55 protein-coding genes (2 of these 55 only partly in view) are annotated in these 55,122 nt (G+C 62.7%); 28 read left to right on the top strand and 27 right to left on the bottom strand.

Translation table 11 applies throughout. From position 1 onward, the window contains the following. Positions 1-1,820 carry the 3' portion of a DUF1631 domain-containing protein gene (locus EAO39_RS00520; protein WP_120965223.1) on the top strand. Its footprint begins 523 nt before the window's first position, so only the last 1,820 of its 2,343 coding nucleotides appear in the window; its start codon lies off the left edge, out of view; its stop codon occupies positions 1,818-1,820. Here the strand turns inward: EAO39_RS00520 and dprA are convergent. Both dprA and EAO39_RS00510 read right to left on the bottom strand, forming a co-directional pair. Next, positions 1,817-3,013, bottom strand: a complete 1,197-nt coding sequence (gene dprA, locus EAO39_RS00515; protein ID WP_120965220.1) for a DNA-processing protein DprA — start codon at positions 3,011-3,013, stop codon at positions 1,817-1,819. The two genes, EAO39_RS00520 and dprA, sit on opposite strands and share 4 nt — an antisense overlap. 16 nt (positions 3,014-3,029) lie before the next feature. Continuing rightward, on the bottom strand, positions 3,030-4,232 hold the full coding sequence (locus tag EAO39_RS00510; protein WP_120965217.1) for a LysM peptidoglycan-binding domain-containing protein: 1,203 nt from the start codon (positions 4,230-4,232) through the stop codon (positions 3,030-3,032). Positions 4,233-4,436: 204 nt separating this feature from the next. Here EAO39_RS00510 and def point away from each other — a divergent pair, with 204 nt between their 5' ends. The 7 genes from def to EAO39_RS00475 all read left to right on the top strand — a co-directional run bounded on the left by def (position 4,437) and on the right by EAO39_RS00475 (position 9,698). Next, positions 4,437-4,949, top strand: a complete 513-nt coding sequence (def, locus tag EAO39_RS00505) for a peptide deformylase (RefSeq protein WP_120965214.1) — start codon at positions 4,437-4,439, stop codon at positions 4,947-4,949. Positions 4,950-4,966: 17 nt separating this feature from the next. Further along, positions 4,967-5,470: a hypothetical protein gene (locus EAO39_RS00500; RefSeq protein WP_120965211.1), complete on the top strand. Its 504-nt coding sequence runs from the start codon at positions 4,967-4,969 to the stop codon at positions 5,468-5,470. Between the two features lie 42 nt (positions 5,471-5,512). Next, entirely contained in the window at positions 5,513-6,472 is a 960-nt protein-coding gene (fmt, locus tag EAO39_RS00495) for a methionyl-tRNA formyltransferase (RefSeq protein WP_120965208.1), read from the top strand. Next, the gene (locus EAO39_RS00490) at positions 6,469-7,239 is read left to right on the top strand and encodes an AzlC family ABC transporter permease (protein WP_120965205.1); all 771 of its coding nucleotides are present in this window, start codon (positions 6,469-6,471) and stop codon (positions 7,237-7,239) included. The genes fmt and EAO39_RS00490 overlap by 4 nt, the downstream gene beginning before the upstream one ends. Further along, positions 7,236-7,568 (top strand): AzlD domain-containing protein, encoded by a 333-nt coding sequence (locus tag EAO39_RS00485; protein WP_120965202.1) that lies wholly within the window; start codon positions 7,236-7,238, stop codon positions 7,566-7,568. Before EAO39_RS00490 ends, EAO39_RS00485 begins: the two co-directional genes overlap by 4 nt. Before the next feature lie 222 nt (positions 7,569-7,790). Further along, positions 7,791-8,984, top strand: coding sequence for a phosphoglycerate kinase (locus tag EAO39_RS00480; RefSeq protein WP_120965199.1), 1,194 nt, complete (start codon positions 7,791-7,793; stop codon positions 8,982-8,984). Between the two features lie 144 nt (positions 8,985-9,128). Continuing rightward, a complete protein-coding gene (locus EAO39_RS00475; protein ID WP_120965196.1) occupies positions 9,129-9,698 on the top strand; it encodes a dihydrofolate reductase family protein in 570 nt (189 codons plus the stop codon). A 1-nt stretch (position 9,699) separates the two neighbouring features. Here EAO39_RS00475 and EAO39_RS00470 read toward each other — a convergent pair whose 3' ends face one another. Then, positions 9,700-10,578, bottom strand: coding sequence for an EamA family transporter (locus EAO39_RS00470; RefSeq protein ID WP_120965193.1), 879 nt, complete (start codon positions 10,576-10,578; stop codon positions 9,700-9,702). Positions 10,579-10,767: 189 nt separating this feature from the next. Between EAO39_RS00470 and pyrF the strand changes: the two genes are divergently transcribed. From pyrF to EAO39_RS00450, 3 genes are all read left to right on the top strand, one after another. Continuing rightward, positions 10,768-11,595: an orotidine-5'-phosphate decarboxylase gene (pyrF, locus tag EAO39_RS00460; RefSeq protein ID WP_120965190.1), complete on the top strand. Its 828-nt coding sequence runs from the start codon at positions 10,768-10,770 to the stop codon at positions 11,593-11,595. Positions 11,596-11,613: 18 nt separating this feature from the next. Further along, positions 11,614-12,525: a LysR substrate-binding domain-containing protein gene (locus EAO39_RS00455; RefSeq protein WP_120965187.1), complete on the top strand. Its 912-nt coding sequence runs from the start codon at positions 11,614-11,616 to the stop codon at positions 12,523-12,525. Positions 12,526-12,664: 139 nt separating this feature from the next. Further along, positions 12,665-13,648 carry a tripartite tricarboxylate transporter substrate binding protein gene (locus tag EAO39_RS00450; protein ID WP_120965184.1) on the top strand — a complete coding sequence of 328 codons (984 nt, stop codon included), beginning with the start codon at positions 12,665-12,667 and terminating at the stop codon, positions 13,646-13,648. A gap of 172 nt (positions 13,649-13,820) precedes the next feature. Here the strand turns inward: EAO39_RS00450 and pyk are convergent, their stop codons facing one another. The 5 genes from pyk to EAO39_RS00425 all read right to left on the bottom strand — a co-directional run bounded on the left by pyk (position 13,821) and on the right by EAO39_RS00425 (position 19,625). After that, positions 13,821-15,257, bottom strand: coding sequence for a pyruvate kinase (gene pyk, locus EAO39_RS00445; protein WP_120965181.1), 1,437 nt, complete (start codon positions 15,255-15,257; stop codon positions 13,821-13,823). Between the two features lie 322 nt (positions 15,258-15,579). Continuing rightward, positions 15,580-16,356: a CPBP family intramembrane metalloprotease gene (locus EAO39_RS00440; protein WP_120965178.1), complete on the bottom strand. Its 777-nt coding sequence runs from the start codon at positions 16,354-16,356 to the stop codon at positions 15,580-15,582. Positions 16,357-16,372: 16 nt separating this feature from the next. After that, entirely contained in the window at positions 16,373-17,755 is a 1,383-nt protein-coding gene (locus EAO39_RS00435) for an aminopeptidase P N-terminal domain-containing protein (RefSeq protein WP_120965176.1), read from the bottom strand. Between the two features lie 73 nt (positions 17,756-17,828). Further along, positions 17,829-18,671, bottom strand: a complete 843-nt coding sequence (locus EAO39_RS00430; RefSeq protein WP_120965173.1) for a TSUP family transporter — start codon at positions 18,669-18,671, stop codon at positions 17,829-17,831. Between the two features lie 174 nt (positions 18,672-18,845). After that, the gene (locus tag EAO39_RS00425) at positions 18,846-19,625 is read right to left on the bottom strand and encodes a nucleotidyltransferase family protein (RefSeq protein ID WP_240466864.1); all 780 of its coding nucleotides are present in this window, start codon (positions 19,623-19,625) and stop codon (positions 18,846-18,848) included. 169 nt (positions 19,626-19,794) lie between these two features. Here EAO39_RS00425 and tkt point away from each other — a divergent pair, with 169 nt between their 5' ends. The 4 genes from tkt (at position 19,795) to EAO39_RS00405 (ending at position 24,392) form a co-directional block, all read left to right on the top strand. Further along, on the top strand, positions 19,795-21,852 hold the full coding sequence (gene tkt / locus EAO39_RS00420; protein ID WP_120965170.1) for a transketolase: 2,058 nt from the start codon (positions 19,795-19,797) through the stop codon (positions 21,850-21,852). A gap of 149 nt (positions 21,853-22,001) precedes the next feature. Next, positions 22,002-23,003 (top strand): type I glyceraldehyde-3-phosphate dehydrogenase, encoded by a 1,002-nt coding sequence (gene gap, locus EAO39_RS00415; protein ID WP_120965167.1) that lies wholly within the window; start codon positions 22,002-22,004, stop codon positions 23,001-23,003. A gap of 287 nt (positions 23,004-23,290) precedes the next feature. Further along, entirely contained in the window at positions 23,291-23,839 is a 549-nt protein-coding gene (locus tag EAO39_RS00410; RefSeq protein WP_120965164.1) for a hypothetical protein, read from the top strand. A 151-nt stretch (positions 23,840-23,990) separates the two neighbouring features. After that, positions 23,991-24,392, top strand: coding sequence for an OsmC family protein (locus EAO39_RS00405; protein WP_120965162.1), 402 nt, complete (start codon positions 23,991-23,993; stop codon positions 24,390-24,392). Positions 24,393-24,453: 61 nt separating this feature from the next. On the opposite strand, the gene EAO39_RS00400 is transcribed toward EAO39_RS00405, so the two are convergent. Continuing rightward, complete coding sequence (locus EAO39_RS00400) at positions 24,454-24,735, bottom strand: hypothetical protein (RefSeq protein ID WP_120970517.1); 282 nt, start codon at positions 24,733-24,735, stop codon at positions 24,454-24,456. Positions 24,736-24,950: 215 nt separating this feature from the next. On the opposite strand from EAO39_RS00400, the gene EAO39_RS00395 reads away from it, so the two are divergent. Both EAO39_RS00395 and EAO39_RS00390 read left to right on the top strand, forming a co-directional pair. Next, positions 24,951-25,886, top strand: a complete 936-nt coding sequence (locus tag EAO39_RS00395; RefSeq protein WP_120965159.1) for a pirin family protein — start codon at positions 24,951-24,953, stop codon at positions 25,884-25,886. A gap of 300 nt (positions 25,887-26,186) precedes the next feature. Next, positions 26,187-27,587: an aspartate ammonia-lyase gene (locus EAO39_RS00390; protein WP_120965156.1), complete on the top strand. Its 1,401-nt coding sequence runs from the start codon at positions 26,187-26,189 to the stop codon at positions 27,585-27,587. Positions 27,588-27,708: 121 nt separating this feature from the next. Here the strand turns inward: EAO39_RS00390 and EAO39_RS00385 are convergent, their stop codons facing one another. The 5 genes from EAO39_RS00385 to bamE form a co-directional block, all read right to left on the bottom strand. Further along, positions 27,709-28,086: an HPF/RaiA family ribosome-associated protein gene (locus EAO39_RS00385; RefSeq protein ID WP_120965153.1), complete on the bottom strand. Its 378-nt coding sequence runs from the start codon at positions 28,084-28,086 to the stop codon at positions 27,709-27,711. Between the two features lie 361 nt (positions 28,087-28,447). Continuing rightward, a complete protein-coding gene (locus EAO39_RS00380; RefSeq protein ID WP_120965150.1) occupies positions 28,448-28,906 on the bottom strand; it encodes a biopolymer transporter ExbD in 459 nt (152 codons plus the stop codon). Positions 28,907-28,918: 12 nt separating this feature from the next. Next, positions 28,919-29,593 (bottom strand): MotA/TolQ/ExbB proton channel family protein, encoded by a 675-nt coding sequence (locus EAO39_RS00375; RefSeq protein ID WP_120965147.1) that lies wholly within the window; start codon positions 29,591-29,593, stop codon positions 28,919-28,921. A 57-nt stretch (positions 29,594-29,650) separates the two neighbouring features. After that, positions 29,651-30,487, bottom strand: a complete 837-nt coding sequence (gene dapB, locus EAO39_RS00370) for a 4-hydroxy-tetrahydrodipicolinate reductase (protein WP_120965144.1) — start codon at positions 30,485-30,487, stop codon at positions 29,651-29,653. Positions 30,488-30,603: 116 nt separating this feature from the next. Then, positions 30,604-31,155 carry an outer membrane protein assembly factor BamE gene (bamE, locus tag EAO39_RS00365; RefSeq protein ID WP_120965141.1) on the bottom strand — a complete coding sequence of 184 codons (552 nt, stop codon included), beginning with the start codon at positions 31,153-31,155 and terminating at the stop codon, positions 30,604-30,606. A 150-nt stretch (positions 31,156-31,305) separates the two neighbouring features. Between bamE and fur the strand changes: the two genes are divergently transcribed. The 3 genes from fur (at position 31,306) to EAO39_RS00350 (ending at position 34,727) form a co-directional block, all read left to right on the top strand. Then, entirely contained in the window at positions 31,306-31,731 is a 426-nt protein-coding gene (fur, locus tag EAO39_RS00360; protein ID WP_120965139.1) for a ferric iron uptake transcriptional regulator, read from the top strand. Positions 31,732-31,885: 154 nt separating this feature from the next. Then, positions 31,886-33,484, top strand: a complete 1,599-nt coding sequence (locus tag EAO39_RS00355; RefSeq protein ID WP_120965136.1) for a DUF1800 domain-containing protein — start codon at positions 31,886-31,888, stop codon at positions 33,482-33,484. A gap of 22 nt (positions 33,485-33,506) precedes the next feature. Next, complete coding sequence (locus EAO39_RS00350; protein ID WP_120965133.1) at positions 33,507-34,727, top strand: DUF1501 domain-containing protein; 1,221 nt, start codon at positions 33,507-33,509, stop codon at positions 34,725-34,727. Here the strand turns inward: EAO39_RS00350 and hprK are convergent. The 3 genes from hprK to raiA all read right to left on the bottom strand — a co-directional run bounded on the left by hprK (position 34,724) and on the right by raiA (position 36,715). Then, positions 34,724-35,683, bottom strand: a complete 960-nt coding sequence (gene hprK, locus EAO39_RS00345; RefSeq protein ID WP_120965130.1) for an HPr(Ser) kinase/phosphatase — start codon at positions 35,681-35,683, stop codon at positions 34,724-34,726. The genes EAO39_RS00350 and hprK overlap by 4 nt on opposite strands. Positions 35,684-35,722: 39 nt before the next feature. Continuing rightward, complete coding sequence (locus tag EAO39_RS00340; protein WP_120965127.1) at positions 35,723-36,196, bottom strand: PTS sugar transporter subunit IIA; 474 nt, start codon at positions 36,194-36,196, stop codon at positions 35,723-35,725. Between the two features lie 156 nt (positions 36,197-36,352). Then, a complete protein-coding gene (raiA, locus tag EAO39_RS00335; protein ID WP_120965124.1) occupies positions 36,353-36,715 on the bottom strand; it encodes a ribosome-associated translation inhibitor RaiA in 363 nt (120 codons plus the stop codon). Positions 36,716-37,194: 479 nt separating this feature from the next. On the opposite strand from raiA, the gene EAO39_RS00330 reads away from it, so the two are divergent. Next, complete coding sequence (locus EAO39_RS00330) at positions 37,195-38,112, top strand: phosphoribosylaminoimidazolesuccinocarboxamide synthase (protein ID WP_120965121.1); 918 nt, start codon at positions 37,195-37,197, stop codon at positions 38,110-38,112. A gap of 153 nt (positions 38,113-38,265) precedes the next feature. On the opposite strand, the gene EAO39_RS00325 is transcribed toward EAO39_RS00330, so the two are convergent. The 4 genes from EAO39_RS00325 to EAO39_RS00310 all read right to left on the bottom strand — a co-directional run bounded on the left by EAO39_RS00325 (position 38,266) and on the right by EAO39_RS00310 (position 41,685). Continuing rightward, complete coding sequence (locus EAO39_RS00325; RefSeq protein WP_120965118.1) at positions 38,266-38,751, bottom strand: peptidylprolyl isomerase; 486 nt, start codon at positions 38,749-38,751, stop codon at positions 38,266-38,268. An 84-nt stretch (positions 38,752-38,835) separates the two neighbouring features. Continuing rightward, entirely contained in the window at positions 38,836-39,891 is a 1,056-nt protein-coding gene (locus EAO39_RS00320) for a pirin family protein (RefSeq protein WP_120965115.1), read from the bottom strand. A 135-nt stretch (positions 39,892-40,026) separates the two neighbouring features. Further along, on the bottom strand, positions 40,027-40,743 hold the full coding sequence (locus EAO39_RS00315; protein ID WP_120965112.1) for a glutathione binding-like protein: 717 nt from the start codon (positions 40,741-40,743) through the stop codon (positions 40,027-40,029). 27 nt (positions 40,744-40,770) lie between these two features. Then, entirely contained in the window at positions 40,771-41,685 is a 915-nt protein-coding gene (locus EAO39_RS00310; protein WP_120965109.1) for a LysR family transcriptional regulator, read from the bottom strand. Positions 41,686-41,850: 165 nt separating this feature from the next. Here EAO39_RS00310 and EAO39_RS00305 point away from each other — a divergent pair, with 165 nt between their 5' ends. After that, on the top strand, positions 41,851-42,678 hold the full coding sequence (locus EAO39_RS00305; protein WP_120965106.1) for a substrate-binding domain-containing protein: 828 nt from the start codon (positions 41,851-41,853) through the stop codon (positions 42,676-42,678). Positions 42,679-42,687: 9 nt separating this feature from the next. Here EAO39_RS00305 and EAO39_RS00300 read toward each other — a convergent pair whose 3' ends face one another. Continuing rightward, positions 42,688-43,260, bottom strand: coding sequence for a DUF1439 domain-containing protein (locus EAO39_RS00300; protein ID WP_240466862.1), 573 nt, complete (start codon positions 43,258-43,260; stop codon positions 42,688-42,690). A 286-nt stretch (positions 43,261-43,546) separates the two neighbouring features. Between EAO39_RS00300 and EAO39_RS00295 the strand changes: the two genes are divergently transcribed. Beyond that, positions 43,547-44,215 (top strand): DUF924 family protein, encoded by a 669-nt coding sequence (locus EAO39_RS00295; RefSeq protein ID WP_120965104.1) that lies wholly within the window; start codon positions 43,547-43,549, stop codon positions 44,213-44,215. Positions 44,216-44,275: 60 nt separating this feature from the next. Here the strand turns inward: EAO39_RS00295 and EAO39_RS00290 are convergent, their stop codons facing one another. After that, positions 44,276-45,376, bottom strand: coding sequence for an acyltransferase (locus tag EAO39_RS00290; RefSeq protein WP_120965103.1), 1,101 nt, complete (start codon positions 45,374-45,376; stop codon positions 44,276-44,278). A gap of 448 nt (positions 45,377-45,824) precedes the next feature. Here EAO39_RS00290 and EAO39_RS00285 point away from each other — a divergent pair, with 448 nt between their 5' ends. Further along, positions 45,825-46,721: an EamA family transporter gene (locus EAO39_RS00285; RefSeq protein WP_120970513.1), complete on the top strand. Its 897-nt coding sequence runs from the start codon at positions 45,825-45,827 to the stop codon at positions 46,719-46,721. A 31-nt stretch (positions 46,722-46,752) separates the two neighbouring features. Here EAO39_RS00285 and EAO39_RS00280 read toward each other — a convergent pair whose 3' ends face one another. Beyond that, a complete protein-coding gene (locus EAO39_RS00280) occupies positions 46,753-47,673 on the bottom strand; it encodes a LysR family transcriptional regulator (RefSeq protein ID WP_120965101.1) in 921 nt (306 codons plus the stop codon). Positions 47,674-47,844: 171 nt separating this feature from the next. Between EAO39_RS00280 and EAO39_RS00275 the strand changes: the two genes are divergently transcribed. The 4 genes from EAO39_RS00275 to EAO39_RS00260 all read left to right on the top strand — a co-directional run bounded on the left by EAO39_RS00275 (position 47,845) and on the right by EAO39_RS00260 (position 52,452). Further along, positions 47,845-48,855, top strand: a complete 1,011-nt coding sequence (locus EAO39_RS00275) for a tripartite tricarboxylate transporter substrate binding protein (RefSeq protein ID WP_120965099.1) — start codon at positions 47,845-47,847, stop codon at positions 48,853-48,855. Between the two features lie 146 nt (positions 48,856-49,001). Then, positions 49,002-50,603 carry a gamma-glutamyltransferase family protein gene (locus EAO39_RS00270; protein WP_120965097.1) on the top strand — a complete coding sequence of 534 codons (1,602 nt, stop codon included), beginning with the start codon at positions 49,002-49,004 and terminating at the stop codon, positions 50,601-50,603. A 211-nt stretch (positions 50,604-50,814) separates the two neighbouring features. After that, on the top strand, positions 50,815-51,741 hold the full coding sequence (gene sigJ / locus EAO39_RS00265; protein WP_120965095.1) for an RNA polymerase sigma factor SigJ: 927 nt from the start codon (positions 50,815-50,817) through the stop codon (positions 51,739-51,741). A 225-nt stretch (positions 51,742-51,966) separates the two neighbouring features. Then, on the top strand, positions 51,967-52,452 hold the full coding sequence (locus tag EAO39_RS00260) for a carboxymuconolactone decarboxylase family protein (RefSeq protein ID WP_120965092.1): 486 nt from the start codon (positions 51,967-51,969) through the stop codon (positions 52,450-52,452). A 17-nt stretch (positions 52,453-52,469) separates the two neighbouring features. Here EAO39_RS00260 and EAO39_RS00255 read toward each other — a convergent pair whose 3' ends face one another. The 3 genes in view from EAO39_RS00255 to tcuA are tightly spaced (at most 48 nt apart) and all read right to left on the bottom strand, a layout consistent with a single transcriptional unit that may run on beyond the window. Beyond that, on the bottom strand, positions 52,470-53,453 hold the full coding sequence (locus EAO39_RS00255) for a tripartite tricarboxylate transporter substrate binding protein (protein WP_120965089.1): 984 nt from the start codon (positions 53,451-53,453) through the stop codon (positions 52,470-52,472). Between the two features lie 48 nt (positions 53,454-53,501). Next, complete coding sequence (gene tcuB / locus EAO39_RS00250; RefSeq protein WP_205589328.1) at positions 53,502-54,722, bottom strand: tricarballylate utilization 4Fe-4S protein TcuB; 1,221 nt, start codon at positions 54,720-54,722, stop codon at positions 53,502-53,504. A 3-nt stretch (positions 54,723-54,725) separates the two neighbouring features. Continuing rightward, positions 54,726-55,122, bottom strand: the 3' end of a protein-coding gene (gene tcuA / locus EAO39_RS00245; protein ID WP_120970509.1) for an FAD-dependent tricarballylate dehydrogenase TcuA. It continues 1,043 nt past the right edge of the window; the window shows 397 of its 1,440 coding nt (coding positions 1,044-1,440); its start codon lies beyond the right edge, outside the window — the gene reads right to left on this strand; its stop codon occupies positions 54,726-54,728.

Raw genomic sequence — 55,122 nt, 5'->3', positions numbered from 1 at the left:
TGGAGCGCAAGCATTTGCAGCGCATATCGGAAGTGCTGCAAGCCGCCCTGGGCGAGCTGATGGCGTCCGAGTACGCCGTCCTGCACAAGATGCTGGATGCCAAAGGCGTGGCCAGCGCGCAGGATGCACCATTGAAAGTGCGCCGCACCGAGGGCGAGACGACGACCAGCTCCATGCCCCTGGATACCCGCAGCGGCATGTCCACGACGGGCGCTGGCTATGGGCCGCTGGCCTCCATGCAGGATCAGGCCGGAATGGCCACGAATGCGGTGGGGGCGAATGTGCTCAGCCGTGCCCGGCACAGGGCGCAAGAGGCGGTGGGCCAGCTGCGTCGTTTGCTCAGCCAGCCGGCCATTGGCATACAGGGCTTGCTGCCCGGCATGCCGGCCGGGCCTGTGGCCCCGGCCTCTGCGGCCTTGGAGCAGGCTTTGCGCGAGCAGCAACTGGCGGCTGTCACCCAGTACCAGTATGTCGCCACGCAGGGGCTGGCCAATGACGGCCAGGACTATGGCCCGGCGGCCATTGGTCAGTTGGTGGATCTGGTGCGCGAACGCTCGGCGCAGTGGAAGCAAAAAGCCAGCACTTCCGGTGAAAAAGCCACCATTGAAGTGGTGGCGCTGATGTTTCAGAGCATTTTGTCGGAAGACAGAATTCCGCCCTCGATTCGCGTGTGGTTTGCGCGCCTGCAGGTGCCGGTGCTGCGTGTGGCCCTGGCCGAACCCGCGTTCTTCAGCAATCTGAATCACCCGGCGCGCAAGCTGATCGACCGCATGGGCTCCTGCGTCATGGGCTTTGATGTGAGCAGCATCAGCGGCAGTGCGCTGGAGGTGGAAATCCGCCGTGTGGTGCAGGTGATAGAGCAGTACCCGGAAACCGGGCAGAAGGTGTTTGTGCTGGTGCTCAAGGAGTTCGAGGAATTCCTGGCCAGGCATCTGCCGCAGCAAAACCAGTCCACCGCGAAAATTGCCAGTGTGGCCCAGCAGGTGGAGCAAAAAGAGACGCTGGCCGTGCAGTACACGATTGAGCTGCGCAACATGCTCACCGATATTCCCGTGCGTGAAGAGGTCAGGGAGTTTCTCTTCAAACGCTGGGCGGACGTGCTGGCCATGGCCACGGTGCGCTATGGCGCCAAGGATCCCCGGGCCATGCGCTTCAAGCAGGCGGCCAGCGAGCTGGTCTGGTCGGCCAGCGCCAAGCCTTCGCGCCAGGAGCGTGCCCGCGTCATCCAGGGTTTGCCCCTGCTGCTGCAGACCTTGCGCGAAGGTCTGCTGCTGGTGAATGTGGCGGGCGATGAGCAATCGGCCCAGATCAAAAAGCTCACCGATACGCTGGCCGAGGCCTTTGTCTCCAAGACGGCGGCCATTCCGGCCGAGCGTATCGACGCCATGGCCAAGCGCCTGGCCGAGCTGGAGCATTTCATCAGCGACGATGGGCGCATGGACGATATGTCGCTCTCGCCCGAGAACATCGAGATGATTCTGGGGGTGGATATTGCCGACCTGCATGTGGTTGCCAACACCGATGCGCCCGTGGATCCGGCCATGCTGGAGTGGGCGCAGTCGCTGGAGGCCGGGCGCTGGTTCACGCTGGACCACAACGGCAGCCGCACCCAGGTGCAATACGCATGGCGCAGCCGCCGCAAGCAGCTGCATCTGTTTGCCGCGCTCGACGGTCAGTGCTATTTGCTGCAGCTGCAGCGCATGAGTGCCTATCTGCAGGCCGGTCTGCTGGCCGTGCATGACGAAGAAGCGCTGACGGTGCGCGCCACGCGCGATGCCATCCAGAAAATCCAGGCCAATCCCGAGCGTCTGCGCAGCTAGGTCGCCGTCAACCGCTGGTACATGCCGCCCGGCAGACGGGCGACCCGATTATCCAACTCCAGTTCCATCAGCTGCGCCTGCAGATGGGCGGCGTCCCAGCCGGTACGTGCCACCAGTGCATCCAGCGACATGGGGTCGTGGCCCAGTGCCGCCAGCAACGGGTGCTCTGCAGTCGTTTCTTTTTTGATAGCTGCATGCGCTTTGTTGTCATGGGCTGGACGCGTATTCAAGCCCTGAAACTCTTCCAGCACATCCTGCGCCGACTCCACCAGCTTGGCGCCCTGGCGCAGCAGGGCATGGCAGCCTTTGGACTGGGGGGCGTGAATCGAGCCGGGAATGGCAAAGACCTCGCGGCCTTGCTCGCTGGCCAGTCGCGCCGTGATCAGCGAGCCCGATTGCAAAGCGGCTTCCACCACCAGCGTGCCTTGCGACAGGCCAGCGATGATGCGGTTGCGCTGCGGAAAATGCCGCGCCAGCGGGCCGCTGCCCAGCAGATACTCGCTGACCATCAGGCCGTGTTCTGCAACCTGGCGGGCCAGGGCGCTGTGGCTTGAGGGGTAGACCTGGTCCAGGCCGGTGCCCACGACGGCAATGGTGTGGGGCCGGCTCGCTTTCTGGCCGGCCAGCAGCGCACCTTCATGGGCGGCCGCATCAATGCCGCGCGCCAGGCCCGAGACAATGCACAGACCGCTTTCGGCCAGGGCTTGCGCCATTTGCCTGGCATTCACCAGCCCCTGGGCCGAGGGGTTGCGGCTGCCCACCACGGCCAGGGTGGCCGGGTAGGGGAACCAGGGGTCATCGGACTGCAGCAGCGTGGCAGAGCCCTGGACAAACAGCAGCAGCGGCGGGTCTTCGGATTGCAGCAGACAGTCCGGATACTGAGGGTGGCCCAGCGTGATGAGGGTATGGCCCAGGCCCGGTGCAGCGCTGTTCAGCCATTGCGCGGTGGCCGTGCATTGCTGCGCCCAGTCTGTCGGTGGCACGGCCAGAGCCTGCACCTGTGCGCTGCTGGCGCATTCGCCCCAAGTGGCATGGGGCAGCTGCCAGATGGCTTCGGCACTGCCGGCCCTGGCCAGCAGACGCCTGGCGGTGCTGCGGCCTACGCCGGGCGTGAGCAGCAGCCGCAACCAGGCGGCGGTTTCCGCATCCAGCGCATCGCCTTGGTGAGAGGGTTCGGAGACCGGGTTCACCATGGCAGCTCGCTGGGCCTCAGTGGTCTGTGGGCGTGACCAGCTTGTCGCCCACGGTCACGCCGCGCTGGGCGGTGGTGATGAGGGCGTAGGAGACGCGGTCGAACACCTTGAAGACCATGGCGTAACCGTTGCGCTCGTCGGGCAACTGCACCACATCGCGGCTGCGGGTGGTCTTGTCCACAATTCGCGCGCCCGTGCTGATGACTTCCAGCACCGTGCCTATGTCCATGCCGTCTTGCTGACCTCGGTTGATGGCGATCACCTGGTTTTGCGAGGCATAGAGCACGGCCGAATCGCCGTAGATTGAGACCACGGTGGCATTCACATCCGCCTGTGGTGCATGGGGCACGTAGTTGATGAACTCCTGGGGCGGCGCGGGCAGCAGGCGGTCGCCGGTATAGATTTCATTCTTGGCCTTGACCAGATCCACGGTGGCCGGGCTGGCCTGGGTGGCGGTGCCGCCGTTGCCCTGGGGCAGTTGCACCACGCTCTCGCCATCCACCAGCTTGGCCAGGCCCAGGTACTTGGCTTCATAGCCCAGCACCTCGGCGGTGATCGGGTCCTTGAGCGGCTTGGCATCGCGGAAGACGCGGAAGCTGGCGGGAGAACCGGCCTGCTTGAGCACGGGGCTGCCGTCGGAGCTGCGCACATAGGCACGGTCTCCGCTGGCCATGAGCACGCGCTTGTCGGTGGTGGCGATGATGCGGGGTGCCCGCTGCAGCGTGCCGGCGTCCACGATCAGCGGCTCGGCCAGGAAAGGCTCGATCAGATGCGGTGGCAGCGTGGGCAGGGCCAGCTCGGACAGCGAGGATTCACGCGTGTGAGGCGACAGGCGCACCACGCCGGGCTCGCCGCCGGGGGCTGTGGTGGACAGGCGGGCATAGCCGTTGCTGCGCACCAGATACAGCACCTGGCCGGGGTAGATCAGGTGGGGGTTGGCGATGGCGCCCAGATTCATGCCCCACAGATCGGGCCAGCGCCAGGGCTTGCGCAGATACAGGCCGGAGATGCCCCACAGCGTATCGCCGCGCTTGACGGTGTAGTGCTCGGGGGCGCCGGCTGCCAGCTCGCTCTCGGGAATGCCTTGCTGGGCCACTTGCTGGGCGGTGGAGCGCTGGGTGGCCGTCACCGGGTAGCTCTGGGCATATGCCGAGGTCAAGGTGGCGGCAAGCAGCGTGGCCCCGATGCTCAATGTGCGAGCGGTGGCAAATACAGTCATGAAAGTCCTTCTGACGGGCGTCATTTTCGACAGCGTCCCTCACGTCGCTGTGGTGTGGCTGATCTTGGCACAACTGACCACACAAGTCTTACAAATCAGCGCAAATTCTCGATGCAAGGCCTTGATCGATCAACGCTTATTGGTATTGCGCAAAGCATTTCGCCGCAAAAGTAGGGACAATAACGACACATTTACCGACTTGCCATGGCCATTCTTCCCATTCTCTGCTTTCCCGATCCCCGTCTGCACAAGGTTGCCAAGCCTGTGGCTCAAGTGGATGAGCGCATCCAGACCTTGGTGAAAGACATGCTGGACACCATGTACGACGCCCAGGGCATTGGCCTGGCCGCCACGCAGGTCGATGTGCATGAGCGAGTGGTGGTGATTGACGTTTCCGAAGAGCGCAATGAGCCGCTGGTGCTGATCAACCCGGAAATCGTCTGGGCCAGCGAGGAAACGCAGCTGGGCGAAGAAGGCTGCCTGTCCGTGCCCGGTATCTATGACGGCGTGGAGCGTTCCGTGGCCGTCAAGGTCAAGGCCCTCGATGAAAACGGCAACAGCCGCGAGATCGAAGGCGAAGGCATGCTGGCCATCTGCATGCAGCACGAGATGGACCACCTCATGGGCAAGGTGTTTGTGGAATACCTCTCGCCCCTGAAGCGCAACCGCATCAAGACCAAGCTGGTCAAGGCCCAGAAGCTGGCAGACAGAGGCTGATAGCCCGGGAGTTCACCATGTCCATCACCCTCACACGCACCTTGATGCTCGCCAGCCTGCTGGCGCTGGTGGTGGGGCTGGCGGGCTGCATGGTGCCCGAGTGGCAAAAGCCCGGCATGCCCCGTGCCGAGGTGGAAAAAGGCATGGGCAAGCCCACCGAGGTTCTGCCCTTGCCCGATGGCGGCACCCGTCTGGTCTACAGCCGCCAGCCTGCCGGTCAGCAGGTCTATCACATGGATTTCGACGCCCGCCAGCAACTGGTGCGCGTCGACCAGGTACTGGATACGGCCCACTTCTTTGCGCTCAGAAATGGCGTGGACACGCGAGACAGCGTGCGCAAGACGTTTGGCCCTCCCGCGCAAGTCGAGAGGGTTTACAGCTTCCAAGGCGACATCTGGACCTACCGTTTTCTGGACAATGGTTTTCCTCGGCGTGCTCATGTGCATATTGACCCGGCGGGCGTGGTGCGCAAAACCATGTTTACCGACGAGGCCATGTACATCCGCGAGCCGCATCGCTGATTTGCCGCGCTGCGCGGCAGCCCCTATTTATCTGTGAGTCCCATGAAAGTCATTTTTGCGGGCACGCCCGAATTTGCGCGTGTCGCCCTGGAACGCCTGCTGGCCGCAGGTTTTGAAGTCCCTTTGGTGCTGACCCAGCCCGACCGCCCTGCGGGCCGTGGCATGAAGCTGCAGGCTTCGCCCGTCAAGCAATGCGCGCTCGAGCACGGCATTGCCGTGTCCCAGCCCATGAGCTTGCGCCTGGACGGCAAATACCCTGAAGAAGCCGCAGCGGCCAAGGCCGCCATCGATGCGGCCCAGGCCGATGTGATGGTGGTGGCCGCCTATGGCCTGATCCTGCCGCAATGGGTGCTGGATACGCCGCGTCTGGGCTGTCTGAACATTCACGCCAGCCTGCTGCCCCGCTGGCGCGGCGCAGCCCCTATTCACCGGGCGATCGAAGCCGGCGATGCCGAAACCGGCGTCACCATCATGCAGATGGACGCAGGCCTGGATACCGGCGATATGTGCCTGATCGAGCGCCTGCCGATTGCGGCCGACGACACCACGGCCAGCCTGCATGACAAGCTGGCCGAACTCGGTGGCCGCCTGATTGTGGAGGCGCTGGAGCTGGCTGCCTGCGGTGGCCTGAACCGTACGCCCCAGCCCGCCGAAGGCGTGACTTACGCTCACAAGATTGAAAAGGCCGAGAGTCTGATCGACTGGAGCGAGAGCGCCGAGCTGATCGCTCGCCGCCTGCGCGCCTTCAACCCCTTTCCCGGCGGAGCCACCAGCCTGGGCAGCGAAGCCATCAAGGTCTGGGAAGCCCGGGCCGAAGAGGGCAGCGGCGCAGCCGGCACCGTGCTTTCGGCCGACGCCCAGGGCGTGCGTGTGGCTTGCGGCAGCGGCGTGCTCAATATGACGCTGCTGCAGCGTGCCGGCGGCAAGCGCCTGGCGGCTGGCGACTTTTTGCGGGGCTTTGAATTGCCTGCGGGTGCGGTGCTGGGCTCGGCCGCAGCATGAACTTAGCAGCCCTCACTCTGGGCCAGCGGGCCAGATCCATAGTCAAAGACCCATTTTTCTGGGTCGGCTCGCGCGAGATGGCGGGCACGGCCCTGGGCATTGCCGCCTGGGGTCTGGTCACCGGCGTGGCCATGGTCAAAAGTGGCCTGTCCGTGCCCCTGGCGCTGTTCATGGGCTTGACCGTCTATGCGGGCAGCGCCCAGCTGGCGGTGTTGCCGCTGATGGCCGTGGGCGCGCCGCTGTGGGTGGTGTGGTTCACCGCCATTTGCGTGAATCTGCGCTTTGTGATCCTGTCGAGCATGTGGCGCAGCTATTTCGAGCATCTGAGTCTGCGCCACCGCCTGGGCATAGCCTATTTCAGCGGCGATGTGATCTTTGTGAACTTCATGCGCCGCTACCCCGAAGCCAAGCCGCAGGCGGAGCAAGTGCCTTATTTCTGGGGCGCGTCGCTGACCAACTGGCTGGCCTGGCAGATTCCATCCACGCTGGGCATTTTCCTGGCCGACCAGATCCCGCTGTCCTGGGGTCTGGGCTTTGCCGGGGTGCTGGCACTGCTGGGCGTGTTGCTGTCCATGCTCAACGACCGCGCCACCTGGGTGGCGTCCATCGTGGCCTGCACGGCAGCGGTGGCCGCGTTTGCGTTGCCGCTCAAGCTCAACATCCTGGTGGCGATTGCCGCTGCCGTGGCCGCAGGCCTGATGGCCGAACAGCTGCAAAAGCAGGCCCAGCAATTGCCCGCCGTCGAGCGCAAGGGAGAGCAGCCATGATGAGCAACTTCTGGATCGTGATCGCCTGCATAGGGCTGGCGCTGATCACCCTCATCACCCGCGCCTTCTTTCTGATCCCCAAGAATGAGATCCCGCTGCCCTACTGGCTCAAGCGTGGGCTCAAATACGCGCCGCTGGCGGCTCTGGCGGCGGTGATCGCGCCCGAGATCGTGATGAGCAACGGCGAGCTGATCCGCACCCTGGCCGATGCGCGGCTGCCGGCATTGGCCGCTGCGGTGCTGTACTTTTTTTACAAGCGCAGCATCCTGGGCACCATTGCTTTGGGCATGGCGATCTATTTGCCGCTGCATATAGGTTTGGGCTGGTAGCCTCAGCGCTAGCGATGACAGGAGTGTTGCGCTCCTGTTTTTGCTGATTTTCAAGGTGTGTGGGTCTGAAACCCAGTTACCACCTATGGATGATGCTCCTGATTTTGAGTCGAGTAAGCGGCAGGCCGTGCACCTGGATGGAGGCGAGGGCCCTAAAATGTGCCCAATTCTTCGCTTTTCCAACCTTTGTACGGGCGACTCTGTGGGTCGCTTTTTTGCTGCATGAACATCATCCGTTTCTCCGATCTGTGCGCCCAAGGCAAAGCCCAGGGCCAACGCGTTTTCATCCGTGCCGACCTGAACGTTCCTCTGAACGACGCCGGTGAAATCACCGAAGACACCCGCGTGCGCGCCTCGGTGCCTGCCATCGAGATGGCACTGAAGGCCGGCGCCGCCGTGATGGTGACCAGCCACCTGGGTCGTCCCACTGAAGGTGAATTCAAGTCCGCCGACTCGCTCGCTCCCGTGGCCAAGCGCCTGTCCGAGCTGCTGGGCCGCGACGTGCCCCTGGTGGCCAACTGGGTGGACGGCGTGGAAGTCGCTCCCGGCCAGGTCGTGCTGCTGGAAAACTGCCGCGTCAACGTGGGTGAGAAGAAGAACAAGCCCGAGCTGGCCCAGAAGCTGGCCAAGCTCTGCGATATCTTCGTGAACGACGCTTTTGGCACGGCTCACCGCGCCGAAGGCACGACCTACGGCATTGCCGAGTACGCGCCCGTGGCCTGCGCCGGCCCGCTGCTGTCGGCCGAAATCGACGCCCTGAACAAGGCCCTGGCCGCTCCCGCCCGTCCGCTGGCCGCCATCGTGGCCGGCTCCAAGGTCTCCACCAAGCTGACCATTCTGACCAGCCTGGCCGACAAGGTGGACCAGCTCATCGTGGGCGGCGGCATTGCCAACACCTTCATGCTGGCTGCCGGCCTGAAGATCGGCAAGTCGCTGGCCGAACCCGATCTGCTGGACCAGGCCAAGGCCGTGATTGCCGCCATGGCCGCCCGTGGCGCCGAAGTGCCCATTCCTACCGACGTGGTCACTGCCAAGACCTTTGCCGCCGATGCCGTGGCCACCGTCAAGAAAGCCACCGAAGTGGCTGACGACGACATGATTCTGGACATCGGCCCGGAAACTGCCGCCAAGCTGGCCGCCCAGCTCAAGAAGGCCGGCACCATTGTCTGGAACGGCCCTGTGGGCGTGTTCGAGTTCGAGCAGTTTGCCAACGGCACCAAGGTCATCGCCGAAGCGATTGCCGAATCGCCGGCCTTCAGCATTGCCGGCGGTGGCGACACCCTGGCCGCCATTGCCAAGTACGGCATCGAAGACCAGGTAGGCTATATCTCCACCGGCGGCGGCGCTTTCCTGGAAGTGCTGGAAGGCAAGACCTTGCCCGCCTTTGAAATTCTGGAAAAGCGCGCCAACGCCTGAGTAGTTTCGGGCTGAAGCGCTTGTTGAGTAAGCGCTGATTGCTATGAAATCTGAAGGCCTGCCGGGTTCGCCCCGGCAGGCCTTTGTTTTTGATGGCTGCTTGGATTGGCAGAGGCGCACCACCAAGGCAAACTACGCAGCACCATGCCAAGCCAGTACTACACCGCCACCAGCCTCGATGGCTTTCTCGCGACAGAAGACGATTCCATCGATTGGCTTTTCCCCCTGGGCAGTCTGGCCCAGTCCAGCTATCCGGATTTCATCGCCGAAGTGGGTGCCCTGGCCATGGGCTCCTCCACCTATGAGTGGATGGCCCGCAACGCCGAGGCGGTGTTGAAGGAGACCGGAGCGGCCTGGCCTTATTCGCAGCCGACCTGGGTTTTCTCCAGCCGCCAGCTGCCCTTGATCGAAGGCGCGGATGTGTGTTTTGTCAGCGGCGACGTGCGTCCGGTGTTTACGCAGATGCAGGCGGCGGCCGGCGGCCGGAATATCTGGGTTGTGGGCGGCGGCGATCTGGCGGGGCAGTTCCATGATGCCGGTCTGCTTGACGAGATCATCGTCCAGATAGGCTCGGCCACTCTGGGCAAGGGAAAGCCGCTATTCCCCCGCAGAGTGCTGAGCCCGGTGCTGCAATTGCAGTCGGTCCGGCAAATGGGCTCCGGCATGGCCGAGCTGCGCTATGCGGTGTGCAAGGCAGCGCCGGACGCGTTGTGAACTAGGACTTGCTAGGCCACAGCACCGACGCAATCGCCACCACCATCAGACAGACCGCCGTCCAGTCTTGCCAGTGCAGCACTTCGCCCAGCCACCAGGCGCCGACGAAGACGCCCAGCACGGGAATCATCATCACGCTCAGGGTGGAGGCCACGGGCGGCAGGCTGCGGGCCAGGTAAAACCACACGGCCTGGGCAAAGCCCAGCACCAGGACGCCATTGAAAGCGATAGCAGCCAGCGCGCTCTGGTCGGGGGCATGCCATTGTTTTCGTTCAAAGACAAAGGCCAGCACGGTGAGCACCACGGTGGTGATGGCCACCATCCACAGCGACAGCGTCATCAGCGGCACGGGTGCTTCGGCGCGGCGCAGCAGCTGGGTGCCCCAGGCCCAGCCGGCGGCGGCGATCAGCATGAGGATGACGCCCAGAGGCTTGCTGCCCAGCGCTCCCACCTCGTGCCACAGCAGCAGCAAGACGCCCAGAAAGGCCGCACCCACGCCGGCCCAGGCCCGCAGGCTCAGCTTGTCCTTGAAGAACAGGCTGCCAAAGACGGCTGAAAAAATGGGCATGGTATAGCCCAGAATGGCCGCCCGACCGCTGGAGAGCGTGGGAATGGCGATGATGATCAGGCAGTGCCAGAGCACCATATTGAACAGCGTGAGCTTGGCCAGCTGGCCCCAGTAGCTGCGCGGAATCGTCAGCGGCAGGCCTTTGGTGGCGACAAACAATGCAAGTATGGGCAGGCCGATCCACATGCTGACCATGCGAAAGGACAGGGGCGGAAAGTGCTGTACGCCCAGCTTCATCACCGGCCAGTTCAGGCCCCAGACGAGGGTGAGTGCGACAAGAAGTACAAGTTGTTTGGGGGTGAACGAAGGCATAAGAGATGAATTATCTCCCCCTGAGCGGCTTCGCCGCTTCCCCCTCTCTCGCTTTGCGGGAGGGGGACGACACCATCGGTGCGGGACGGCCCTTCCTCGGTGTCTCTTTGCTGGGACATGCCTGCTTTAAGGCCTGTCGCAAGACCTGCAGCAGGTCTTGGAAGAGGCGAACAATTAAAATCGCCCCTCATGACTTTCCTCGACATGCTGCGCGACGCGTCCACGCGCAACGAATCCATGCTTTGCGTGGGTCTGGACCCCGAACCCAGCCGCTTTCCCGGTGCCATGCAGGGCGACGCCTCCAGGATCTACGAGTTTTGCGCGGCCATTGTCGATGCCACCCATGATCTGGTGAACAGCTTCAAGCCCCAGATTGCCTACTTTGCCGCCCACCGCGCCGAAGACCAGCTGGAAAAGCTGATGGCGCATATGCGCCGCGTGGCACCTCATGTGCCGGTGATTCTGGATGCCAAGCGCGGCGACATCGGCTCCACTGCCGAGCAGTACGCCAAGGAAGCTTTTGAGCGCTACGGCGCCGACGCCGTGACCCTGTCGCCCTTCATGGGCTTTGACTCGATCACGCCTTATCTGAAGTACGAAGGCAAGGGCGCTTTCCTGCTGTGCCGCACCTCCAACCCCGGCGGTGACGATCTGCAGGCGCAAACCCTGGCCGATGTGCCCGGCAACCCCCAGATGTTCGAACATGTGGCCAAGCTGGCTCAGGGCCCGTGGAATACCAACGGCCAGCTGGGTCTGGTGGTGGGCGCCACCCGCCCGCACGAGATCGAGCGCGTGCGCGCCGTGGCCCCCACGCTGCCCCTGCTGATTCCCGGCGTGGGCGCCCAGGGCGGCGATGCCGTGGCGACGGTGAAGGCGGCCCGCATCGGCGGCGGCCCCATCATCATCAATTCCTCGCGCGCCATTCTGTACGCCTCACAGGGTGACGACTTTGCTGCGGCGGCTCGTCAGGCCGCCATGGCCACGCGTGCCATGCTGCAAGCGGCCGCCAAGGCCTGACGGACCGGGTCGCTGGCCATGCAAGGCAAATGGCTGGAAGACTTTTTGCTCCTGGCCCAGGAGCGCAGCTTCACCCGTGCGGCAGAGCTGCGCCATGTCACCCATCCGGCTTTTGGCCGCCGCATCCGTGCGCTGGAGGCCTGGGCGGGCACGGCGCTGATCGAGCCGGGCAGCGGCGCCGTGCGCCTGACGCCTGCGGGCGAGGCCTTTCGCGATACCGCCGAGCAGATGGTGCGCATGCTGGCCCAGTCGCACGACGAGCTGCAGGCCGTGGCCGGGCGCCAAGCCCATGTGATCACCCTGGTCACAGGCCGCACGCTGGCACGCACCATCGTGGCGGACTGGTTGGCCCGCTACAGCGCGGTGCTGCAGACGGCGCAGATGCGCGTCATCACCCGCACGCTGGATGAAGCCGTGGCCATGCTGCAGCGCGGGGAGGTGAGCTTTTCCCTGCTCTACCACCATGCGGCCATTGCCGTGCGGCTGGACGGCCGCCAGTTCAGCTATCTCACCGTGGCGCACGACAAGCTGGTGCCGGTGGCGCGGGCCGATGCCGACGGCCGGGCGCTGTTCCATCTGGCCGGCAGCCAGCAGCCGGGGGCCAGCGCGGTGCCTTATCTGGCGTTCTCGCGCAGCATGGCCCTGGGGCGGCTGGTGGAGGATTACCTCAGCAACAATCCGCTCACGCCGCGTCTGCGCCGCTGCATTGAATGTGATTCGGCCGATGCCAATTACGAGTACGTGCTCAAAGGCCTGGGCGTGGCCTGGATGCCCTGGTCCATGGTGCAGCGCGATTGCCAGGCCGGCCGTCTGGCCCTGGCGGGCGACAGCAGCCTGGACGTGCACTTCGACGTGCGGCTATACCGGCCCAAGCGCCATCTGGGTGCGGCGGCCGAGCAGTTCTGGAGCGATATCACCCAGCCCGGCTAGCGCATGCGGGTTCTGGACCTGCCGGACAGCGGTCCATCGCCTTTATAGTGCCCAATCAGCACCTGTTCGTGCTGTATCGGCACCAAATGTCTTTCTCGGTGTTCGCACAATCGGCGTCATACAGATTCGGAATAGCTCCATGCAAAACACAAAAATCTCCCGTCGCTCCGCCATGGCCGCAGGCCTGATGCTGGCTGCCTCTGCCGCCGTGCCCGCGCTGGCGGCCGACAACTACCCCAGCCGCGCCATCACCATGGTTGTGGGCTACCCCGCAGGCGGCAGCACCGATCTGGTGGGCCGTCTGGTGGCCGATGGCCTGTCCACCCGCCTGGGCCAGCCCGTGGTGGTGGAAAACGTGGGCGGCGCCGGTGGTGCCATCGGTGCGCAAAAAGTGGCCAAGGCTGCCGCTGACGGCTACACCATCATGGTGGGCGCCAACAACGAGCTGGCCATTGCCAAGCTGATCAACAAGGCCGTGAAGTACAACATCGGCGACTTCACTCCCATCGGTCTGGTCGGCTCCCAGCCCATGGTGCTGGTGGCCTCGCACAAGGCTGGCGTGAAGAACGCTGCCGAGTTTGTGAGCCTGGTCAGCAAGAACCCCGAGAAATTCAGCTACGGCAGCTCCGGCGTGGGCACGGCCTTGCACCTGGCCGGCGAGCTGATCAAGGAACAGGGCAAGCTGGCCATGACCCATGTCCCTTACAAGGGCGTGGCACCGCTGACCACCGATCTGGTGGGCAACAACATCGAGTTCGGCATGTTTGTGCTGTCCAGCGGTCTGCCCCAGATCAAGGCCGGCAAGGTGGTGGCTCTGGGTACGACCGAAGCCAAGCGCTCGGCCATCACCCCCGATATTCCTGCTCTGTCCGAACTGCCCCAGTTCAAGCATGTGGACATCAACAGCTGGTTTGCGATGATGGCACCCAAGGGCCTGCCCGCACCTATCGCCGCCAAGCTCAAGAAGGCACTGGACGAGACCATGGCCTCGCCCGAGTTCCGCAAGAAGATGGAAGAAACCGGCAACGTGGTGGCCGATCCCAAGGTGGATGCCGGCAAGTACATCAATGCCGAAATCGCCAAGTACAGCAAGATTGTCCAGTTCGCCAAGATCGAGAACTGATGCAGAGCAGCGCCTGGCGCTGCTATCAAAAAAAGCTGCCAACGCTTGATTGATAAGCGCTGGCAGCTTTTTTTGATGAGGCATGCTTTAACTCAGAGGCATCGAGCAAGAGCCGCCTCGCAGCGAAGATGCCGTCCCCCTCGGGGGAAGCGGCAAAGCCGCTCAGGGGGGCTTATTCAACCCGGCAGATTTTGAGCATGTTGGTGCCGCCCGGCTGGCCCATGGGCTCGCCGCAAGTGATGGCGTAGACATCGCCCGACTGCACAATGCCGCGCATCAGCAGATGGCCCTTGGCCTGATCCAGAGCGGTATCGCGGTCGGCGCTGGTGTCCATCAGCAGGGGGCTGACGTTGCGGTACAGCGCCATCTTGCGCTGGGTCGCCAGGCGTGGCGTCAGAGCGTAGATGGGGATGTGGATGCGGTGACGGCTCATCCACAGGGCGGTGGAGCCGCTGTCGGTCATGGCCACGATGGCCTTGGCACCCAGATGGTGGGCGGTGAACAGGGCGCCGATGGCAATCGCCTGGTCGGTGCGCTTGAAGTGGGCATTGCTGAAGTCGGCATCCTTGACGCGGTCTTCGGCGGCTTCGGCGGCGGCGCAGATGGCTGCCATTTCGCGCACGGTCTCCAGCGGGTACTTGCCGGCCGCAGTTTCTGCGCTGAGCATCACGGCATCAGTGCCGTCCAGCACGGCGTTGGCCACGTCGCTGACCTCGGCGCGGGTGGGCACGGGGTTGGTGATCATGCTCTCCATCATCTGGGTCGCGGTGATCGCCACCTTGTCCATGTCGCGCGCCATGCGGATCATCTTCTTTTGCAGGGCCGGCACGGCGGCATTGCCCACTTCCACGGCCAGATCGCCACGGGCGACCATGATGCCGTCGGAGACCTTGAGAATTTCTTCCAGGCGGGGAATGGCTTCGGCGCGCTCGATCTTGGCGATCAGACCAGGCTTGTGACCGTACTGGGCAGCGGCCACGTTGCACAGCTGGCGGGCCATTTCCATGTCGGTGGCGTTCTTGGGAAAGCTCACGGCCACATAGTCGGCCTGGAAGGACATGGCGGTCTTGATGTCTTCCATGTCCTTGGCGGTCAGCGCGGGGGCGGTGAGGCCGCCGCCTTGCTTGTTGATGCCCTTGTTGTTGGACAGCTCGCCACCCAGCTTGACGATGGTGTGCACCTCTTCGCCGCGCACGGCGTCAACGATGAGCACGATCAGGCCGTCGTTGAGCAGCAGCACGTCGCCGGCCTTCACATCGCGGGGCAGCTCCTTGTAGTCAAGGCCCACGCCGTTGATGTCGCCTGGCTCGGTACGCGAGGCGTCCAGCACGAAGCGTTCGCCGGGCTCGAGCATGACCTTGCCTTCGGCAAACTTGCCGACGCGGATCTTGGGGCCTTGCAGGTCGGCCATGATGGCGACTTCGCGGCCGGCGCGCTGGGCGGCTTCACGCACCATGATGGCGCGGTCGATATGGTCTTGCGCCTTGCCGTGGCTGAAATTCAGGCGCACGACGTTCACGCCTTCGCGCACCATTTGCTCGAGCAGCTGTGGGTCACTCGATGCCGGACCCAGGGTGGCGACGATCTTGGTAGCACGACGAACTTGCATGGAATGTCTCTCTAGCGAAGGGATGTAATTAGGTTTCAATTCTTGCACGGAAGCGGTTACATGGCTGCATCATTGTGCGAGTCAGGGCGCTTTACAAGACCCCGGAAATCATCCGAAACAATAGCGTCTAGCGCATGCTGTTCAATAGTTCAAAGATGAAAATCTATTGAAGCCATTGATTCATAAGCAATAGATGCTTCAAAAATAGAAGCGTCAGAGGAGAAATTCCAGACCGACGCCAGGCTTGCTGCGTTGCGGCAAACGCCGCGTTGAAACAGTTTTGCCCCGCAAGCTGGCAATGGCGCTGCGCTCGCGCTGCCGCTCAGACCAGCCCGTGCGAAAGCAGATAGGAAATCACATGGGCCAGGATGGCCGCTTCTATGCCATAGCGCCAGAAGATGAAGCCCGCCATGACGCCGTAGACGATGTCGCACAGCAGCAGCTGCACCAGCACGCCGGTGCTCATGGAGCCCAGCAGCGACCAGGACATGAGCAGGGGTAGCGAGCCCACGATCAGGGCCGTGACAATGACCGCGAACCAGCCCAGCCGCCAGCCGGGGCGGCGCTGGGAGTCGCCGGTCAGGCGCCACAGCAGCCACATCACCAGAGACAGGCCGCCATAGCGCAGCAGCAGCTCTTCGGTGATGCCGCCATACAGCAGCTTGGGCAGCAGCGGCATGGCATAGACGGGATCGACCACGGACAGGCTCTCGGGCCAGAGCACGGCCAGTGTGACCAGCCAGGCCGCTCCTGCAACCCCGCCGGCAATGCCGGGCAGGCTCAGAAAACGGATGGCCCGCCAGGGAGAGCGCCCGCTGAGTCCGATATGGAGCAGGGGCGCGCTCAGGCCCACATACGAGCCCAGACGCTGGCCCACGCTCACGGATACGGCCAACAGCAGGGCCAGTGCGCCCATGGTCAGCCAGTGCGCCAGAGGCAGCTGTGCGCTGTCGTGGCTGTGGGGCAGCCACTGCGGCAGCACCGACTTGGGCAGCGACAGCAAACCCGGCAGACCCAGCAGCCACAGCACCATGCTCACGCGCCGATTCTGCTTCGGGGTGGGAGCGTACTCGGCGAGTGGGTCCGTGGCTTGGGTCATAGGGACGGTGCTGCTTTCAGTCGCGCATCAGCGCTTCGATTTCATCGGCATCGACAGGCACGCCGCGGGTGATAAGCTCGCAGCCGGTGTCGGTCACCACGGCATCGTCTTCAATCCGGATGCCGATGTTGTGAAACTGCTCGGGCACGCCGGGGGCCGGGCGCACATAGATGCCGGGCTCGACGGTAGTCACCATGCCGGCTCGCAAAATGCGGCTGGGGCGGTTGGCGATGATTTCGCCCGAGATCGGGTCCTTGCGCTCGCTGAGCACGCCCAGCTCCGTGGGCTCCACATAGCTGCCGCAGTCGTGTACATCCATGCCCAGCCAGTGGCCGGTACGGTGCATATAGAACTGGAAATAGGCGCGCGAATCGATCACGTCCTGCGCCGTGCCGTATTTGCGCTTGTCCAGCAGACCCAGATCCAGCATGCCCTGGGCCAGCACGGCCACGGTGGCGTCGTGCGGGTCGTTGAAGCGATTGCCGGCCTTGGTGACGGCGACCGCCGCTTCCTGGCTGGCCAGCACCAGATCGTAGAGGGCGCGCTGCGGGCCGCTGAATTGGCCATTGGCCGGGAAGGTGCGGGTGATGTCGCTGGCATAGCTGTCGAGCTCGCAGCCGGCATCGATCAGCACCAGCTCGCCGGGGCGAACCAGTGCCTTGTCGGCCTGATAGTGCAGCACGCAGGCGTTGGCTCCTGCGGCGACGATGGAGCCGTAGGCCACGTATTGCGAGCCGTGCTGGCGGAATTCGTGCAGCAGCTCGGCATCCAGATGGTATTCACGCACCTCCTGGCCGCTGCGAATCATCTGCGCCGAGCGTTGCATGGCGCGGATATGGGCGCGGGCGCTGATGGCGCTGGCGCGGCGCATGATGTCCAGCTCGTGCGCGTCCTTGAACAAGCGCATCTCGTCGAGCAGGGCGCACAGATCGCCTTGCTGCGTGGGGCAGATCACACCAAAGCGCGTACGGCCGCGCACCTGGGAGAGCCAGCCTTCGACCCGCTCGGCCAGACCTTGGTGGGTGGCAAACGGGAACCAGACGCGGTCGCGGTTTTCCAGCAGGCGCGGCAGGCGGGTGTCGATCTCGTCGCTGGAATAGGCTTGTTCTACCTCCAGCTGCTCGACAGCGGCTTGCGGGCCCAGGCGGATGCCGGTCCAGACTTCCCGCTCCAGATCCTTGGGCTGGCAAAACAGCACGCTCTGGCCGTCGCTGGTCAGCACCAGGCAGGCATTGGGCTCGCTAAAGCCCGTGAGGTAGTAGAAGTAACTGTCGTGGCGGTACAGATACTCGGTATCACGGTTGCGGTGCAACTCGGGAGCGGTGGGGATGATGGCGACACCGCCGTCGCCCAACTGGGCGGCCAAGCGTGCGCGGCGTTGGGCATAAACAGAAGTCATCCGGCTATCGTAATGCCGGAAGCGCTCTGTACATCAACTTACATATACAAGTTATGTCGATAGCGCCCGGGGACTACGGCGTGGAGACCGGTGCCGTCAGCCTGGCGGCGGCCAGATGGGATGGCACGGGCAGGCTGGCGGTCTCGTTGTCCGGCACCACCGGCTCGGGCTCGCCCGCCTGCCAGCCGGAAACCAGCAGACTCACTCCCGAGAGAATCAGCAGGCTGCAGACCATCCACTCCACTATCCGCCTGGGAATGGCGGGCGGATATTTGGCGCAGACCCAGGTCACCAGCGTGACCACGGGAAAAGCCATGCTTGACCACAGCAGCACCGGCATGGTGATCTGCCCGTCGGCGGCCACCATGACCAGGCGCAGCAGAGCGCAGGTGATAAACATGGAAAACAGGCAGTGGCGCACCAGCAGGCGGTCGAAGGGCTGGCGATACAGGTGATAGACCATGGGCGGGCCCGGGGTGGCGAACAGGCCGCCCAGCACGCCGGAGGACAGGCCGGCCAACCACAGCGAGGTGCTGCCCGACAACTGGGCTTGTGCCTGTTTTTGCAGCAACAGCAGCAGGGCGCACAACACAATGGCCAGGCCCAGCAGCATGCGCAAGCCGTTCAGTGCATTGCCGCTGAGCCAGTGCAGTAACACCACGCCGCCCACCACGCCGATCACACTGCTGAGCAGCATGGGTTTGAGCAGATCCCACTGGGGCGTGAAGCGGTGCACGCGCAGATAGCTCACGCCATTGACCAGGGACAGCAGACAGGCCACGTTGGCCGCATCGCTGATGCTCAACAAGTGCGTGGCGCCGGCGATGCCGACAAAAATCAGCCCGAAGGCAAAGCCGGTCAGGTTCTGGCAGAACGTGGCCAGAGCGACCAGGGCCAGGAAAAAAACAATGTGCATCACGCATGCCAGGTCCTCGCAAGCGATGCTGCGTCTGGCGGCCCTTCAAAATGACCGCCAAGAATAGCAGATGCTTGTCATGCCAATCATCGGCGGTCTTTGTCCCGTTGATGGCAGATTGCTATTGTTTGTATAGCTTCATGTGCAATATCAAAAAAGGCTATAGAGGTTTTTTTAATCGGGGCGGTTGAGCCGCTCCAGCCGCTCGGGCGTGCCCACATCGGTCCAGCGTCCGCTGTACAGCGAGGCGCCCACCCGGCCTTCGCGCATGGCCAGGCGCAGCAGCGGGGCCAGGGGCGCGCGCAGGCCTTGGGGGTTGCCTGGAGGCAGGTCAAACCAGGGCTGGGCAAACAGCTCGGCTTTGAGCAGCGCAATTGTGCTGTAGGTGTAGCGCGCCCGGGTATCGCCCTCGGGCAAATCCATGGCCAGACCCGCTTCGCTCAGGCCGAAGTCGCCACGCGGGTTGTGGGCCGGGTTGGGCACCAGCCACAGATGGGCCAGCTGACTGCTTTGCGCAAAGGCCTGGGCGGCCGCTGCGGGAAAGTCAAAGTCCGGCGCATAGACATCGCCTGCGGCCAGCCAGAACACCTCGGCCAGCTGGGGCAGCGCGCGGCTGATGCCGCCGGCGGTCTCAAACGCCTGTGCGGGCTCGGTGGAGTATGAAAGTGAGAGCTGCTTACGCTCTTGCGCCTTGGGGCTGAAAGCAAAAGCATTGGAGAAATAGGCGGGAATCTGCTCGCCCAGCCAGCCGGTGTTGATCACGGCGCGCGGCACGCCAGCTTGTGCCAGCGCCTGCATATGGTGTTGCAGCAAGGGCAGGCCTTGCACGGTCAGCAAGGGCTTGGGCGTGACGTCGGTCAGCGGCCGCATGCGCTCGCCACGGCCTGCGGCCAGCAGCATGGCAGGAGGCTGAACAAAGGGCGAAGCGTGGGGCAGGGAGGTGGCGGTAGTCATGCGCAGACAGCAGTTTTTTCGGTGCGCACCGAGTGCCGGAAAGCGGGCGAAACAGTGCAGTTCTTGGGCGGAACTGTAGTGCATTGACCCGCAGACTGCCTAAGAAAATCCGGCCTCCTTTAAAATGGCGGGCTTACCCGAATTACACCCTCCTTGATGGAGCGCCCTGATGGCCAACACTCAACAAATGGCGAATGCAATCCGTGCACTCGCAATGGATGCCGTTCAACAAGCCAATTCCGGCCACCCCGGCGCCCCCATGGGCATGGCCGACATGGCGGTTGCGCTGTGGAGCCGCCACCTCCAGCACAATCCCGTGAACCCGCACTGGGCTAACCGCGACCGATTCATTCTGTCGAACGGCCACGGCTCCATGCTGATTTACGGTCTGCTGCACCTCTCGGGCTACAACCTGCCCATCGAAGAGCTGAAGAACTTCCGCCAGCTGCACAGCAAGACCGCCGGTCACCCCGAAGTGGGCGTGACTCCCGGCGTGGAAACCACCACCGGCCCTCTGGGCCAGGGCATCACCAATGCCGTGGGCTTTGCCCTGGCTGAAAAGCTGCTGGCTGCCGAGTTCAACAAGACCGAAGGCAAGGTTCAGCACGACATCGTGGATCACCACACCTTCGTGTTCCTGGGCGACGGTTGCCTGATGGAAGGCATCTCGCACGAAGCCGCCGCTCTGGCTGGCGCCTGGAAGCTGAACAAGCTGATCGCCCTGTGGGACGACAATGGCATCTCCATCGACGGCAAGGTCGCTCCCTGGTTTGGCGACAACACGCCCGCCCGTTTTGAAGCCTACGGCTGGAACGTGATCAAGGGCGTGGACGGCCACAACGTGGACGCTGTGGACGCTGCCATCGCCGCCGCCAAGCAAAGCGCCGACAAGCCCACGCTGATCTGCTGCAAGACCCACATCGGTAAGGGCTCGCCCAACCGCCAGGACACCGCCAAGGCCCACGGCGAACCTCTGGGTGCCGAAGAAATCGCGCTGACCCGCGCTGCGCTGGGCTGGACCGCCGCTCCCTTCGAAATCCCTGCCGACGTGTACGCCGACTGGGATGCCAAGGACCAGGGTGCCAAGACGGAAGCCGCCTGGAACGAGAAGTTCGCCGCTTACGCCAAGGCCTTCCCCGAACTGGCTGCCAACTTCCCCCGCCGCATGGCCGGTGATCTGCCTGCCAACTTCCTGGAAACCGCCGCCAAGATCGCTTCCGACGCCCATGACGCCGGCGCCACCGTGGCCAGCCGCAAGGCCAGCCAGCTGGCCCTGGAAGGACTGACGGCAGCTTTGCCCGAACTGCTGGGCGGCTCTGCCGACCTGACCGGCTCCAACCTGACCAACACCAAGTCCACCCCCGCTTTCCGCGTGGATGACAAGGGTGCTGTGGTCAAGACCGAAGAAGGCCAGATCGGCCGCCACATCAACTATGGTGTGCGCGAGTTCGGCATGGCTGCCATCATGAACGGTGTGGCGCTGCACGGCGGCTACATCCCTTACGGCGGCACTTTCCTGACCTTCTCCGACTACAGCCGCAACGCCATCCGCATGGCCGCGCTGATGAAGCAGCGCGTGATCCATGTGTTCACGCATGACTCCATCGGTCTGGGTGAAGACGGTCCTACCCACCAGTCCATCGAGCACGCGGCTTCGCTGCGCCTGATCCCTGGTCTGGACGTGTGGCGTCCCGCCGACACCACGGAAACCGCCGTGGCCTGGACCGTGGCTCTGAGCCAGAAGAACAAGCCCACCGCCATGCTGCTGAGCCGCCAGAACCTGGCCTATGCAGCCAAGAGCGAAGACGCGCTGGACAACATCGCCTGCGGCGCCTACGTGCTGAGCGAGCCCAAGGACATCGGCTTCAAGAAGAAGGCCCAGGCGGTCATCATCGCCACCGGTTCCGAAGTGCAACTGGCTATCGCTGCCCAGAAGCTGCTGGCCGAGCGCAAGATCGCCGTGCGCGTGGTCTCCATGCCCAGCACCACGACCTTCGACAAGCAGGACGTGAAGTACAAGAAGGCCGTGCTGCCCGCAGGTCTGCCCCGCGTGGCCGTGGAAATGGGCGTGACCGACTTCTGGTGGAAGTACGGCTGCGCTGCCGTGGTCGGTATCGACTCCTACGGCGAATCGGCTCCTGCTCCCGTGCTGTTCAAGCACTTCGGCTTCACCGCCGAGAATGTTGCCGACACCGTGCAGGTCGCTCTGCAGAACGCTGGCAAGTAAGCAAAAGGGGCCTCGTGCCCCTTTTTTACGGCAAAAGTGCTGCTCCATGCGCGCTTTGAGCCATCCGGACGAGGCGGCCAGCTAGCCAGTCCGGGCACAATCGCCCCGGTTTTTGTTTTTTTCACTATCCAACCATCTACGAGGCAACTATGACGATCAAGGTAGGCATCAACGGTTTTGGCCGCATCGGCCGCAACGTGCTGCGCTCTGCAGTGCAAAACTTCTCGGACATCGAAATCGTCGGCATCAACGACTTGCTCGAGCCCGACTACCTGGCTTACATGCTGAAGTACGACAGCGTGCACGGCCGTTTTGACGGCGAAGTTTCGGTTGAAGGCAACACCCTGGTCGTCAACGGCAAGAAGATCCGCCTGACCCAAGAGCGCGACCCCGCAGCTCTGAAGTGGAACGAAGTCGGCGCCGACATCGTGATCGAATCCACCGGCCTGTTCCTGACCAAGGAAACCGCCCAGAAGCACATCGACGCTGGCGCCAAGAAGGTGATTCTGTCGGCTCCTTCCAAGGACGACACTCCCATGTTCGTGTTCGGCGTGAACCACGAAACTTACAAGGGCGAAGCCATCATCTCCAACGCTTCGTGCACCACCAACTGCCTGGCTCCCGTGGCCAAGGTGCTGAACGACAAGTGGGGCATCAAGCGCGGCCTGATGACTACCGTGCACGCTGCCACTGCCACGCAAAAGACCGTGGACGGTCCTTCCAACAAGGACTGGCGCGGCGGCCGCGGCATTCTGGAAAACATCATTCCTTCCAGCACTGGCGCAGCCAAGGCCGTGGGCGTGGTGATTCCCGAGCTGAACAAGAAGCTGACCGGCATGTCCTTCCGCGTGCCTACGTCTGACGTGTCCGTGGTCGATCTGACCGTGGAACTGAACAGCGAAGCCACTTACGAAGAAATCTGCGCCGAAATGAAGGCCCAGTCCCAAGGCGCTCTGAAGGGCGTGCTGGGCTACACCGAAGACAAGGTGGTTGCCACCGACTTCCGTGGTGAGACCTGCACTTCCGTGTTCGATGCCGAAGCCGGTATCGCCCTGGACAAGACTTTCGTGAAGGTCGTGTCCTGGTACGACAACGAATGGGGCTACTCCAACAAGTGCCTGGAAATGGTGCGCGTGGCCGCTGCCAAGTAATCTCGATTACTCGCAAACACGGCTTGGGGCTTGATTGACAAGCGCCTGTAGCTATCAAAAAAAGCCAGCAGGGGACGCCTTGCTGGCTTTTTTTCTTGTGCTGCGCATGGTTGCGGAAAATCTGCCATGAATAAGCATCCAGTGTTGATTTGGCAAGCAGTTTGCGCTGCAAAAATAATAGTTAGATCAAGGCTTCCAGGTGTGGCAAAAGCCAAGGTGCCATCAGCGCTTGCAGCCATGCGCCTAAGCAATGAAACTGGGGTCTTGTCCGCACTTGCCGAGCCCATATGGCTGTTCATCCTTCCTCCGCCGCAACCCTGATCGTGCTGCTACCCCTGCTGGCTTGGCGGCTGCACTCGCGTTACAAGCGGCTGGTAGGGCGCCAACGCACCAGCCGCTACCGGCCATGGGTGAGCATGGGCATTTACACCCTGCTGCTGAGCCTCATTGTCTGGCCCGCCTGGGGCCAGTGGCATGCCTTGATGGCATTGGCCGGCGGTTTGGTTGCGGGCAGTCTGCTGTCGCGCTGGGCATGGCTGCAAACCTGGCTCGAACCCACGCCGCAAGGGCTGTACTACACGCCGCACACGCATCTGGGCATTGCCTTGTCTTTGCTGTTTCTGGCACGCATTGCCTACCGGGTGGTGGAAGTCGTCTGGTCGCTGCCAGAGGCAGAATCCGGTCTACATGCCTTCGTGGCCAGCCCGCTGACCATGTCGGTGTTTGGCCTGATGGCCGGCCATACTCTGGGCTATGCCATGGCCTTGTTTCTCTGGCGCCGACGTGTGCTGGCAGCCAAGCATGCGCGCGAGGCGGCAGCATCCGCCAAGCTTTGAGGCTAAAAATACCGTGAAATCTAATGCGGTAGAGCGATGGAGGCTATCAAATTGATGTTATTGCCTACAAGGCCGTACCGTACAACTGACACCCGCTGTCTGGCCGTGGTCCTAAAGTAGGCAGGCCTTTTGTCTTCGGAGAATTGCATTCATGGTCCATAGCGCACATGCACAAAGCACCGACACCTCTTACCGTGTCACTCTCACCGATCCGCAGGGCCATGCCTGGTATGTGGATGAGCCGCAAGAGCATGGCGGCGCAGATTCGGCCCCCAATCCCATACAGCTGCTGCTGTCCGCTCTGGCGGCATGCACCACCGTCACGTTGCAGATGTATGCGGACCGCAAACAGTGGCCGCTAACGGGTGTGGAGGTGGATGTGCAGCTCAACCCCGATGGCAACCCCGCTTCGGGCAATCTGCTCAAGCGCCGCGTGACGCTGCGAGGTGAGCTGGATGAAGAGCAGCGTCAGAGACTGCTGCAGGTAGCCAATGCCTGCCCGGTGCACAAGCTGCTGCAAGGAGAGATCCATATTCCAACCGAGCTGGCCTAGAGTCGGCGCTACAAAAACGAAAGCCCTGCAGGGCAGGGCTTTGGCTGAGGCGGGCGGTGGTTTAGATGGTCAACTCCAGCGCACCGACTTCCACATACAGTTCAAACTCACGCTTGGCCAGATAGGCGGTTTCGGGCTGCTGATCCTCGGGGTCGACCCAGGACAGCACATAGCTGGCAATGGCGGTATCCACCTGCATCTCGGTGCCCAGGGGGATGATTTCCGAGGGGCCATCTCCGTTGCGATATTCCACCTTGCCAGTGATCTTGGCTTGAAAGTGTGCAGGGTACTGCTGGACCTCGACCGCAGAAATTTGATTGCCCTGGGTGTTTTGTTCGCTCATTTTCGAATCCTCCTGCAAATTGGTGGATGCGCTGGGGCGCATGTCTTGCCAAACCCTTTGACGATATTCAGCCTCAAGGCTTGAGGCTGTCAGCCAAATGGCTGAATCATCAGGCGCGTTGTAACGGCCTGAAAGGGGAAAATACATTCTGCCGTCTGTTTGCCGGAAATCGGGATTGCGCAGACACTCAAGACACCTTGCCGTCAGGATCTTTCATGAGCACACCCGCCACATCCTTACAACGTCTTCCAACCCGCATTGCCGATGTGGGTGGCATCCCCATCCACCGGGCGATTCCCCAGCGCGCTTTGCGCAAGGTCGGTGCCTGGTGTTTTCTCGATCATGCAGGGCCTGCCGAGCCGCCTCCGCCCGGTATGCAGGTGGGGCCGCATCCTCACATTGGCTTGCAAACTTTTACCTGGATGATCGAAGGCGAGGTGTTGCATCGCGACAGCCTGGGCAGCGAGCAAATCATCCGCCCCGGTCAAGTCAATCTGATGACGGCAGGACACGGCATCGCACATTCCGAGGAAAGCCAGACCGTGGCTGTGCATGCTGCCCAGCTCTGGATTGCCCTGCCCGAGAGCCATCGCAATTGTCCGCCGCGCTTTCAGCATTACCCCGATCTGCCCCAGACCCGTGTAGGCGACTTGGATGCCACGGTGCTGGCCGGTGAAGCGCTGGGCTTGACGGCTCCGGCCGAGGTTCACAGCCCGTTGATGGGCGTGGATCTGGTCGCTGCGGCTGGTGAGCAGAATGCCCGCGCCGACTTGCCGCTGCGCCCGGATTTTGAGCATGCCGTCATGAGTCTCTCGGGTCATGTGCTGGTGGAAGGCCAGCCGCTGCCCGAGGAGGAGTTGATCTATCTGCCCAAGGGCCGCAGCTCCGTAGCGCTGGAATGCGCTCCCGGTAGCCGTTTGATCGTGATTGGCGGTGAACCCATGGAGGAAGCCATCTTGCTGTGGTGGAACTTTGTCGGTCGCACTACCGAAGAAATGCAGCAGGCCCGCGAACAATGGGAAACTGAAACTGCGACCCAGGCGGGGAGCATCAATGGTCAGCCTCGCCGCTTTGGCAAGCCCGTGGCTTCCCCTCTAGCGTCTTTGCACGCACCTTCTCTTGAAGGTCTGAGCCTGCGTGCATCGAAATAAACACCGTATTTGCTTTTCATTTCGCACCAAATTGGTGCGAAATGAAAACATCATGTGCTTGGATTAAAAGCATTTGCCCATTATTTGATGACTTTTGCTGAATTTTGAGCGCAATCGAAAAACCGCTGAACTGTTTTTTGTTGTTATGCATGAAACGTTGGAATTGATGCAAATCCTGCTTTCATAATCCAGCCGACGCCCCGGGCACGAGAACGCCAACACCGCTTTCGTCCGGGGCGTTGCCACGTCCGCTGCCGGCATGCGTGGCCATCGTCAACTCTGAAACAAGAAAGCAGATCCATGCGTCAAGAACACGACTTCATCGGCATCAAAACCATCCCTCCCGACGCCTACTGGGGCGTTCATTCCGCACGCGCAGTGGAGAACTTCCCCATCACCGGTCACTCGGTTGCCCAAATGCCCGAGTTGATTCGCGCTTTTGCCTTTGTCAAAAAGGCTGCGGCACTGGCCAATCTGCAGTTTGCCGCCATCAATCTCAAACAAGCCACCGCCATCTCCCAAGCCTGTGACGATCTGATTGCCGGCAAGCTGCACGAGCAGTTCGTGGTCGATGTGATTCAGGGCGGCGCTGGCACCTCCACGAATATGAACGCCAATGAGGTGATCGCCAATCGTGCCCTCGAGCACCTGGGATTGCCCAAAGGCAGCTACGACGTGATTCACCCCAACGATCATGTCAATGCCTCGCAAAGCACCAATGATGCCTATCCCACGGCCGTCAAGCTTGCCACCTATGCTGGCATTCAGAAGCTGATGATCGCCCTGGCCGAGCTGCGTGCCGCTTTTGAAGCCAAGGCCAGCGAATTCGCCCACATTCTCAAGATCGGCCGCACACAATTACAAGATGCCGTGCCCATGACTCTGGGCCAGGAATTCGCCGCCTTTGCCGCCATGATCGCTGACGATGAAAAGCGCCTGCGCGAATCCGCTTATCTGATGACTGAGGTGAACATGGGCGGCACCGCCATTGGCACCGGCATCAATGCGCCTGTGGGCTACACGGATGCTGTGGTGAAAGCTCTGGCAGAAATCTCAGGCGTGCCTGTCACCAAGGCGGGCAACCTGATCGCAGCCACCGGCGATACCGGTGCTTTTGCCGATATTTCCGGCATCTTGAAGCGTGTGGCGGTCAAACTCTCCAAGATCAGCAATGACCTGCGTTTGCTGTCCTCCGGTCCGCAGGCCGGCGTTGGCGACATCAAGCTGCCGGCTCGCCAGGCCGGTTCGTCCATCATGCCGGGCAAGGTCAATCCCGTGATTCCCGAGGTGATGAACCAGGTCTGCTTTGAGGTGATAGGCAACGACGCAGCCATCACCATGGCCGTCGAAGCAGGGCAGTTGCAGCTCAATGCCTTTGAACCGCTGATGGCCTGGGCGCTGCACAAAAGCCTGACCCATCTGTGCAGCGCCTGCAAGACGCTGCAGGTGAACTGTGTGGAAGGCATTGTGGCGAACCAGGGCCTGCTGGATGAGCGCATCGCCGAATCGGTGACGCTGGTGACGGCGCTGAACCCGTTGATCGGTTACGAAAAAGCGGCTCAGATCGCCAAGACCGCGATTGCCAACGGCAAGCGAATCGCTCTGGTGGCTGAGGAGCTGGGCATCATGAGAGAGGCCGAGATGAAAAAGCTGCTGGTCGCCGACAAGCTGACACAGGCAGGTGCGTTGACTGCGGCTTGACGACCTGAGTACCCCATGCAAAAGGGCATGTTCGCGATGAACATGCCCTTTTTATTTGATGTGATTTTTATAGCTGCAGGCGTCTGAATTCAAAGGGCTTGAAGCCAAAAATCACCTTAGATCACGCGACTGCCGTGTTCTCCGCACTGGGGTCATCCACGCCACGTACGCTCTCGCGCAAATTTTTGTCCTTGACCTTGCCTAGATCGGTTTCTACGGCACGGCGCAGCTTTTCAATGGCGGCACTAAAAGCATCCTTGACCTTTTCCGCTTCTGCGTTCACGGCAATGGGGGGGCGGCCTGTAGCCCGGGTTTCAAGCACGCAGCGCTTGCCTGGGCCGCCCGTGGTCTTGAGGGCGTCAACGCCGGTGAGGAAAACCTCTACGCGCACTACATACTCTTTCAGGCGGGCCATCTTGGCGTTGATCTCCTCCTGCGCCCATTGAGCCAAAGAATCTCCACCTTGGATGGAATCGTCGGCATGAACCTGTACTTGCATGCAAATCCTCCTAGTCACCAAATGCCGCAGCTTCTGCGGCGAAAAGCTGTTGGGGCCGCTTGCTTGAGCAACGCTATCAGGCCGGTTCAGTGGCTTGGTGGCACTTCTCAAAAGCTGGCGAAAACATCGTAACGCCAGAGTTTGCTTCTGCCCATCGGGTTTTGTTACACCACTGTGAAACAAGGTACTTTATGCATTGTGCTCCGGTCGATATCGTTGGCTAGGGCTCAATGAAAAAGATAGCGGCAATCGCGGATGACTCTTGAGCTTTCATTGGTTTGGAGCAAAAACTGCGTAGATTGCAGCGGCCGCAAAATGCCGGTGGAGACTGGTTTCAGCTGCTCGCCACTTTTACGGGTCGTCAGGGATGTGAAACCTGGGACTGCGCTAGGTCGGTGCCCGCCTCGGTCACAAAGCCTATGTGTGTCAGACCTGCGGCATGGGCCCAGCCCATGATCTGCACCACCCGTCCATAAGGCACGCTGGTGTCGGCGCGCAGCTGGATTTCGGCCTGCGGATTGCGCTGGCCCAGGGACTTGAGTTGCTGCTGGACTGCGGCATCGGGCGCTGCTGCACCCTGAATCCATATCTCGCCTTGCGGGTTGACTTCCAGCATCAGTGCATCGCTGCGGGCCACATTGGATTGCGGTGCCGCCGCGTCGGCCTTGGGCAGTTGCACGCGCAAGCTGGCGGCCAGCATGGGAGCGGCAAGAATGAAGATCACCACCAGCACCAGCATCACATCCACCAGTGGCGTGACATTGATGGCGTTGATGGGTGGCTCGCTACCCTGGCGGCTGCTCATGCGTCCAAATGCCATGCCTGCTCCTGTTTATGAAGCGCCTGCCCCGAATTGCGCCTGCAGGTCGTGGGCAAAACCTTCCAGCAAAGCCTCCAGCGTGCTGGCCGAGCGGCCCATGAGGTTGTAGGCCAGCACGGCGGGCAGGGCCACGGCCAGGCCTGCGGCAGTCATCACCAGCGCTTCGCCCACGGGACCGGCCAGTTGCTCGATCCCGACCTGGCCGGTACCTGCCAGCACGGCCAGCGCATGGTGAATGCCCCAGACCGTGCCCAGCAGGCCTACAAACGGGGCCGTCGCGCCTATGGTTGCCAGCAAGGTCTGGCCCCACTGCAACTGGCGTGAGGCCGAGCCCAGAGCCGCGCGCAAGCCGCGCATCAACCGCAGGCCGGCATCGGCGCGCTCAGCCAGCGGGCGCGGTGCCGATGTCGTCTGGGGCCTGGCAGTGTCAGCCGACAGGGTGTTGACCATGGGCAGCACCAGAGCCTGCCTGTCCAGCACTTGGACGCGGGCCTGGGCCTGGGCGATGTCGGGCATCTGCCAGAAAGCTTCCATGGCCTGGGGGATGCAGCGGCGGGCAACTGTCATGAACCAGAGCTTGTAGAGGATGACGACCCAGCTGAGTACCGACATGATCAGCATTACCGCCGCCGTGCCACGGGTGACGGAGTCGCCCTGGGCCAGCCATTGCCAAAGTCCTGCAGACATAGCGCTATCTCTCCACAAACAAAAAAGGGGCCCTCGCGGCCCCTTCGGTTCACTGCATCAACGCAGGTTCAGCACGTCGTACATATCGTACTGACCGGTCTTCTTGTCGGCCAGGTAACCCACGGCACGCAGGCTGCCTGCGGCATAGCCTGCGCGACTGCTGGACTTGTGTGCGATCTCGATGCGATCGCCGGTGCCGGCAAACAGCACGGTGTGGTCGCCCACGATGTCGCCGCCCCGCACGGTGGCAAAGCCGATGCTGTTTTCCACGCGCTCGCCGGTGTGGCCGTAGCGCTCGTATACGGCGCGGTCGGCCAGATTCGTGCCCTGGGCTTCGGCGATCACTTCACCCATCTTCAGCGCCGTGCCCGAAGGCGCATCCACCTTGTGCTTGTGATGGGCTTCCACGATTTCGATGTCGTAGCCGCTGTTTTGCAGTGCCTTTGCGGCCATTTCCAGCAGCTTGAAGGTCACGTTCACGCCCACGCTCATATTGGGCGAGAACACGATGGCGGTCTTTTGGGCAAAGGCGGCGAGCTGGTTTTTTTGCTCATCGCTGAAGCCCGTGGTGCCGATGACGACTTTGACACCCAGCTCGGCGGCCACCGCCAGATGTTCCAGCGTGCCTTCGGGGCGGGGGAAGTCGATCAGGCAGTCGGCCTTGGAGAGGGCAGAGCGTAGATCGCTTTCGATCTTCAGTCCGCTGGGGCGGCCCAGGAAGGCGGAAGGATCGGTGCCGATGGCGGGGCTTTCTGCAATATCCAGCGCAGCGGCCAGCTCGCAGTCCTGGCTGTTCAGAATGGCTTCGATCAGCATGCGGCCCATGCGGCCCGAGGCGCCTGCCACGGCAACGCGCTGGCGGGCGGAGGAAGAATTGGCGGTGGATGCAGTCATGGCGCTTACGGTCTGTCGTCGGTCTCCGGCCGGGGCCGGATGAATGAAAAATCTGGATGTGCCGAACGGCGTTGCTGTCCGGATGAAGTGGCGTGCCGGGTGCGGCTCAGCCGTGCTTAGTAGCGCGACTCCAGCGGCGGATAGCTGCTGGCGGCTGGCGGCAGGTTGGCATCTGCATCGGCGGCATCCGCTGGCGACTTGCGGGTCGGGAACTTGGCCAGCTGGGCTTCGGTGGCTTCAAGTTGCGGCACCTTGGGCGTGCCCTTCATGCCTTTGAGGCTGGCCACGAACTCGGCTTCCGAAGGCATTTCATCGCCTTCGGCGCGCACAAAGCGGTCGCCGTCAAAGTACACGGTGAGCTTGCGCACCTGTGGGTCCACATCGGGGCGCTTGATGGTGAAAACATACTCCCAGCGATCTGCGTGGAAGATGCTGGTCATCAACGGCGTACCCAGGATGTCGCGGATCTGCTGCCGGCTCATGCCGGGCTGCAGCGCCTGGACCTGCTCCTTGGAGACGAAATTGCCTTGCACCACATCTATTTTGTAGGGCGTAATGACATTGGCGACACGGTGTGCGGCGCCGTCTAGGCTGTTGCAGCCGGCCAGTGCCGCTGTGATTGCCAACGTCAGGAGCAGACCTGCGCGGCTACGGGCTTGAACATGCATGGGTAATGGCATAGGGATATGATCCGAATCATTGTAGCGGCTGGTCCCGAGAGCACCTGATGATTCCAACGACCCCGGTGCCAGGGCCATTTTTTGTTGTCCCTTGTCTGCCCCTTCTGGCGCGTTGACAGACCACCGAGAGACCCTGACATGAAGAACATCGAAGAACTCAAAAATACCGGCCTCAAGGCCACCCTGCCACGCCTGAAGATTCTGGAGATCTTCCAGACCGGTGCCCAGCGCCACATGACTGCAGAAGATGTCTTCCGCGTGCTGCTCGACGAGCGTTCGGACATTGGCCTGGCCACGGTTTACCGCGTGCTCACCCAGTTCGAGCAGGCCGGCATTCTGAATCGCAGCACGTTTGAAAGCGGTAAAGCGATCTATGAACTCAACGAAGGTCAGCACCACGACCACTTTGTCTGCACCAGCTGTGGCAAGGTGGAAGAGTTCTATGACGCAGAAATCGAGAAGCGCCAGAACCTGATCGCCAAGGGCAAGGGCTGGGTGATCCAGGATCACGCCATGGCTTTGTACGGCCAATGCGCAGAGTGCGCGGTTCGCGCCAGCAAGTAAAACGGTTCTCTTTTGCAAGGGGCAAGACATGTAAATGTCTTGCCCCTTTTACGTTGAGAAAACATTTCCCTACACCGACTGTCCGGATACCAAGCCAACATGCTGCATGACTGCTGATGCAGCGGTCATTCATGGGGCTTGAGGAGGCCTGTCAATGCAGCAGCTGCACATTTTTTTCACCAGAAGTCTTGCCTGTATCGCTGTGACCGCACTGGCGGCTTGCGCGCCGTTGTTGTCGCCGTCACAAAGCCGGCTCAGTCCTCAAACTATCGAGACGGTGAGCAACAGTCGTTTACCGGACAAAACCAGCGCCATGCAACGCCAGCAATGGCTGGATAGAGTCACCTGGGGTGCTACGGATCACGAATCGTCCCAGTTGCAGCAGCAGGGTTTGAAGCGATGGCTGATGGGGCAGCTGACCCCATCCGCCAGTCCCATGCCCGCTGAGGTGCAGCAGCGCATCGATGCCCTCAGCATCAGTCAGAAGCCCATGGAGCAGATCCAGCGTGAGATTGCCGAGCAGCGCCGTGCCATTCGCAGCACCCAGGACAGTGATGAGGCCGCCAGACTCCGGCAAGACTTGCAGCGCCAGCTCAACCAGCTTGGCTCGGAAGCACAAAAGCGCCAGATCTGGCGCGCGCTCTATTCACCACACCAGTTGCAGGAGCAGATGACCTGGTTCTGGATGAATCATTTCAATGTCAGCACGCGCAAAGGAGATGTGCGCCTGTGGGTAGGCGACTACGAGGAGCAGGCCATTCGTCCACATGCGCTTGGCAATTTCCGCGACCTGCTGGCTGCCAGCATGCGCCACCCTGCCATGCTGCAGTATCTGGACAATGCCAGCAATGCCGCCGGTCATATCAATGAGAACTATGCGCGTGAACTGCTGGAGTTGCACACCATGGGCGTGGGTAGCGGTTATACCCAGGCCGATGTGCAAGCCATGGCCCATGTACTGACCGGTGTGGGCTTCACTACGCGTGAAGCGGATGCGCCGCCACCCAAGCTGCGCCCCGAGCGGCAGGCCGACTATGTGCGCCAGGGCTTCTTCGAGTTCAACCCCAATCGTCACGACTACACCCCGCAGGTCTTGCTGGGCAAGCCTCTGGAGCGGCGCGGCATGGCACAGGTCAACGAGGCCTTGGACCGCATTGTGGCTGCGCCAGCGACTGCACATTTCATAGCGCGAAAGCTCTCGATGTACTTTCTCGGTGACAGGCCGGATCCGGCTGTGGTGGAGCGCACGGCTCAGACCTTCGAGCGCAGCCGTGGCGATATTGCGGCCACTCTGGCCAGTCTGCTGACGGCGCCTGAGGCGCAGCATTTCGGCCAGCGTTTCAAAGATCCGGCGCACTATGTGCTTGGCGCCACGCGTCTGGCCTACGATCAGCGAGTGGCCAGCGATGTGAGCCCTGTGCAGAGCTGGCTGAACCAGCTTGGCCAGCCATTTTATGCTCATGAAACTCCGGACGGTTACCCGCAAGCTCAGTCGGACTGGTCCAGCTCCGGCCAGATGAGCAGCCGTTTCGATGTGGCGCGGCAGATCGGTACACGCGGCGCCTTGCTGTTTCGCCTTAGCGCGCAGGATCCGCTGGAAAAGCCGCCATACCCCGACCTCGCGCAGAAAGCCAGCGTGCAAGCCCGTCTGCAGTCCCTGGGCGCAGCGACGCGGACGGCACTGGCACAGGCCAGGAATCCAGCGGACTGGAACACCTATTTCCTGTCCGCCCCCGAAATGATGTTCCGCTGAGGCGGTGCCAAGGAGTCTTTTGATGCAAAGACGTCAATTTTTGCGCCTGAGCGCAACGCTGCCACTGGCTTGCCAGCTGGGCAGAGGTCTGGCCGCCCCTTTGCAGAACAGCTCGCCCCGCTTTTTGCTGGTGTTTTTACGTGGCGCCTATGACTGCAACAGCCTGCTGGTGCCCACGCACAGTGACTTTTACTATCAAGCGAGACCCAACATTGCCATTGCACGGCCTGGCGAGGCCAATGGGGCTTTGCCGTTGGACACAAATTGGGGTCTGCATCCAGCCTTGCAGACCAGCTTGCTGCCCTTGTATGAGCAAGGGCAGCTGTGCTTTGTGCCGTTTGCGGGGAGCAATGACCTCTCGCGCAGCCACTTTGAGACCCAGGACTCCATCGAGCTGGGTCAAGCGCTGGAAGGTAGCAAGAGCTTTCAGGGCGGCTTCATGAATCGGCTGGCCCAGGTGCTGCAGCAAGACAGCCGGGGTCTGAGCCGCGTTGCACCCATGGCTTTCACTGCGCAGCTGCCGCTGTGCATGCGCGGCAATGCCCAGGTGGCGAATATGGCGTTGGCCTCGGTACGCAAGGCTGCGGTGGATAGCGACCGCAGCAAGATCATCGCCTCCATGTACCAGGGCACGGCGCTGGATGCAGCCGTGCGGGAGGGCTTCAGCGTTCAGACTGCCGTGCAGCGCAGCGTGCGGGAGGAAATGGACAAGGCCGGACGTGATGCCATCAGCGCCAAAGGCTTTGGACTGGTCGCGCAGCGCATGGCGCATCTGATGCGCGAGCAGTTTGATCTGGGCTTTGTCGATGTGGGTGGTTGGGATACCCACGTCAATCAGGGTGGAGCCAGCGGCAACTTGGCCAATCGGCTGAGCGACTTGAGCAATGGCTTGGCCACTTTTGCCGAGGCCATGGGAGAGGATACCTGGCGCCACACGGTGGTGGCCGTCATCAGCGAGTTCGGCCGTACTTTTCGCGAAAACGGCAACAAGGGCACGGACCACGGCCATGGCACGGCGTACTGGTTTCTCGGTGGAGGTTTATCTGCCCAGGCAGGGGGCAAGATCGTGGGTGAGCAGATCGAGGTCAATGAAAAGGCGCTGTTTCAGAACCGCGACTACCCCGTGCTCAATGAATACCGTTCCGTACTGGGCGGTCTGTTTTCCCGCATGTATGGACTGAGCTCCCAGCAGGTACAGCAGATCTTTCCGGCATCGTCGGCCGGAAAGCTGCATCTGGTCTAGAACGACTCGCCGCTTTCCATGGCACGGCGATGGCGATTCACGAACTCCTGGTAGGTATCGATACCGCGCAGCTGCAAGATGGTATTGCGCACGGCAGCTTCCACCAGCACAGCGATATTTCGGCCCGCCACCACCTGAATCACTACCTTGCGTACCGGCACTCCCAGCACGTCCTGGGTCAGCGGCTCGGCAGGCAGGCGTTCGTATTCGCGCTCCATGGTCTCTCTGCGCACCAGATGCACGATGAGCTTGAGGCGCATCTTGCGGCGCACAGCAGTCTCGCCAAAAATGGCGCGTACATCCAGCAAGCCGATTCCGCGCACTTCCAGCAGGTTTTGCAGCAGATCCGGGCATTTGCCCTCAATCGTCGTCTGATTGATACGGTACAGATCCACGGCATCGTCGGCCACCAGGCCGTTGCCACGGGTGACCAGCTCCAGCCCCAGTTCGCTTTTACCCAGGCCCGATTCACCGGTGATCAGCACGCCCATGCCCAGAATGTCCATGAATACGCCGTGCATGGTGATGCGATCGGCAAAATGCTTGGACAGATAGGCGCGCAGCACGTCGATCACAAAGGCCGACTGCTCCTTGGTGGAGAACAGCGGAATGTGAGAGCGCTCGCACATGGAGATCAGCTCGTCGGGCGCCTCCTGGCCATCGGCCAGCACCAGCACCGGGGGCTCCAGCGTCACGATACGGGCGATGCGGCGCAGACAGTCCTGCGAGGTGGCATTGGTCAGATACGCGATCTCGCGCTCGCCCAGCACCTGCAGGCGGTAGGGGTGGATGTAGTTGAGGTAGCCGACCAGATCGGCCCCCGAGCGGGCCGAGCGCACCGCCATTTCGTCAAAGCGGCGCTCTGAAGCACCCAACCCTGCGATCCACTGCCAACGCAGGCTGGAGTTGCGAAATGCCTCGAACAACACGTCGGCATTGATGGCGCTGGGTCTCATCGCAAGGCCCTGAAAGTAAGAAAAAGGTGATGGCTGGGGTCAGACCGGCTGTGCCGCCGAAGGCTGCCAGCCTGCAATCATGCCGTGCAGCTGCTGGGCATCCACACATGACTTGAGGCGTTCGCGCAGCTGGCTGTCGCTCAGCAGCTCGGCAATCTCCGAGAGGATTTCCAGGTGTTTCTGAGTAGCGGCTTCGGGCACGAGCAGAAAGATCAGCAGGCTGACCGGCTGTTCATCGGGTGCGTCAAAGCCGATCGGGCTGGCCAGCTGAAACAAGGCTGCCATGGGGGCCGTGAGGCCCTTGATGCGGCCGTGGGGAATGGCAACGCCGTGCCCAAGACCGGTGGAGCCCAGGCGCTCGCGCGCAAACAGGCTGTCGGTAATCAGGGCGCGAGACAGAGCATGCAAGCTCTCAAAGAGCAAACCCGCTTCCTCGAAAGCGCGTTTCTTGCTGGTGACATCAACGCTCACGAGCACTTGAGCGGCGGGAAGAATAGAGGCTAGGCGGTTCATGGTTTGATCAACAATTATGCACCTCAGCGCTGAAAACCGTGGGGAAACCCTGACCGCCATCAAAAACCGCCCCTTGGGGCGGCACTTTGAACGTTGCGCAGAGGCCACAGCCTCTGCTCGAAAGGGCGCAAACACGGGGTTTGCGCCACGCTGTCATCAAACTGACACTCCAGCGAGTTGCAAATCAACGTCCGACAGACGCTTGGCGCCGCCGTAACGGCTATCGTGCTGGCGCGTTTTATAACGCACAACGAGGCGGTCCAGTTTGTCGGCCAGTGCATCCACTGCCGCGTAGAGATCAAAGTGATGGGTCTCCACAAACAGATCCTGGCCCTTGACGCGAATGGTGCAGCCCGCGCGTTGGCGTTTTTCCTTTTCCTTTTGCTTCTGTACGGTCAGCAGTACTTTGACATCCACGACCTGATCAAAGTGGCGAAGAATGCGTTCCAGCTTGGACATGACATAGGTGCGAAGCGAGGGAGTGACCTCCAGGTGATGCCCGCTAATTGTCAGATTCATAACAAAACACTCCTTTGCTCTCGTTGAAAACAGCTTTCAGCTCCGGCCATGTGCCGGACTCTCCAGGTGTGCAGTTCGGAATGCGCATTCGTCTTTGCTTGCAGGTCCACTATGCCCCCAGGTGCCAAGGCAAGGCAACGAAAAGCCGGGATAGCGCAGGCTCACGCGGGGGCTTGGCCGCCTATTTGGCGGGGGGCGGGAATGGGCGCACAATGGCTGGCTTTGGGCAGTTTTGAGTCGCCGCGCCGACACAACGACGGGCAATGGGCGCGCAATGAAATCCGTGTACCTCACGGTACTGCTCAGGGCCAGTAAAATCGCATTTTTACGCAGCCGCCTACTCGGGCCTGCGACGCTGGCAGCCCTTGGGGCCTCAGGCGCCTGCCGACCGACTCGCTGAATACATGCTGGGCAATGGACTGCCAATTGATTTGGTCAATCCATCGCCTCCACACGCCAGATAGCCTCACATCCTGACCATGACCACCCAGCCTTCTGCCCTGCACACTTCCAACATTGCCTCGCTGCCCCTGCTTGCACGTGGCAAGGTCCGCGACAACTACGCCGTGGGCGATGACCGCATTCTGATGGTGGCGTCCGACCGCCTGTCGGCCTTCGACGTGATCATGGGCGAGCCCATCCCCGGCAAGGGCGTGCTGCTGACGCAGATGGCGCTGTTCTGGTTCGACAAGCTCGGTCATATCTGCCCCAACCACCTGACCGGCGAATCGCCAGAGTCCGTGGTCAAGCCCGAAGAAGTCAAGCAGGTGCAAGGCCGCTCCATGCTGGTCAAGCGCCTGAAGCCCGTGCTGATCGAAGCCGTGGTGCGCGGCTATCTGGCCGGCAGCGGCTGGCAGGAATACAAGGCCGGGCAAGCCGTCTGCGGCGCGCCTTTGCCCGCCGGTCTGACCAATGCGGCCAAGCTGCCCGCCCCTATCTATACCCCCGCCGCCAAGGCCGAGATGGGTGATCACGACGAAAACATCACTTACGAGCGCACCGTGGAGATGGTGGGCGAGAAGCTGGCTGCCCAGATCCGCGACACGGCCATCCGCATTTACCAGGAAGCCGCAGAGATCGCCTTGCAAAAGGGCATGATCATTGCCGACACCAAGTTCGAATTCGGCCTGACCGAAGACGGCGAGCTGGTGCTGATGGACGAAGTGCTGACCCCCGACAGCTCGCGCTACTGGCCCGTGGAAGGCTATGCCGACGCGCTGGCCAAGGGCGAAAACCCCCCCAGCTACGACAAGCAGTTTGTGCGTGACTGGCTGGAGCAGGCCCAGGTCAACGGCAAGGCCTGGGACAAGAAGGCTCCCGCTCCCCGTCTGCCCAAGGAAGTGATCGACAAGACCGCCGCCAAGTACCGCGAAGCGCTGGAACGCCTGATGGGCTGAGCTGCCAAGCCTTGAATGAAAACGGCACCCGGATTTGCGTCCGGGTGCCGTTTTATTTTGATAGCTGCTTACGCATACAGAGCATGGGCTAGAGGCCAAAAAACCTTAAATCAAGCTTCGCTTGAGCAAGCCGCGCCCCAGCTGGCGCAGGGATCAATGGTGGTGGCCGTGGCCGCCGTGCACATGGCGGTGCTCGATTTCCTCGGGTGTGGCCTCGCGCACTTCGTTGACCACGCAGTTAAAGCGCAGTGCCATGCCGGACAGGGGGTGGTTGCCGTCGAGCAGCACTTCCTGGCCCTTGATCTTCACCACGTTGTAGATCTGGGGCAGGCCTTGGTCGTTGGTGCCGCGCAGCTGGCCGCCCACCTTCACGCCGGCGGGGAATTCGGCCTTGGGAATGCTGCGCTTCAAGCTCTCGTCGCGCTCGCCAAAAGCGTCTTCCACCGCCAGATCCACGGTGACGGTATCGCCTTTTTGCTTGCCGTCCAGAGCGGCTTCGACCTTGGCGAATAGGTTGTCGTAGCCACCGTGCAGGTAGGCCACATCGCCCTTGTCCAGCAGCTTGATGGCGATGTCGCCCTTGAGCAGCTCGTGAATCTTGTAGTTGATGGTGACGGCAGTGTCTTTGATGATGTTCATGGCGAGTCTTGGATCAAAACAAAACCGCCACGACCGGTTTGCAAAGCGCAAGTCGTGGCGTTGAAGCGGATATTGTCTCAGCGATCAGGCCGAGACGGGCGCGGGCGGCAAATCCTCCTGCTCGGCACCGGGGTAGCGGGCAAAGCGGCGATTCTCCGTTCCGTGCACAGGATCATGGTCCTTCCAGGGCCAGCCGCCAAACTGGGTGCGGCGGTAGTCCTCCATGGCTTGCATGATCTCCTGCTGGGTGTTCATCACGAAGGGCCCGTATTGCGCCACGGGCTCGCCAATCGGCCTGCCCTGCAGCAGCAGCAGCTCCACGGTATCGCTGCCCGTGTTCACCAGCTCCAGATCGCGGTGCGCGTCAATGTGCATGGCGAGATGCAGGGTCACGGCCTCGCCGCCCAGGCTCAGGCTCTGGCCCACAAAGAAGTAGAGCATGCGATGGGTCTCGGCGCCTTGGGCCTTGGGCAGGGTCCAGCGGGCACCGGGCGCCAGCTCCAGCGTCCAGATGGCCAGATCGCTGTCCGCCTGCGAGGCCCAGGATTCTGGCGGTGCGGCCAGCGGCTTGTCGGCACCCGGCAGCTCTCCGGCAATCACGGTGACCGTGGTTTGCTTTCCGTCGGCGTCGGCATGCACCAGACGCGGAATGCTCTCGTTCCAGAACATGGTGAAGTGCGGCTCCACCATCTTGCTTTTGGCCGGCAGGTTCAGCCAGATCTGAAACAGCTCCAGCGGATTGGGTTGCACGCTGTGGAGCAGCGGAAACATTTCCGAGTGCTGAATGCCTTTGCCGGCGGTCAGCCATTGCACATCGCCGCCGCCAAAGCGGGCGGCGGCGCCCAGCGAATCGGCATGGTCGATACGGCCCTTGCGCACCAGGGTCACGGTCTCGAAGCCGCGGTGGGGGTGGCCGGGAAAGCCGGGTACGGGCTCGCCGTGGTACATGGAAAAGCCGTTCTTGGCGCTGAAGTCGCTGCCCATTTCGCGGTCTTCGAACTCCGCCACCTTCACGCCCATCTGGCCGTTGCTGGCTGGGTAGCTGTCATCGTGGTGGGCGCAGAACAGGAAAGGGTCCAGGCAGGGCCAGCGTGGGCCCAGCGGGGCGCTTTCCAGAATGGGGCTGTGGGTGGTGGTCATGGTGAATCTCCTGAGGGGCTTGGCTGTGCGCAAAGCCGTGTCTGCAGAAGATAAGGCCTGCAGCCCTCTTTGAAAGACACCATGACTGGGACAGTAGTTGCCGCTTTTGCAACAACCACCGGCCTGCAATGGCTCTTAGCCGCGCGGCGGCACCTTCAGGCCTTTTTGCACGCTGGGCCGGGCTTCGAAGGCCTTGAGCACACGCTGCAGCTGGGGAAATTCATGCCAGCCCAGCAGCTCGGAGGCGTTGTAGCCGGTTTCTGCCACCATGTTGCGCACCCAGGGCCAGATGGCGATATCGGCAATGGTGAAAGCCTCACCCATCACCCACTGGCGATTGGTGAGGCGGGTTTCCAGCACGCCCAGCAGGCGTCGCGATTCGTTCACATAGCGGTCGCGCGGGCGTTTGTCTTCGAAGGCCTTGCCGGCGAATTTGTGGAAAAAGCCGACCTGGCCAAACATGGGGCCCACGCCGCCCATCTGGAACATCAGCCACTGCAGGGTCTCATAGCGGGCCGCAGGGTCTGCGGGCAGCAGCGGGGAGCCGGTTTTTTCGGCCAGATAGACCAGAATGGCGCCGGATTCGAACAAGGCCAGCGGCTGGGCGCCCGGGCCGTCGGGGTCGATGATGGCTGGAATCTTGTTGTTGGGAAAAGTGTCCACAAACTCGGTGCTCAGCTGGTCATTGGTCTCAAAGCTGACCAGATGTGCCTCATAGGGCAGCTGCATTTCTTCCAGTGCAATCGACACCTTCACGCCATTGGGCGTGGGCAGGGAATACAGCTGTATGCGTTCCGGGTGCTGGGCAGGCCATTTGCGGGTAACGGAAAAGTCATTGAGTTGCTGTGTCATGAGAGTCCTTGAAAACCGGGCAGACGCTCATCCTAGCGTTTGTGCGGCTTCTCGGCTGGTCACGCTTTGCCAGAACAGCGGCACGCAGGCGCTGGCCTGGCTGGACTGCATGCTCACCAGCGCAATGCGCGAATGGCGCGAGGCATCTGCCAGCGGCTTGAACACCACGCCGGGCGGACAGATGCAGGCATAGATGCTGGGCACGACGGAGATGCCCAGTCCGGCGGCCACCAGGGCCAGCATGGTGGAGGTTTCGCGCGCCGGCTGGGCGATGCGGGGCACAAAGCCGGCTTCGCTGCACAGGGCCAGAATGTGCTCGTGCAGGCCGCCGCCCAGCACGGCCGGGTGCAGCACAAAGGGCTGATCGGCGAACTGGCTCAGCGGCAGCGGCGTTGGCGCACCGGCCAGCGGGTGAGAGCGGGGCAAGGCCAGCATGAGTTCATCGCGCCACAGCGTGTGCTCGCGTATGGGCACGGGGATGCGAAACGCCGGCGAGGGCCGCATAAAGCCGATATCGATCTGGCCGCAGGTGAGGGCGGCAATCTGCTCGCCCGTGGTCATGTGCTGCAAATCCAGCTCCACCTGCGGGTAGCGCTGGCGAAAGACTCCCAGCATGTGCGAGAAGGCCTCAAACAGCGGCACCGAGGCCGTGAAGGCAAGGCGCAGCCGCCCGGCCAGGCCGGAGGCCGCCATGCGGCACAGCTCGCCAGCTTGATGGTGCAGCTCCACGATCTGCAGGGCCTTGTCCTGCAGCAGCAGACCGGCAGGCGTCAGCGAGACGGCGCGGCGCGAGCGCTCGAACAGCTGGGCGCCCATTTCCTGCTCCAGCAGGCGGATCTGCTGGCTCAGCGGCGGCTGGCTCATATGCAGACGCTGGGCGGCCCGGCTGAAGTTCAGCTCTTCGGCCACGGCCAGAAAGCAGGTGAGTCGGCGCAGATCCATAGGACGAATTTCGTATCAAGTCGAGAGGCAAACAGTATTGGACGCAAGAGCTGCGGCTTCTGACAATCAGCATTCGCAGCTTGCTATTACAAGCATAGTGACATGCGCAGATTCAACAAGGGCTTCAAGGCATTCTGACCCAAAGCCCGTATTCGAGAGACAAAGATGACTTCCTTCCCGCTTTTTACCGTACGCCGCAGTCTGTTGATCACCGCCGTGGCCCTGGCCGCTGGTTGCGCACATCAGCCGCCAAGCACATCGGCCAACACCTCCGCCAGCAAGGAACCGGTGCGGCTGATGACCTCCGGCGGTTTTACCGCGGCTCACAAGCTGCTGGCGCCGCAGTTCACGGCCAAGACAGGGATGGCGGTGGAGTCGGCCTATGGCTCCTCCATGGGCTCGTCGCCCACTTCCATTCCCAATCGCCTGAGCCAGGGTGAGAAAGCCGATGTGGTGATTCTGGCGCGTGGTGCGCTCGATGATCTGGCGGCCAAGGGCCTGGTCAAGCCGGGCACGCAAATCGATCTGGTGCGCTCGGCCATAGGCGTGGCTGTGAAAAAAGGTGCGCCTCTGCCCGATATCAGCACCGAGGACAAGCTGCGCCAGGTCTTGCTGAACGCCAAGAGCATTGCCTATTCGGCCAGCGCCAGCGGTACCTATTACGAGACACAGATGCTCAAGAAGCTGGGCATTCACGACCAGGTCATGCCCAAGAGCAAAAAGATAGTTACCGAGCGGGTAGGCACCATCGTGGCGCGGGGCGAGGCGGAGATCGGTTTGCAGCAGGTCAGCGAGCTGCTGCCTATCGAAGGCATTAGCTACGCGGGCACGCTGCCGCATTCGGTGCAGCATTACACGCTGTTCTCGGCCGGAACGGCCAGCATCTCTACCAATCCCCAGGGGCTGGAGCAGTTGCTGAAGTTCTACACCTCGCCGGCAGCGTACAAGGCGATCCGCGACACGGGGCTGGAGCCTATTGCCAAGCCCCTGTGAAGCGCCGCATCAGCGCTTGCCCGACGAAGCTTTCTGCACCAGGGCGATGGTCAGCCCTTGCGGGGTGACGGTGATGGCGCCGGGCTCCATGGCCAGGGCATCGACCAGGGCCAGGTCCTTGTCCTGGAGCTGATAGAGCACCACCTGGCCCAGTGCCTGCTCGGCCAGGGCATTGGTATAGGTGGCCAGCATATCGCTCATGGCGGGCGCCAGCCCGTTCATCTCCAGGCTATTGACCTTGATCTGATGGGCGCGCAGCGTGCGGTCCGTGGGCTCATAGCGCAGGGCGAAGTCCACATTGAGCGTGCCGCTGTAAGCCTCTTTGAGCACCTTGCCGCCCAGCTCTACCGGGATCAGCGCGTTGAGCGCATTGCGCTCGGGCAGCATGGCCAGGGTTGGCGAGGTCAGCGACAGCTGCAGCAGGCCGGCGACGGGAAACTGCTTGGGAAAGCGCTTGGCGACCATTTCCTGCAGCTTGGCGCTGCTCACACTCACACTGCTGGGAACGGATTTTCCCGAACATGCTGTTGCAATCAACGCCACACTGGCTGTGGCCACCATCAACCATGAGCGGCGATTCATCACCACAAGCGAACTCCCGAACTATTCAAAGCAATCTCGATATCAAACGGACTCAAGCCCATGAAAACAATGTGTAATGCGCGATTTGCGCTATTGTTTTTGAAGGGGACATTGTCCTCTGGGACGCTATTCCCCAAGGTAACAATGGGTGAAGGCAGGTCTGTCTAACGGCAATGCCTTGCTTGCCGTTGACCGGCAGTTGCGGGTGCTTGCGAAAAAAGCAAGTGCGGCATTCATCACGAGGGTTTCCATGCCGCCGGACGGCCCCAAACGGCACAATGGGCCCATGAACTCCAGCCCTGAATTCTTTGGTGCCTCGCACGCTGCACTGACCACCGCCGCGCAGGATGCGCAACTGCCGGATGCCGTGCTCAGTCACTGGTTTGGCAGCGCCAGGCCCAGCAATGCCGCGGCCTTGGAGCACAAGGCGCAATGGTTTACCAAGTCGCCTGCGTTTGACCAGGACTTGCGCCAGCGCTTTGGCGTGGCCGTGCAAGCTGCCGTGGGCGGCGCACTGCAGCACTGGGCGCAGCAGGGGCCGTGGCAGCGGCTGGCGCTGATCGTGCTGCTCGACCAGTTCACTCGCAACATCTACCGTGCCACGCCGCAAAGCTTTGCGGGCGATGCGCAGGCCCTGGCGCTGGCGCTGCAGGCGCAGCAGCAGGGCGAGGATTTGCTGCTGCCCGAAGTGCCGCGCATCTTCATGTATCTGCCGTTTGAGCACGCCGAAGACCCGGTCATGCAGGAGCGCAGCGTGCAGGCGTTTGCCGCACTTGCCGATGCCAATGCGGACCCGGCTTTGAGCGATTTTTTTGCCGGTACGCTGGATTACGCGCACAAGCATTGGGAGGTGATAGCGCAGTTCGGCCGTTTCCCCCACCGCAACCCCATCCTGGGGCGCGAAAGCACGGCGGCGGAAAAAGACTATCTGGCCCAGCCCGGCGCAGGTTTCTGACAGCGGCGGGCGCAAAAAAGGGATGTGGCGACATCCCTTTGGCTTGCAATTTGTTGTACTTCAGGAGTGCTGAGTGGCTTCTCTCATCTGCGGTTCCTTGCGCTTGGCAGGTAGATGGGATGCGCGCTTTTCGCTCCGGTCTCGATAGCGCAGCGCCCAGCGCTCCAGCGTGTAGAACGACAGTGCCGATAGTGCCGCCGAGATCAGCAGACCGCCGATGACGGTGACCGGCCAGGAGTAATCGGCGCGCAGATAGCGCACCACGGGGTAGTGCCAGAGATAGATGCCGTAAGACAGCTGGCCCAGCTTGAGCAAGATGGGGCCGGTCAGCATTTCGTAGATCACGCCCTCGGGCTTTTGCACTGCCAGCAACAACACCATGGCCGCGCATTCGACCACGGTGATGCCCCAGAGCATGGCGTGGTGGTCGTCCCATTTGAGTTCCATGATCAGCGGTACGGCCAGCACAAACCACATGGTGTAGCCGCGCAGCGATTTGAGGCGTTCAATCCACAACGGTCTCTCCAGCATCAAGGCGGCCAGCAAAGCGCCCGCCAGCAGGCCGGAGGCACGGGTGTCGAAACGGAAAAAAATCTCGTAGAACTGCTGGCCTTGCTGCACCCAGAAGATGCGCCACAGCGTGCTCAGCACCCACAGCGCCAGCAAGGGTGCCCAGACCCGGCCCGGCGCGGCTTTGCGCAGCAGCCAGACCAGCAGCGGCGGCCAGATCAAGTAGAAATGCTCTTCCACCGAGAGCGACCACATGTGCAGCAGCGTGTCGGGGCTGTCGAAGAAGGCAATGCCGTAGTCGGCCAGATAGAGGATGGAGACCAGGGCGTCCGAGTAGATATCGGTCAGATCGGGCCAGAGATAGGGGGCGGCCAGGCAGTACACGCCCAGAAACAGGGCCAGCGCAGGCATCAGGCGCAGGAAGCGGCGACGGTAAAAGCGCCAGAAATCTATGCGCTCATGGGCCTTGTATTCCATGAGCAGCAGCGAAGTGATAAGAAAGCCGCTGAGCACAAAAAACAGGTCGACCCCGAAGAAGGCCCCGTCGAACAAGGGGGCATGGGCATGCGAAAGAATGACCAACACAATGGCCACGCCACGCAAGCCATCGAGGGCAGGGTTGTAACGTAGCTTGAACGCCGTTTCCACCAAAACCGGGCACCTTTCCTTTCGCCCGGGCACGGGCCGGGCTTGCCAATCGTCACGTCAGCCTTGCAGGGCGAGCCCTGGCGGCTGGAGTATGTAGAAATCCCTGCGCTTGCGAGGTAACAGGACTGAAGAGTCTGTAAGCAGGCGCATGGGCAGAGGGTCCAGAAACTGGCCTCAGGGAGATGGCGCGCCAGGCGCCATCCATGCCCGGCGTGCATCTTGACGGCATGCGGCGAGCGAGTGGGGAGCAGGCCGCTGCGGATGGCAGCGCTGCATGGCCACTGTGGGAGCGGAGGGACGATTTTGACACCGTCTCCACGCAGACAACGGCTTTGTGAGTGGCGCGGCCGCGATTGGTTCCCCAAAAAGCTGCGCCAGACCCGGCCCTGGTTGGCCGAACGGCGTTGGCAAGCGCCAGGGCTGTGCTGTTGGTGGTGTGCACAATCGCCCCATGTCTGCCTCCAGCCTCATCCGTCTGATCTCCCTGGCCGCCCTGTGGGGCGGCAGCTTTCTTTTCATGCGCGTGGCCGTACCCCCCCTGGGGGCGGTGCCCACGGCGGTGATGCGGGGCCTGTTTTCGGCCCTGGGCCTGGGCGTTGCGCTATGGGCCATGGGCTACCGGCCACGGCTGGGCCGCTATCTGTGGCCCTTGCTGTTGCTGGGCGTGATCAATTCGGGGATTCCGTTTCTCATGTACGCGCTGGCGGCCCAGGTCCTGCCCTCGGGCTATAGCGCCATCTTCAATGCCACCACGCCGCTGATGGCCGTCGTGGTGGGTTCCCTGTTCTTTGCCGAAGGCATTACGGCTGCCCGGGTGCTGGGAGTGGCGCTGGGCATCGGCGGCGTGGCCGTGCTGGCCCAGGCCGGTCCCCTGGAGTTGACCCCGGCGGCGCTGGGTGGCATTGCCGCCTGCTTTGCAGCCACCGTCTGCTATGCGTTTTCCAGCTTTTTGACGCTGAAGCTGGCCGGGACCCATGCGGTCGTGGATATGCGCGCTGCCGTCTTCATCAGCCAGCTGGGGGCCTTGGTGGTGTTGCTGCCGGCTTTCTGCGTGGCATGGTGGCTGGAGCCCGGCATGCTGGGCCAGCTGGCGCAGGCGCCGCTGCTGGCCTGGGGCAATGTGCTGCTGCTGGGCTTGCTGAGCACGGCACTGGCCTATGTGATTTATTTCCGCCTGATTGCCGACGAGGGGCCGAACAAGGCGCTGACCGTGACCTTCATCGTGCCGGTGTTTGCCGTGCTTTGGGGCTGGCTGCTGCTTGATGAGCCTCTGAGCGCCGCCCACGCCGCAGGCGGCGGGCTGATTGCGTTGTCGCTGTGGGTGGTGCTGCGCTCCAAGACGCAATGAGCTGAGGTGATTGCCGGGCCCGGATGCACGCTTACCAGGCGGCGGGCAGGCGCAGCTGCAGCAACTCCAGAAACGACTGTGCCGCATGCGGCAGCGTGCGGCCGGCCAGGGTCTGCACCTCGATATCGCGCAGATCCATGCCGCGGTCGCTGAGTGGCACGGCCACGAGCGCGCCCGTGGCCACCATGTGGCGGGCGGCGATTTCGCTGGCCACGGCGACCGCCACCCCCTGGGCCGCAAAATTCAGCAGCGTCTTGCCGTGGTTGCTTTCCAGGGCCGGCGACAGCATCAGTCCCTGGCGGCTGCAGGCCGCATCCAGCAACTGGCGCACGGCCGTGCTGGGCGGCGTCAATGCCAGCGGGTAGCGCACCAGCCTGGCCAGAGCCACGCTGCGTTCCTGCGCAAGCTCATGGCCGGGTGCCACCAGCGCCAACACGGGCGCGGCCAGGCGGCAGGCGACGGCAATGCCGGGCTCGGGCACCCGGCTGAAACACAGGCCTATGTCGGCCATGCCGGCGCGCACGGCATCGGAGACCTCGGGCGTGGGCAGAACGATCACCTCGAAGACGATGCCGCTGTGCTCGCGCTGGAAGGCCGCACACAGGCGCGGCAGGAATTCGCTGGCGAAGGCGTCTGAGCTGGCGATGCGCACCTTGCCGCTGCGCAAGCCCTGCAGGGCCTTGATCTCGTCCAGCGCGCGTTCGGCGTCCAGACCCGCACGGCGGGCGTGGTCGGCCAGGATCTCGCCGGCGGCATTGAGCACCATGCCGCGCGGGTGGCGCTCGAACAGCGGCGTGCCCAGCCGCGCCTCCAGTGCCGCAATCTGGCGGCTGATGGCCGAGGCCGCCACATGCAATTTCGCCGAGGCTTCTGTCAGCGAGCCGCATTGCGCGACTTCGTGGAAGTAGCGCAGCGCAGTGTCTTGCAGCAGCAAATGGCGGGACTCGAGCATGGCAATCGCTGGGAATAAATCGCCATTGTGCGCGGTTTGCTGTTTTGGCAATGATGACTTGCAAATTTGCCGATAGCGGCAAATGTCTAGGCTTTCTAAGATGGCCTGTTTGATGGTCGCCAGGCAGCGGCCACCCCTTTCGAACAAGCTGCCATCTCACCGGGAGTTGCCATGCCGGCACGGTCTACTGTTTCAACGATGCGCCGCCAGTGGTTTCGGGCTGCTGCGGCTCTGGCCTGCGGCCTGCTGGCGCTGCCGGCCCTGGCTCAGGGTGAGGCCGCCTGGCCCAACCGTCCGGTGCGGGTGATCGTGCCTTTCCCGGCCAGCGGAGCGACCGATCTGGTGGCGCGCGTGATCGCGCAACGCGTATCGCAGGAGCTGGGCCAGCAACTGGTCATAGACAACCGGCCGGGCGCCGGCGGCACCATAGGCGCCGCCGAAGCCGCCAAGGCGGCGGCCGATGGCTACACGCTGCTGTTCACCACCAGCAGCACGCATGCCATCTCGCCGCATTTGATGCCCAAGCTGGCCTACAAGGCGGACAAGGACTTCAGCCCCATCGTCCACACGGCGGACGCGGCCAGCGTGCTGCTGATCACGCCCTCGCTGCCGGTCAAGAGCGTGCAGGAGCTGATCGCCTATGCCAAGGCCCACCCCGGCAAGCTCAACTACGCCACCAGCGGCAATGGCACCATCGTGCACCTGAACACCGCCGCCTTTGCCGCGCAGGCCGGCATCCAGCTCACCCATGTGCCATACAAGGGCACGGGGCAATCGATCACCGATCTGGCTGCGGGCCAGGTGCACCTGCTGTTCGACGCCATTCCGACGGGCATGCCGCATGTGGCCAGCGGCCGCCTGCGTGCCCTGGCCGTCACCGGTGACAAGCGCAGCACGCTTGCACCCAATTTGCCCACAGTGGCCGAATCGGGCCTGCCCGGCTATTCCTCGGTCACCTGGTTCGGCGTCTACGGCCCGGCTGGCATGAAGCCCGAGCTGGTCGGCAAGATCAACCAGGCTTTCAACCAGGCTCTGCAGAATCCGGAGGTGATCGCCAGCCTGGCCAAGCAGGGTGTGGAGCCCGCCAAGGCGCAGACGCCCGCCCAGTTCGCCGCCATGGTGCAGGCCGACAGCGCACGCTGGGCCAAGGTCATCAAGGACAACCGGATTACTTTGGAATGACATATGCAACCCCCTGTGCGGCTGCGCCGCTTCCCCCTGGAAGGGGGACGGCATCCTCGCCGCGAGGCGGCTCTTGCTCGATGCCTCTGGCTTGGGGCGCGTCAGCTTTAAGCGCGACGCTCATGAATCACTGATCGGACTTAGATATGACAAACCTCATCAAAGATTGGGCGCTTCCCTATGCCTCGCAGCGCTCGCCGGTGCTGGGCCGCAACGTGGTCAGCACTTCGCAGCCTCTGGCCGCACAGGCCGGCCTTTCCATGCTGCTGGCTGGCGGCAACGCCGTGGATGCGGCGCTGGCTGCGGCGATGACGCTCACCGTGGTCGAGCCCACAGGCTGCGGCATAGGCAGCGACGGCTTTGCCATTGTCTGGGACGGCAAGGAGCTGCACGGCCTCAATGCCTCGGGTCGCTCGCCCGAAGGCTGGACGCCCGAATACTTTGCCCAGCTCGGCGGTATTCCTGAGAAGGGCTGGAATGCCGTGACCGTGCCCGGCGCCGTGTCGGCCTGGGTGGCGCTGTCCCAGCGCTTCGGCAAACTGCCTTTCGCTCAGGTGGCGCAGCCGGCAATCGACTATGCCCGCCACGGCTTTGCGGTCTCGCCCACGATTGCCACGTTGTGGGAGCTGGGCGGCAAGAAGCTGGGCGAGCAGCCCGGCTTTGCCGAATGCTTTCTGCCCGGTGGCCGTGCGCCCAGAGCCGGTGAAGTGTTCAAGAGCGAAGCCCATGCGCGCACGCTGGAGGAGATCGCCGCGACCATGGGCGAGTCCTTCTACCGCGGCGCGCTGGCGCAAAAAATGGCCGTGCATTCGCGTGCCTGCGGCGGCGTGATGACCGAGCAAGACCTGGCCGCGCACCAGGCCGAATGGGTGGGCACGGTGTCGCAGAAGTTCGGCGATTCGGTGATCCACGAGATCCCGCCCAACGGCCAGGGCATTGCGGCGCTGATGGCGCTGGGCATGCTGGATGAATTGGGCGTCGGAGAGCAGCCGCTGGACGGAGTGGACAGCGTCCACCTGCAGATCGAGGCCATGAAGCTGGCCTTTGCCGATCTGCACCAGCACAACGCCGACCTGGAGCATATGCGCGTCACTCCCGCGCAGCTGCTGGACCGCGACTATCTGCGCGAGCGCGCCCGGCTTATTGATCGTGACAAGGCCAGCCTGCCCAGCTATGGCGCACCGCGTCCCGGCGGCACGGTCTATCTGGCCGCGGCCGATGCCAGCGGCATGATGCTCTCCTTCATTCAGTCCAACTACATGGGCTTCGGCTCGGGCGTGGTCGTGCCGGGCACGGGCATCAGCCTGCAGAACCGCGGCCACGGCTTTACCACCGAGGCCGGTCATGCCAACCAGGTCGGCCCGCGCAAGCGCCCCTCGCACACCATCATTCCGGCCTTTGCCATGCATGCCGACGGCACGCCGCAAATGGCGTTCGGAGTCATGGGCGGCCCCATGCAGAGCCAGGGCCATCTGCAGATGGCGCTGCGCGTGCTGCGCTACGGCCAGAACCCGCAGGCTGCGGCCGATGCGCCGCGCTGGCGCGTGACCGGCGGCAAGGGCGTGGCCGTGGAGCCGTCCTTCGATGCCGCCGTGGTTGAGCAGCTGCGCGCACGTGGCCATGAGGTCAGCGTGGAGGCCGGCCATGGCGTGTTCGCCTTTGGCGGCGCCCAGCTGGTGCTGCGCGACGGCGAGCATTACATTGCGGGCTCCGATCCGCGCAAGGACGGGTGCGCTGTAGCTTATTGAGGTCCCCCTGAGCTGCTGTGCAGCTTCCCTCGTAGGGGCGACGTGCAACGGGACGACACCTTCGCCGCGAGGCGGCGCGGCCGGCCAGGCTCTTGCTCGGCGTGCGCCAGTTTTTGGCAACGTTGTCACAAAAGCTGCACGTTCTGCGTCTAAGGCTTGGTGCCTGTCACACTGGGTGGCCGGCCCTCAGTCTATTTGCAGGAGACCTCAGGTGAGTCCCACTTCCCATGCTGCGCCGTCCGCCGATGCGGGACTGCAGGAGTTCGAGCGTCATCGTCGGCGTCTGTTCGGTCTGGCCTATCGCATGCTGGGCCAGCGGGCCGAGGCCGAGGATCTGGTGCAGGATGTCTGGCTGCGCTGGCAGGACAGCGAGCGCGCCGCCATTGCCCAGCCCGAGGCCTGGCTGGTGACCACGGCCACGCGGTTGGCCATAGACCGGCTGCGGCGCCTGCGCGTGGAGCGCGAGCATTACGCGGGCTTCTGGCTGCCCGAGCCGCTGGTCCAGCCCTGGACCGAGGCGGCTCCCTCGGCCGAGGACCTGCTGGAGCGGGCCCACGATGTTTCCACAGCCCTGCTGTTCGTGCTGGAGCAGCTCACCCCCGAGGAGCGCGCGGCCTTTTTGTTGCGCGAGGTCTTCGATGCCGACTATGCCGAGGTGGCCCAGGCGCTGGGCCGCAGCGAGGCCGCCTGTCGCCAGCTGGTGCATCGCGCGCGGGCCCATGTAAAGGCCGGGCGGCCGCGCTTCGATGCGCCGGCGCAAGCCCATGCCGAGCTGCTGCGCCGCTTTGCCCAGGCCGCACAGGGCGGAGATCTGGCGCAGATCCAGGCCCTCTTTGCCCCCGATGCCGCGCTGGTCAGCGACGGCGGCGGCAAGGTGGCCTCCTTTGGCCGCGTGCTGGAAACCGGGCGCCGCTTGGCGCTGCTGTACTTCGCCACGGCCCGGCGCCTGCGCCGCGACGGGCAGGAGCAGACCCTGCATCTGGCGCGGGTCAACGGCCTGCCGGGTCTGGTGCGCTGCGTGGACGGCAAGGTGGAGTCGGTGCAGACGCTGCTGGTCGAAGACGGGCTGATCCAGCGCATCTACACGCTGCGCAATCCGGACAAATTGACGGGCGTGATCCTGCCTTCGACTGCTTGAGGGCATCAGCCGCAGAGCAGAAAAAACCATAGCTGCTACCGCTTGTCATTCAATGGATTAAGAATGTTTTATCTCTGAACTTGTTTTGCGTAGAGCGGTAGAGGCTATCTTTATTGATGTTCCTGGTTTGGATCGCAGCGGCTGTCACAAACCGGGCCGCTGTCGCGTCTTAGAGGTATGGGCCAGCCGCAGGGGCGGGCCTGCATTGCCTCAAGGAGTCTTCAGATGGCCGATATCGCCAACCCCATTGCCATTCCCACGCCGCGCCTGGACTTCCGTGCGCTGGCCCCCGAGCTTTACAAGGCCCAGGCCGGCCTCAACGCCCAGATCGCGCGCTCCAGCCTCGGTGTGCAGCTGCTGGAGCTGGTCTATCTGCGCGTCTCGCAGATCAACGGCTGTGCCTTTTGCGTGGACATGCATGTGCGCGAGCTGCTGTCGCGCGGCGAGGATCTGCAGCGCATCAACAGCGTGGTGACTTGGCGCGAGGTGGACTTCTTCGAGATGCGCGAGCGCGCTGCGCTGAACTGGGCCGAGCGCTGCACGCAGCTGAGCCAGGCCCACCCCGCGCCGCAGGACTTCGAAGCCCTGCGTCCCTATTTCAGCGAGCGCGAGATCGTGGAGCTCAGCTACGCCATCGGCTGCATCAATGTCTGGAACCGTCTGTGCGTGGGCTTTGCCGCGCCGGTGGAAAAGAAGCCCATCACTCTCTGAGTACCGGCACATCGTCCCTAGTTCTGGGTGATCTTGCGTTCCTTGACCACCTTGCCCCACTGCTCGTATTCCTTCTTCATGAAGGCCGCGAACTCGGCTCGGGTGGTGGGCTGGGGTGTCAGGCCGTGCTGCTTGAGGGCTTCGGCCACGCCGGGGTCCTTGAGCACTTTGACGATTTCCAGATTCCAGCGGTCCAGCACTGTGGTGGGCGTCTTGCCAGGGGCCACAAAAGCGTACCAGTTCAAAGCCTCGAAGCCCGGATAGCCTGCCTCTGCCACGGTGGGGATGTTGGGCATATAGGCCGGGCGGGTCAGCCCCGTGGTGGCCAGCGGGATCAGCTTGCCCGATTCGATGTGCGGCAAGGCCGTGGGAGGAGCGGCAAAGTAAGAGGTGACGCGCTCGCCCAGCAAATCCTGCAGGGCCGGCGCGCCGCCCTTGTAGGGCACGTGAACCATTTCAATACTCGCGCGCTGGTTGAACAGCTCGCCCGCCAGATGCGAGGCCGAGCCTGCGCCTGTCGATGCATAGTCCACGCTGCCGGGGCTCTTCTTGGCCTTGGCCACGAATTCGGCCAGAGTCTTCACGCCCGCGCCCTTGTGCACCACCAGTACATTGGGAAAGTTCACGCCGCCCGAGATGGGCGCCAGATCGCTGAAGGGGTTGTAGCCCACCTTCATGATGTGGGGCGCAATCGTCAGCGGGCCGATGGAGCCGAACAGCAGTACCGAGCCGTCGGCCGGGGCCTTGGCCACGAACTGGTGGGCGATATTGCCGCCCGCGCCGCCCTTGTTGTCCACTACCACGGTCTGGCCTATGTTCTCGCCTAGCTTTTTGGCAATCATGCGTGCCGCCGCATCGGCAGCACCGCCGGCTGCAAAGCCCACCACCAGGGTCACGGGCTTGTTGGGCAGCCACTCGGGGCTTGCCATTGCGGCAGAGCCCAGCCAGAGCATGGAAGTGGCCACGGCCGTGGCGCGCAGAAAATAGCGTTTGTTCATCATGGTTATGTCTCCTGGTCGGGATGGGCGCCGGTGGTCCGGCTGATTGCTTTAATCCGCACCCAGGCCTATGGGGCTGGGTTGGCGTTTTTCGGTGTTGTGGCGCAAAAGCGATGCCGTGCGGAACACTCCGTGGGCAAACTTGCCGTAGGGCAGGGTGGCAAACAAGGCCATCACGGCGCCCAGGTGCAGGCATAGCAGCAAGGCCAGAGCGGGCGTACCGCGGCCCAGCCACAGCGCCAGACCGCTGGAGGCCACCACAAACAGCAGGGCGATAAAGCCGAGGTCCATGGGCTTTTGCTTCGCGTCGCCATGCAGCGGGTGGCGGGCGCGGTTCAGCTGCCACAGGCCGGCCGTGCCGATCATCAGGCTCACACCGCCCAGAGCACCGAGGATCTTGGGCAGGCTGGGCAGCTCGTAAGGTGCTGGCAGCTTGAAGACGTAGTGGTAAATCGTCGCCAGCCCCGTGGCCGCAAAGCACAGCATGAAGCCATAGAAAGTCAGGTGGTGAAAGCGGCGGCGCTTCAAGGTGTATGCGTCGTCCTCGTTGTGGCAGCCGTCGCCGTGGCCGCCGTCCAGGTACTTGAGGCGCAGCACATCGTGCGTGGCTTCAGCAGCGGCCGGGCCGCTGACATCCACATTGCTGGTGGCGGGCTTTACGTCCTTCCAGAAGCGGCGCACGCCCATGAACAGGGCAAACACCACGAACAAAAACACCGGCGCAAAGATGCTGACCAGCAGGTTGTGCGGGAACAGGTTGTAGAAGTTATTGCCCAGATTGCGGTTCCACAACTGGCCCAGGCCGCCTTGCGCCGCCACGGCCAGTGCCAGGAACAAAAAGAGCCCGGCGACCAGTGCCAGCGACAGCGTCAAGCCGTTCTTCTGGTACAGCTTGCCCAGAGCCGGCGGCCAGGCGTAGTCGGCATAGGTTTGACCGCGCACCTCGGCCATGGCCTTGGGGATGTTGATGGCAAATTCATGCGGCGGCGCGTACTGGCAGGCGTGCAGGCATGCGCCGCAGTTGTGGCAGAGGTTGGCCAGGTAATGCACATCGGCCTTGCCGAATTCCAGCCGGCGCGTCATGGCCGGAAACACGGCGCAAAAGCCTTCGCAATAGCGGCAGGCATTGCAGATCTGCATCTGGCGCGCTACTTCGCTTTCGGCAGCGGTTTCGGGTCCGGTCGCGGTGGGCGCGGGGAGGATGGGTATGACCTTGCCGGCGGCCAGGCTCTGGGCTTCCTTGCCCAGTTCTTGCAGGGATTGGATGCTCATGATTTAGACCTCGTCCTTTACGGCGCCATGGATAGCGGCTTTGCCGGCGGCGGCCAGGGCGGCATTGCGTCCGGCGATGCGGCCAAAAGCCGTGCCTATGGACATGCCGACACCAGCCGTATAGCCCTTGCCCAGCACATTGCCGGCCATCATTTCACCGGCCACAAACAGGTTGTCGCTGGGCTGATCGTCAAAGCGCACGGCGGCGGTGTCGTCCACCTTCAAGCCCAGATAGGTGAAGGTGACGCCGGGACGCAGCGCATAGCCGTAGAACGGGCCGGTATCCAGCGGACGCGCCCAGTGGGTCTTGGCCGGGGCCAGGCCTTCGGTATGACAATCGTCCAGCGCCGTATGGTCAAAGTGGCCTACCTTGCAACTGCTGTTGTAGGCATTCAGCGTG

Origin of the sequence: Comamonas sp. lk (assembly GCF_900564145.1) — a bacterium.
Taxonomy (GTDB): domain Bacteria; phylum Pseudomonadota; class Gammaproteobacteria; order Burkholderiales; family Burkholderiaceae_C; genus Comamonas.
The sequence above is the reverse complement of the archived record's forward strand: the minus strand, read 5'-3'. Positions and strand labels throughout refer to the sequence as shown.

Excerpts from the sequence above, each read along its gene's own strand:
- EAO39_RS00385 (WP_120965153.1), bottom strand. The coding sequence starts at position 28,086 with ATGCAAGTACAGGTTCATGCCGACGATTCCATCCAAGGTGGAGATTCT.
- EAO39_RS00475 (WP_120965196.1), top strand. The coding sequence starts at position 9,129 with ATGCCAAGCCAGTACTACACCGCCACCAGCCTCGATGGCTTTCTCGCG.
- EAO39_RS00510 (WP_120965217.1), bottom strand. The coding sequence starts at position 4,232 with ATGACTGTATTTGCCACCGCTCGCACATTGAGCATCGGGGCCACGCTG.
- raiA (WP_120965124.1), bottom strand. The coding sequence starts at position 36,715 with ATGAATCTGACAATTAGCGGGCATCACCTGGAGGTCACTCCCTCGCTT.
- EAO39_RS00285 (WP_120970513.1), top strand. The coding sequence starts at position 45,825 with ATGTCTGCCTCCAGCCTCATCCGTCTGATCTCCCTGGCCGCCCTGTGG.
- EAO39_RS00410 (WP_120965164.1), top strand. The coding sequence starts at position 23,291 with ATGGCTGTTCATCCTTCCTCCGCCGCAACCCTGATCGTGCTGCTACCC.
- EAO39_RS00350 (WP_120965133.1), top strand. The coding sequence starts at position 33,507 with ATGCAAAGACGTCAATTTTTGCGCCTGAGCGCAACGCTGCCACTGGCT.
- EAO39_RS00255 (WP_120965089.1), bottom strand. The coding sequence starts at position 53,453 with ATGATGAACAAACGCTATTTTCTGCGCGCCACGGCCGTGGCCACTTCC.
- bamE (WP_120965141.1), bottom strand. The coding sequence starts at position 31,155 with ATGCATGTTCAAGCCCGTAGCCGCGCAGGTCTGCTCCTGACGTTGGCA.
- EAO39_RS00435 (WP_120965176.1), bottom strand. The coding sequence starts at position 17,755 with ATGACTTCTGTTTATGCCCAACGCCGCGCACGCTTGGCCGCCCAGTTG.
- EAO39_RS00500 (WP_120965211.1), top strand. The coding sequence starts at position 4,967 with ATGTCCATCACCCTCACACGCACCTTGATGCTCGCCAGCCTGCTGGCG.
- pyrF (WP_120965190.1), top strand. The coding sequence starts at position 10,768 with ATGACTTTCCTCGACATGCTGCGCGACGCGTCCACGCGCAACGAATCC.
- EAO39_RS00455 (WP_120965187.1), top strand. The coding sequence starts at position 11,614 with ATGCAAGGCAAATGGCTGGAAGACTTTTTGCTCCTGGCCCAGGAGCGC.
- EAO39_RS00425 (WP_240466864.1), bottom strand. The coding sequence starts at position 19,625 with ATGACTACCGCCACCTCCCTGCCCCACGCTTCGCCCTTTGTTCAGCCT.
- EAO39_RS00440 (WP_120965178.1), bottom strand. The coding sequence starts at position 16,356 with ATGACCCAAGCCACGGACCCACTCGCCGAGTACGCTCCCACCCCGAAG.
- dapB (WP_120965144.1), bottom strand. The coding sequence starts at position 30,487 with ATGACTGCATCCACCGCCAATTCTTCCTCCGCCCGCCAGCGCGTTGCC.
- dprA (WP_120965220.1), bottom strand. The coding sequence starts at position 3,013 with ATGGTGAACCCGGTCTCCGAACCCTCTCACCAAGGCGATGCGCTGGAT.
- EAO39_RS00305 (WP_120965106.1), top strand. The coding sequence starts at position 41,851 with ATGACTTCCTTCCCGCTTTTTACCGTACGCCGCAGTCTGTTGATCACC.
- tkt (WP_120965170.1), top strand. The coding sequence starts at position 19,795 with ATGGCCAACACTCAACAAATGGCGAATGCAATCCGTGCACTCGCAATG.
- hprK (WP_120965130.1), bottom strand. The coding sequence starts at position 35,683 with ATGAGACCCAGCGCCATCAATGCCGACGTGTTGTTCGAGGCATTTCGC.
- EAO39_RS00375 (WP_120965147.1), bottom strand. The coding sequence starts at position 29,593 with ATGTCTGCAGGACTTTGGCAATGGCTGGCCCAGGGCGACTCCGTCACC.
- EAO39_RS00330 (WP_120965121.1), top strand. The coding sequence starts at position 37,195 with ATGACCACCCAGCCTTCTGCCCTGCACACTTCCAACATTGCCTCGCTG.
- EAO39_RS00275 (WP_120965099.1), top strand. The coding sequence starts at position 47,845 with ATGCCGGCACGGTCTACTGTTTCAACGATGCGCCGCCAGTGGTTTCGG.
- EAO39_RS00295 (WP_120965104.1), top strand. The coding sequence starts at position 43,547 with ATGAACTCCAGCCCTGAATTCTTTGGTGCCTCGCACGCTGCACTGACC.
- EAO39_RS00480 (WP_120965199.1), top strand. The coding sequence starts at position 7,791 with ATGAACATCATCCGTTTCTCCGATCTGTGCGCCCAAGGCAAAGCCCAG.
- fmt (WP_120965208.1), top strand. The coding sequence starts at position 5,513 with ATGAAAGTCATTTTTGCGGGCACGCCCGAATTTGCGCGTGTCGCCCTG.
- EAO39_RS00470 (WP_120965193.1), bottom strand. The coding sequence starts at position 10,578 with ATGCCTTCGTTCACCCCCAAACAACTTGTACTTCTTGTCGCACTCACC.
- EAO39_RS00325 (WP_120965118.1), bottom strand. The coding sequence starts at position 38,751 with ATGAACATCATCAAAGACACTGCCGTCACCATCAACTACAAGATTCAC.
- pyk (WP_120965181.1), bottom strand. The coding sequence starts at position 15,257 with ATGCAAGTTCGTCGTGCTACCAAGATCGTCGCCACCCTGGGTCCGGCA.
- tcuB (WP_205589328.1), bottom strand. The coding sequence starts at position 54,722 with ATGAGCATCCAATCCCTGCAAGAACTGGGCAAGGAAGCCCAGAGCCTG.
- EAO39_RS00405 (WP_120965162.1), top strand. The coding sequence starts at position 23,991 with ATGGTCCATAGCGCACATGCACAAAGCACCGACACCTCTTACCGTGTC.
- EAO39_RS00320 (WP_120965115.1), bottom strand. The coding sequence starts at position 39,891 with ATGACCACCACCCACAGCCCCATTCTGGAAAGCGCCCCGCTGGGCCCA.
- EAO39_RS00400 (WP_120970517.1), bottom strand. The coding sequence starts at position 24,735 with ATGAGCGAACAAAACACCCAGGGCAATCAAATTTCTGCGGTCGAGGTC.
- EAO39_RS00485 (WP_120965202.1), top strand. The coding sequence starts at position 7,236 with ATGATGAGCAACTTCTGGATCGTGATCGCCTGCATAGGGCTGGCGCTG.
- EAO39_RS00380 (WP_120965150.1), bottom strand. The coding sequence starts at position 28,906 with ATGGCATTTGGACGCATGAGCAGCCGCCAGGGTAGCGAGCCACCCATC.
- EAO39_RS00280 (WP_120965101.1), bottom strand. The coding sequence starts at position 47,673 with ATGCTCGAGTCCCGCCATTTGCTGCTGCAAGACACTGCGCTGCGCTAC.
- gap (WP_120965167.1), top strand. The coding sequence starts at position 22,002 with ATGACGATCAAGGTAGGCATCAACGGTTTTGGCCGCATCGGCCGCAAC.
- EAO39_RS00430 (WP_120965173.1), bottom strand. The coding sequence starts at position 18,671 with ATGCACATTGTTTTTTTCCTGGCCCTGGTCGCTCTGGCCACGTTCTGC.
- EAO39_RS00300 (WP_240466862.1), bottom strand. The coding sequence starts at position 43,260 with ATGAATCGCCGCTCATGGTTGATGGTGGCCACAGCCAGTGTGGCGTTG.
- EAO39_RS00390 (WP_120965156.1), top strand. The coding sequence starts at position 26,187 with ATGCGTCAAGAACACGACTTCATCGGCATCAAAACCATCCCTCCCGAC.
- EAO39_RS00355 (WP_120965136.1), top strand. The coding sequence starts at position 31,886 with ATGCAGCAGCTGCACATTTTTTTCACCAGAAGTCTTGCCTGTATCGCT.
- def (WP_120965214.1), top strand. The coding sequence starts at position 4,437 with ATGGCCATTCTTCCCATTCTCTGCTTTCCCGATCCCCGTCTGCACAAG.
- EAO39_RS00395 (WP_120965159.1), top strand. The coding sequence starts at position 24,951 with ATGAGCACACCCGCCACATCCTTACAACGTCTTCCAACCCGCATTGCC.
- EAO39_RS00310 (WP_120965109.1), bottom strand. The coding sequence starts at position 41,685 with ATGGATCTGCGCCGACTCACCTGCTTTCTGGCCGTGGCCGAAGAGCTG.
- EAO39_RS00490 (WP_120965205.1), top strand. The coding sequence starts at position 6,469 with ATGAACTTAGCAGCCCTCACTCTGGGCCAGCGGGCCAGATCCATAGTC.
- EAO39_RS00450 (WP_120965184.1), top strand. The coding sequence starts at position 12,665 with ATGCAAAACACAAAAATCTCCCGTCGCTCCGCCATGGCCGCAGGCCTG.
- EAO39_RS00315 (WP_120965112.1), bottom strand. The coding sequence starts at position 40,743 with ATGACACAGCAACTCAATGACTTTTCCGTTACCCGCAAATGGCCTGCC.
- EAO39_RS00260 (WP_120965092.1), top strand. The coding sequence starts at position 51,967 with ATGGCCGATATCGCCAACCCCATTGCCATTCCCACGCCGCGCCTGGAC.
- EAO39_RS00270 (WP_120965097.1), top strand. The coding sequence starts at position 49,002 with ATGACAAACCTCATCAAAGATTGGGCGCTTCCCTATGCCTCGCAGCGC.
- EAO39_RS00340 (WP_120965127.1), bottom strand. The coding sequence starts at position 36,196 with ATGAACCGCCTAGCCTCTATTCTTCCCGCCGCTCAAGTGCTCGTGAGC.
- fur (WP_120965139.1), top strand. The coding sequence starts at position 31,306 with ATGAAGAACATCGAAGAACTCAAAAATACCGGCCTCAAGGCCACCCTG.